Origin of the sequence: Rhizobium sp. 18065 (assembly GCF_902706095.1) — a bacterium.
Classification (GTDB): Bacteria; Pseudomonadota; Alphaproteobacteria; order Rhizobiales; family Rhizobiaceae; genus Allorhizobium.
Genome location: NZ_CACSJP010000005.1, coordinates 56,238 through 113,172, shown reverse-complemented (window position 1 = coordinate 113,172; position 56,935 = coordinate 56,238). Strand labels below are relative to the sequence as shown.

The 56,935-nt window shown below is 60.0% G+C and carries 54 protein-coding genes (2 of these 54 only partly in view); 26 read left to right on the top strand and 28 right to left on the bottom strand.

Annotation, left to right across the window (positions count from 1 at the left end; translation table 11 throughout):
• Positions 1-509 carry the 3' end of an alpha-glucosidase family protein gene (locus GVK95_RS13640; RefSeq protein ID WP_159950503.1) on the top strand. It extends 1,153 nt beyond the left edge of the window, so 509 of the gene's 1,662 nt are visible here — the last part of the coding sequence; its start codon lies off the left edge, out of view; its stop codon occupies positions 507-509.
• A gap of 42 nt (positions 510-551) precedes the next feature.
• Here the strand turns inward: GVK95_RS13640 and GVK95_RS13635 are convergent, their stop codons facing one another.
• Entirely contained in the window at positions 552-1,448 is an 897-nt protein-coding gene (locus tag GVK95_RS13635; RefSeq protein WP_159950501.1) for an AraC family transcriptional regulator, read from the bottom strand.
• Positions 1,449-1,660: 212 nt separating this feature from the next.
• On the opposite strand from GVK95_RS13635, the gene GVK95_RS13630 reads away from it, so the two are divergent.
• Together GVK95_RS13630 and GVK95_RS13625 are read left to right on the top strand one after the other, a co-directional pair.
• Positions 1,661-1,798 (top strand): hypothetical protein, encoded by a 138-nt coding sequence (locus tag GVK95_RS13630; protein ID WP_159950499.1) that lies wholly within the window; start codon positions 1,661-1,663, stop codon positions 1,796-1,798.
• A complete protein-coding gene (locus tag GVK95_RS13625; RefSeq protein WP_159950497.1) occupies positions 1,791-2,156 on the top strand; it encodes an Atu4866 domain-containing protein in 366 nt (121 codons plus the stop codon). The genes GVK95_RS13630 and GVK95_RS13625 overlap by 8 nt, the downstream gene beginning before the upstream one ends.
• Before the next feature lie 25 nt (positions 2,157-2,181).
• Here the strand turns inward: GVK95_RS13625 and GVK95_RS13620 are convergent, their stop codons facing one another.
• The 15 genes from GVK95_RS13620 to GVK95_RS13555 all read right to left on the bottom strand — a co-directional run bounded on the left by GVK95_RS13620 (position 2,182) and on the right by GVK95_RS13555 (position 16,373).
• Entirely contained in the window at positions 2,182-2,958 is a 777-nt protein-coding gene (locus GVK95_RS13620; RefSeq protein ID WP_159950495.1) for a potassium channel family protein, read from the bottom strand.
• Between the two features lie 117 nt (positions 2,959-3,075).
• Entirely contained in the window at positions 3,076-3,333 is a 258-nt protein-coding gene (locus GVK95_RS25280) for a hypothetical protein (protein WP_244618765.1), read from the bottom strand.
• Positions 3,330-3,530: a hypothetical protein gene (locus GVK95_RS13615; protein ID WP_159950493.1), complete on the bottom strand. Its 201-nt coding sequence runs from the start codon at positions 3,528-3,530 to the stop codon at positions 3,330-3,332. Before GVK95_RS13615 ends, GVK95_RS25280 begins: the two co-directional genes overlap by 4 nt.
• Before the next feature lie 211 nt (positions 3,531-3,741).
• Positions 3,742-5,436, bottom strand: coding sequence for an adenine deaminase (ade, locus tag GVK95_RS13610; RefSeq protein WP_159950491.1), 1,695 nt, complete (start codon positions 5,434-5,436; stop codon positions 3,742-3,744).
• 73 nt (positions 5,437-5,509) lie between these two features.
• Complete coding sequence (locus tag GVK95_RS13605; protein ID WP_159950489.1) at positions 5,510-6,379, bottom strand: aldose 1-epimerase family protein; 870 nt, start codon at positions 6,377-6,379, stop codon at positions 5,510-5,512.
• 244 nt (positions 6,380-6,623) lie between these two features.
• The gene (locus GVK95_RS13600) at positions 6,624-7,625 is read right to left on the bottom strand and encodes an inorganic phosphate transporter (RefSeq protein ID WP_159950487.1); all 1,002 of its coding nucleotides are present in this window, start codon (positions 7,623-7,625) and stop codon (positions 6,624-6,626) included.
• Complete coding sequence (locus GVK95_RS13595; protein WP_159950485.1) at positions 7,625-8,269, bottom strand: DUF47 domain-containing protein; 645 nt, start codon at positions 8,267-8,269, stop codon at positions 7,625-7,627. The genes GVK95_RS13600 and GVK95_RS13595 overlap by 1 nt, the downstream gene beginning before the upstream one ends.
• 171 nt (positions 8,270-8,440) lie before the next feature.
• On the bottom strand, positions 8,441-9,547 hold the full coding sequence (locus GVK95_RS13590) for a branched-chain amino acid ABC transporter substrate-binding protein (RefSeq protein ID WP_159950483.1): 1,107 nt from the start codon (positions 9,545-9,547) through the stop codon (positions 8,441-8,443).
• A 279-nt stretch (positions 9,548-9,826) separates the two neighbouring features.
• Complete coding sequence (locus tag GVK95_RS13585; RefSeq protein WP_159950481.1) at positions 9,827-10,195, bottom strand: hypothetical protein; 369 nt, start codon at positions 10,193-10,195, stop codon at positions 9,827-9,829.
• 280 nt (positions 10,196-10,475) lie between these two features.
• The gene (locus GVK95_RS13580; RefSeq protein WP_159950479.1) at positions 10,476-11,804 is read right to left on the bottom strand and encodes an aspartate aminotransferase family protein; all 1,329 of its coding nucleotides are present in this window, start codon (positions 11,802-11,804) and stop codon (positions 10,476-10,478) included.
• Positions 11,805-12,202: 398 nt separating this feature from the next.
• Positions 12,203-12,520, bottom strand: coding sequence for a metalloregulator ArsR/SmtB family transcription factor (locus tag GVK95_RS13575; protein ID WP_007603362.1), 318 nt, complete (start codon positions 12,518-12,520; stop codon positions 12,203-12,205).
• A gap of 111 nt (positions 12,521-12,631) precedes the next feature.
• A complete protein-coding gene (locus tag GVK95_RS13570) occupies positions 12,632-13,378 on the bottom strand; it encodes a pyridoxamine 5'-phosphate oxidase family protein (protein WP_159950477.1) in 747 nt (248 codons plus the stop codon).
• A gap of 58 nt (positions 13,379-13,436) precedes the next feature.
• The gene (choV, locus tag GVK95_RS13565; RefSeq protein ID WP_007603369.1) at positions 13,437-14,480 is read right to left on the bottom strand and encodes a choline ABC transporter ATP-binding protein; all 1,044 of its coding nucleotides are present in this window, start codon (positions 14,478-14,480) and stop codon (positions 13,437-13,439) included.
• Positions 14,477-15,340: a choline ABC transporter permease subunit gene (choW, locus tag GVK95_RS13560; protein ID WP_159950475.1), complete on the bottom strand. Its 864-nt coding sequence runs from the start codon at positions 15,338-15,340 to the stop codon at positions 14,477-14,479. The genes choV and choW overlap by 4 nt, the downstream gene beginning before the upstream one ends.
• Before the next feature lie 76 nt (positions 15,341-15,416).
• Positions 15,417-16,373 (bottom strand): choline ABC transporter substrate-binding protein, encoded by a 957-nt coding sequence (locus GVK95_RS13555; RefSeq protein ID WP_159950473.1) that lies wholly within the window; start codon positions 16,371-16,373, stop codon positions 15,417-15,419.
• Between the two features lie 267 nt (positions 16,374-16,640).
• On the opposite strand from GVK95_RS13555, the gene GVK95_RS13550 reads away from it, so the two are divergent.
• From GVK95_RS13550 to GVK95_RS13525, 6 genes are all read left to right on the top strand, one after another.
• Positions 16,641-17,027: a cytochrome c family protein gene (locus tag GVK95_RS13550; protein WP_159950471.1), complete on the top strand. Its 387-nt coding sequence runs from the start codon at positions 16,641-16,643 to the stop codon at positions 17,025-17,027.
• A 204-nt stretch (positions 17,028-17,231) separates the two neighbouring features.
• Positions 17,232-18,320, top strand: coding sequence for a hypothetical protein (locus GVK95_RS13545; RefSeq protein WP_159950469.1), 1,089 nt, complete (start codon positions 17,232-17,234; stop codon positions 18,318-18,320).
• Positions 18,321-18,387: 67 nt separating this feature from the next.
• Positions 18,388-19,539, top strand: coding sequence for a hypothetical protein (locus GVK95_RS13540; RefSeq protein WP_159950467.1), 1,152 nt, complete (start codon positions 18,388-18,390; stop codon positions 19,537-19,539).
• 3 nt (positions 19,540-19,542) lie between these two features.
• Positions 19,543-21,459, top strand: coding sequence for an AAA family ATPase (locus GVK95_RS13535; protein ID WP_159950465.1), 1,917 nt, complete (start codon positions 19,543-19,545; stop codon positions 21,457-21,459).
• A complete protein-coding gene (locus tag GVK95_RS13530; RefSeq protein ID WP_159950463.1) occupies positions 21,456-22,754 on the top strand; it encodes a DUF6638 family protein in 1,299 nt (432 codons plus the stop codon). The genes GVK95_RS13535 and GVK95_RS13530 overlap by 4 nt, the downstream gene beginning before the upstream one ends.
• A complete protein-coding gene (locus GVK95_RS13525; RefSeq protein ID WP_159950461.1) occupies positions 22,747-23,856 on the top strand; it encodes a DUF2333 family protein in 1,110 nt (369 codons plus the stop codon). The genes GVK95_RS13530 and GVK95_RS13525 overlap by 8 nt, the downstream gene beginning before the upstream one ends.
• 85 nt (positions 23,857-23,941) lie before the next feature.
• Here the strand turns inward: GVK95_RS13525 and GVK95_RS13520 are convergent, their stop codons facing one another.
• Both GVK95_RS13520 and GVK95_RS13515 read right to left on the bottom strand, forming a co-directional pair.
• Positions 23,942-24,592, bottom strand: a complete 651-nt coding sequence (locus tag GVK95_RS13520; protein WP_280178074.1) for a helix-turn-helix transcriptional regulator — start codon at positions 24,590-24,592, stop codon at positions 23,942-23,944.
• Positions 24,593-25,052: 460 nt separating this feature from the next.
• Complete coding sequence (locus GVK95_RS13515) at positions 25,053-25,571, bottom strand: TIGR00645 family protein (protein WP_159950459.1); 519 nt, start codon at positions 25,569-25,571, stop codon at positions 25,053-25,055.
• A gap of 243 nt (positions 25,572-25,814) precedes the next feature.
• Between GVK95_RS13515 and GVK95_RS13510 the strand changes: the two genes are divergently transcribed.
• Together GVK95_RS13510 and GVK95_RS13505 are read left to right on the top strand one after the other, a co-directional pair.
• On the top strand, positions 25,815-27,491 hold the full coding sequence (locus GVK95_RS13510) for a formate--tetrahydrofolate ligase (protein WP_159950457.1): 1,677 nt from the start codon (positions 25,815-25,817) through the stop codon (positions 27,489-27,491).
• 255 nt (positions 27,492-27,746) lie between these two features.
• Positions 27,747-30,014: a TonB-dependent hemoglobin/transferrin/lactoferrin family receptor gene (locus tag GVK95_RS13505; RefSeq protein ID WP_159950455.1), complete on the top strand. Its 2,268-nt coding sequence runs from the start codon at positions 27,747-27,749 to the stop codon at positions 30,012-30,014.
• A 57-nt stretch (positions 30,015-30,071) separates the two neighbouring features.
• Here GVK95_RS13505 and GVK95_RS13500 read toward each other — a convergent pair whose 3' ends face one another.
• Positions 30,072-31,007, bottom strand: a complete 936-nt coding sequence (locus GVK95_RS13500) for an extensin family protein (RefSeq protein ID WP_159950453.1) — start codon at positions 31,005-31,007, stop codon at positions 30,072-30,074.
• 291 nt (positions 31,008-31,298) lie between these two features.
• Here GVK95_RS13500 and GVK95_RS13495 point away from each other — a divergent pair, with 291 nt between their 5' ends.
• From GVK95_RS13495 to queF, 3 genes are all read left to right on the top strand, one after another.
• A complete protein-coding gene (locus GVK95_RS13495) occupies positions 31,299-33,488 on the top strand; it encodes an anthranilate synthase (protein ID WP_159950451.1) in 2,190 nt (729 codons plus the stop codon).
• A gap of 139 nt (positions 33,489-33,627) precedes the next feature.
• Positions 33,628-34,539, top strand: a complete 912-nt coding sequence (locus GVK95_RS13490) for a cation diffusion facilitator family transporter (protein WP_159950449.1) — start codon at positions 33,628-33,630, stop codon at positions 34,537-34,539.
• Between the two features lie 4 nt (positions 34,540-34,543).
• Complete coding sequence (gene queF / locus GVK95_RS13485) at positions 34,544-35,008, top strand: preQ(1) synthase (protein WP_159950447.1); 465 nt, start codon at positions 34,544-34,546, stop codon at positions 35,006-35,008.
• A gap of 147 nt (positions 35,009-35,155) precedes the next feature.
• Here the strand turns inward: queF and GVK95_RS13480 are convergent, their stop codons facing one another.
• Complete coding sequence (locus GVK95_RS13480; RefSeq protein WP_159950445.1) at positions 35,156-35,728, bottom strand: HupE/UreJ family protein; 573 nt, start codon at positions 35,726-35,728, stop codon at positions 35,156-35,158.
• 483 nt (positions 35,729-36,211) lie between these two features.
• On the opposite strand from GVK95_RS13480, the gene GVK95_RS13475 reads away from it, so the two are divergent.
• Positions 36,212-36,937 (top strand): pentapeptide repeat-containing protein, encoded by a 726-nt coding sequence (locus GVK95_RS13475; RefSeq protein WP_159950443.1) that lies wholly within the window; start codon positions 36,212-36,214, stop codon positions 36,935-36,937.
• A 58-nt stretch (positions 36,938-36,995) separates the two neighbouring features.
• Here GVK95_RS13475 and GVK95_RS13470 read toward each other — a convergent pair whose 3' ends face one another.
• From GVK95_RS13470 to GVK95_RS13460, 3 genes are all read right to left on the bottom strand, one after another.
• Positions 36,996-37,949 carry an MYG1 family protein gene (locus tag GVK95_RS13470; RefSeq protein ID WP_159950441.1) on the bottom strand — a complete coding sequence of 318 codons (954 nt, stop codon included), beginning with the start codon at positions 37,947-37,949 and terminating at the stop codon, positions 36,996-36,998.
• 218 nt (positions 37,950-38,167) lie between these two features.
• A complete protein-coding gene (gene greA, locus GVK95_RS13465) occupies positions 38,168-38,650 on the bottom strand; it encodes a transcription elongation factor GreA (protein WP_159950440.1) in 483 nt (160 codons plus the stop codon).
• 118 nt (positions 38,651-38,768) lie between these two features.
• The gene (locus GVK95_RS13460) at positions 38,769-39,266 is read right to left on the bottom strand and encodes a hypothetical protein (protein ID WP_159950439.1); all 498 of its coding nucleotides are present in this window, start codon (positions 39,264-39,266) and stop codon (positions 38,769-38,771) included.
• Between the two features lie 242 nt (positions 39,267-39,508).
• On the opposite strand from GVK95_RS13460, the gene GVK95_RS13455 reads away from it, so the two are divergent.
• Entirely contained in the window at positions 39,509-40,990 is a 1,482-nt protein-coding gene (locus GVK95_RS13455) for a protein adenylyltransferase SelO (RefSeq protein ID WP_159950438.1), read from the top strand.
• A gap of 49 nt (positions 40,991-41,039) precedes the next feature.
• Here the strand turns inward: GVK95_RS13455 and GVK95_RS13450 are convergent, their stop codons facing one another.
• The gene (locus GVK95_RS13450; RefSeq protein WP_159950437.1) at positions 41,040-42,902 is read right to left on the bottom strand and encodes a PAS domain-containing methyl-accepting chemotaxis protein; all 1,863 of its coding nucleotides are present in this window, start codon (positions 42,900-42,902) and stop codon (positions 41,040-41,042) included.
• A 343-nt stretch (positions 42,903-43,245) separates the two neighbouring features.
• Here GVK95_RS13450 and GVK95_RS13445 point away from each other — a divergent pair, with 343 nt between their 5' ends.
• The gene (locus GVK95_RS13445; RefSeq protein ID WP_159950436.1) at positions 43,246-45,807 is read left to right on the top strand and encodes an FAD-dependent oxidoreductase; all 2,562 of its coding nucleotides are present in this window, start codon (positions 43,246-43,248) and stop codon (positions 45,805-45,807) included.
• 174 nt (positions 45,808-45,981) lie between these two features.
• The gene (locus GVK95_RS13440) at positions 45,982-46,374 is read left to right on the top strand and encodes a hypothetical protein (RefSeq protein ID WP_159950435.1); all 393 of its coding nucleotides are present in this window, start codon (positions 45,982-45,984) and stop codon (positions 46,372-46,374) included.
• Between the two features lie 535 nt (positions 46,375-46,909).
• Here the strand turns inward: GVK95_RS13440 and GVK95_RS13435 are convergent.
• Positions 46,910-48,013 carry a saccharopine dehydrogenase family protein gene (locus GVK95_RS13435; protein WP_159950434.1) on the bottom strand — a complete coding sequence of 368 codons (1,104 nt, stop codon included), beginning with the start codon at positions 48,011-48,013 and terminating at the stop codon, positions 46,910-46,912.
• A gap of 155 nt (positions 48,014-48,168) precedes the next feature.
• Between GVK95_RS13435 and GVK95_RS13430 the strand changes: the two genes are divergently transcribed.
• Positions 48,169-48,600, top strand: a complete 432-nt coding sequence (locus tag GVK95_RS13430) for an Lrp/AsnC family transcriptional regulator (protein ID WP_007605332.1) — start codon at positions 48,169-48,171, stop codon at positions 48,598-48,600.
• A 371-nt stretch (positions 48,601-48,971) separates the two neighbouring features.
• Here GVK95_RS13430 and GVK95_RS13425 read toward each other — a convergent pair whose 3' ends face one another.
• Positions 48,972-50,315 carry an HD-GYP domain-containing protein gene (locus GVK95_RS13425; RefSeq protein ID WP_159950432.1) on the bottom strand — a complete coding sequence of 448 codons (1,344 nt, stop codon included), beginning with the start codon at positions 50,313-50,315 and terminating at the stop codon, positions 48,972-48,974.
• Positions 50,316-50,541: 226 nt separating this feature from the next.
• On the opposite strand from GVK95_RS13425, the gene GVK95_RS13420 reads away from it, so the two are divergent.
• The 6 genes from GVK95_RS13420 (at position 50,542) to leuA (ending at position 55,343) form a co-directional block, all read left to right on the top strand.
• A complete protein-coding gene (locus GVK95_RS13420; RefSeq protein WP_159950430.1) occupies positions 50,542-51,126 on the top strand; it encodes an ATP-dependent Clp protease proteolytic subunit in 585 nt (194 codons plus the stop codon).
• 210 nt (positions 51,127-51,336) lie between these two features.
• On the top strand, positions 51,337-52,518 hold the full coding sequence (locus tag GVK95_RS13415; protein ID WP_159950419.1) for a benzoate/H(+) symporter BenE family transporter: 1,182 nt from the start codon (positions 51,337-51,339) through the stop codon (positions 52,516-52,518).
• Positions 52,515-52,739 carry a hypothetical protein gene (locus GVK95_RS13410; RefSeq protein ID WP_159950417.1) on the top strand — a complete coding sequence of 75 codons (225 nt, stop codon included), beginning with the start codon at positions 52,515-52,517 and terminating at the stop codon, positions 52,737-52,739. Before GVK95_RS13415 ends, GVK95_RS13410 begins: the two co-directional genes overlap by 4 nt.
• A gap of 130 nt (positions 52,740-52,869) precedes the next feature.
• A complete protein-coding gene (locus tag GVK95_RS25275; RefSeq protein WP_348532455.1) occupies positions 52,870-53,064 on the top strand; it encodes a BrnT family toxin in 195 nt (64 codons plus the stop codon).
• Positions 53,042-53,290, top strand: coding sequence for a CopG family transcriptional regulator (locus GVK95_RS13400; RefSeq protein ID WP_159950415.1), 249 nt, complete (start codon positions 53,042-53,044; stop codon positions 53,288-53,290). The genes GVK95_RS25275 and GVK95_RS13400 overlap by 23 nt, the downstream gene beginning before the upstream one ends.
• A gap of 325 nt (positions 53,291-53,615) precedes the next feature.
• The gene (gene leuA / locus GVK95_RS13395; RefSeq protein ID WP_159950992.1) at positions 53,616-55,343 is read left to right on the top strand and encodes a 2-isopropylmalate synthase; all 1,728 of its coding nucleotides are present in this window, start codon (positions 53,616-53,618) and stop codon (positions 55,341-55,343) included.
• Positions 55,344-55,438: 95 nt separating this feature from the next.
• On the opposite strand, the gene GVK95_RS13390 is transcribed toward leuA, so the two are convergent.
• A complete protein-coding gene (locus GVK95_RS13390; RefSeq protein ID WP_159950413.1) occupies positions 55,439-56,350 on the bottom strand; it encodes a metallophosphoesterase in 912 nt (303 codons plus the stop codon).
• Positions 56,351-56,391: 41 nt separating this feature from the next.
• On the opposite strand from GVK95_RS13390, the gene GVK95_RS13385 reads away from it, so the two are divergent.
• Complete coding sequence (locus GVK95_RS13385; protein WP_159950411.1) at positions 56,392-56,883, top strand: NUDIX domain-containing protein; 492 nt, start codon at positions 56,392-56,394, stop codon at positions 56,881-56,883.
• Positions 56,884-56,900: 17 nt separating this feature from the next.
• Here GVK95_RS13385 and GVK95_RS13380 read toward each other — a convergent pair whose 3' ends face one another.
• On the bottom strand, positions 56,901-56,935 hold the end of the coding sequence (locus GVK95_RS13380; RefSeq protein ID WP_159950409.1) for a glutathione S-transferase family protein. It continues 949 nt past the right edge of the window; the window shows 35 of its 984 coding nt (coding positions 950-984); its start codon lies beyond the right edge, outside the window; it ends in the stop codon at positions 56,901-56,903.

Below are 56,935 nucleotides of genomic sequence, written 5' to 3'. Positions count from 1 at the left end.
AACTGGGGCTGCCGGAAGCCGAATTGCAATTCGAGGATCTGCGTGACCCCTATGGCATCCGGTTCTGGCCGGCGTTCAAGGGGCGCGACGGATGCCGCACGCCGATGGTCTGGGACAAGTCCAGGAAGCAGGCAGGCTTCACCTCCGGCAAGCCGTGGTTGCCGGTATCTGCCGAACACCAGTCCCTTTCGGTGAGTGCGCAGGAGAACGATCCAGACTCGGTTCTCTCGCACTACCGCGCAGCACTCGCCTTTCGTAAATCCCATGCCGCGCTTGCCGATGGCGACATGCATTTCCTGGCCACTAACGAGGATGTGCTGGCCTTCACCCGTTCCATGGGCGACGAGCGGCTGTTGTTCCTCTTCAATCTGCGTCGTGGACCGCAGGAGATCTCGCTGCCGGAACACCTGAGCGTCAAGCAGGTCTTGGCGCTTCCGGGCATGGAGGGCAAGGTCAAGGATGGATCGGTGATGCTCGGCGCATTGGATGGCTTCTGCGCCAAGATCTGAGTTTCTGCTCTGAGGCCCAGATCTGGGGCTCAGATCTGGGAATCAGGCTTCGGCCAACTGGTCCGGCTGGCTTTTCAACCGGTTGACATCGGCGAGCGGCGGCGCGCCGAACTGCCGGCGGTATTCCCGGCTGAACTGTGACGGACTGTCATAACCGACCCTGCGGCCGGCCGTTGCTGCATCCATCGCTTCGGTCAGGATCAGCCGACGTCCTTCCTGCAGCCGCAACTGCTTCTGATATTGCAGCGGGCTCATGTTGGTCATGGCGCGGAAATGCTCGTGCAGCGACGAACTGCTCATCCGGGCTTCCATCGCCAGGGCCTCGATCGAGAAGGGCCTGTGAAAGTTGTTGCGGATCCAGTTGATCGCGCGATTGACGTTCTGCAGCCGGTGGTTCGGGGTCAGCATCTGATGCAGCAGGCCCACATGTTCGCCGCGCAGCAACAGGTAGAGAAGTTCGCGTTCAACCAGAGGTGCGAGAAAAGGAATGTCCTGCGGTCGGTCGAGCAGACCTACTAGGCGAACCGCTGCATCGTGCAAGGCTGCCGGGGTCTCGGCGACGCCCAGCGGCTTGCAGGATGGTGTGGTCTGGGCGATCGGCGCATTCATTTCCAGGACCAGCGTGCCCAGCAATGAAAGGTCGAGGTCGAGCTTCATGCAGAGATACGGCTCGTCGATGCTCGCCTCGCAGACATTGCCAATCACCGGCAGATCGAGTGAGACGACCAGATGGTGACCCGCGCCATATTCCAGCATATTTTCGCAGACTTTAAGCTGCTTGCGCCCCTGCGCTATGATGCAGATGGCTGGCTTGTGCACGCCATGCCACGGCTCGCTCGGCTGGCTGGCGCGGATCAGCGTCAGGCGCGGCACAGCCGTTGCCTGTAATCCTTCCTCGCTGGCGTGTCGTGCAATCATGTCACGCAATGCAGTCGACATTGTCATCTTGTCCTTACTCTGAGGTTCCAGCTTCCGGTCGCTTCCAGTGTCTAACTAGGGATTGCCACGTTTCCTGCCAATTGGAGTATTATGCAATTCGGAGGATTGTGCAATCCTTTCGGGCGTCTGTTCTACCGCTTCCGGGATCCGGTTCCCCATATGGAACTCACCCGACGATGGCCGGCGGGGACGAGATCCCAGGAGGATGTTTCATGACTGCTCTTCAATACCTGCTGGAAAGCCCATTGCGTTGGATACTGTCGGGAAGCCGACAGGTGTTTGCCTCGATCAAGAACAGTTACGCCGAGTGGCGCGATGCGGATGAGCGGAGACATGGCCTCAATGGCTGATCTGCCGCATGCCACACCGGGGTTGGTGGTGCTGATCGCCGCACTCGCATTCCTTGCCTTTTTTGTCCTGGTGCCTGTCCGCGCGGACCGGCACCAGTTTATCGATCTTCAGGAGAACGACATGGCCAATCACCCTTACGTCGGATTGTGGGTTACCGGAGACGGTCACATTCGTCACGAACTTTTGCCGAGTGGGCGTTATATCGAGGGTCGCGGCAGCCGCGAGCGTGCCTATGTGGGGCGCTACGAGGTCCGCGGCAGCCAGATCAACTATTGGGACGACAGCGGCTTCATCGCCGATGGTGAATTCCGCAGTGACATCCTCTACCACGGAGGCATGGTGCTCTACCGGCACTGACAACCAGCGAAATACCGGGCGAGGGTCACATGCCCTCGTCCGGTATGTTCAAGACATGACCGCATGCCTTGCAGTGAACCGCATCGGCATCGTGACGCTGCAGGCCGCATTCGGGGCAGGGAAATGACACCTTGTAGGGACGGACGATCGCCTGGGCGAGGCGGACGAACAGCGATATTCCGATGATCATGGTGACGATCGAGGTCAGTTTGCCCGCAGTGCCGGGCAGGGTGATGTCGCCGAAGCCGGTTGTGGTGACGGTTGCCACGGTGAAATAAAGCGCATCGATGAAGCCGGAACCGGCATCTTCCGCATAGAAGAAGAAGGTATAGACGAAGCCGGTCACCAGGAAGAGAAAGACGAGAAGGTTGATGAAGGCGGTGACCACATCGACCTGTTCGCGCAGGCCGAGGCGGCGCAGCATCAAGGTGAAAACCGGCCGCTGCACGACGGCCCAGATGCGGGCGACGCGCAGGAAGGCGAAGTTGAACAGCCATTGTGGAAACAGCAGCGTTCCAAGCACGAAGATATCGATCCAGGTCATCGGCTTGGTGATGAACCGGCGCGTGCTGGGTGAAGCCGACCACTGGGCGATCAATTCGAGGGCAATCCAGATGGCGATGCCGTAGTCGAGGATCAGATAGGTCGGCCGATCACGCAGATAAGGACCGGCGAGAAAGAAGCCGATGATCGCCAGATCGATCACCATCAAGGCAGCTTGAAAGCGGATTGCTGCCGTATGATGACCGAAATACAGGTTGGCGAGGCGTTGGCGGAGATTGGTCAGGGGCTGAGAGCTCATGGTGTGGTCATCAAGGCCTTCGAGAGTGATAGCGATGGATGGATTGTATTTGTTTGTCTCTCGCAGCAAGAGCCTGGTTTGGCAGTCGATGTCGCTGAGGGCACGCTGTTGCGAATTTTATTGCTTTATAAGCTTGTCGTAGCCCGCATGCGAACCAATCCAGAACCATACGAAATCATCCCCATCCCGTATTGCCAGTGCACGCCACGATTTTCCGACCCTTGCGGACCAAACGCGTCCGAGCGGCTTGAAATGCAAAGACGGGTGTCTGGGATCAGTGCGCAACAACTCGAATTGAATGTCGGCGAGCTCCCGAATGTGGCGTGGCAGCCGGTGGTATTCTTCCCAGAAAGCGGCTGTCGCATGGTGTTTCACAGCGGCCGCGTCTTGCCAGCGCGAAAATCTACAAGAACCTCTTTCGCAAGCTTATCCAGTTTGCCCGTGGCGTCATCCTCTTCGATCTGACGATCCCAACGTGCAGCCTGGAAGCTGTCAAACCAGTCGGAAAAGGCGGCGAGATCTTTTGAGCTTAGCTCGGCGACTGATTTTTCAATTTGTTCAAGTTTGGTCATGGATGGTTTCGATCCTTTCGTTCCATCGCTGCGACGGACAGTATCGATTTCGGTCGCTGTAAACACCCAACAGTCCGATGATGTACATGACGTCGTCCGGGTGATTGCCATGAATGTCCGTCGCGTGGAATTGGTCGTTTTCCCAATGCTGATACCAGGCTTCTCAACGCCTTCTGGTCCAGCAAAAGATGATATGCGATGCCAGCGCAACCTACCCAATCAGGCAGAATTTGTCGACATCGACCATGCCCTTGTCGGAGATCTTCAGGTGCGGGATGACCGGTAGCGGCAGGAAGGCGACCTGGAGGAAGGGTTCCTGCAGGGTGGTGCCAAGCGCGTAGGCTGCCTTGCGCAGTTCGTGCAGCGTGTCACGGACGCTTTCGTATGGCTCGAGGCTCATCAGGCCGGCGACGGGCAGCGGGATTTCGCCTGTCACCTTGCCATCCTCGACGACGACGAAGCCGCCCTTGATGTCGCCGAGCCGGTTCGCGGCGATGGCCATGTCGTCTTCCGAGACGCCGACGACGCAGATATTGTGGCTGTCATGGCCAACGGTCGAGGCGATCGCGCCTTTCTTCAAGCCGAAACCTTGAACGAAGCCGTTGGCGTGATTGCCGTTCTTGCCGTGGCGCTCGATGACGGCGACCTTGATGATGTCGTTTTCGAGGTCGACGGTCGTCTGATTGCCGGACGAAGGCAGGCGGTAACGCCGGTATTCGGTGATAATCTTGCCGGGCAGCACGCCCATGACCGGGGTCTCGCCTTGTGTGACCGGCACGCCGAAATCAGCCGATTTGACGATGCGCGCCTTGACGCTGTCGAGGCCGACGGGCGCTACGGGCTGGCGGGTGGCAAAGAGTTTCGAGGTGACACGGCGACCACCGGCAAAGACGATCTCGGCCTTGCAGTTTTCCAGGCTGTCGACCACGACCAGATCGGCGCGCCATCCGGGTGCGACGAGGCCACGGTCGCGGAGCCCGAAGGCACGGGCTGCCGAAATCGAGGCGGCGCGGTAGATCGCGAGCGGCTCGACGCCATGGGCGATTGCCGTGCGGATCATGTAGTCGAGATGGCCTTCCTCGGCGATGTCGAGCGGGTTGCGGTCATCGGTGCAAAGGGCCAGGAACGGTGACAGGCGTTCGGTGATGATCGGCAGCAGCGCGTGCAGATCTTTCGACACAGACCCTTCGCGCACCAGGATATGCATGCCCTTGCGGATCTTCTCCATTGCCTCGTCGGCGGTGGTGCATTCGTGCTCGGTGCGAATGCCGGCAGAGAGGTAGCCGTTCAGGTCGAGCCCACGCAGCAGCGGTGCATGGCCGTCGATATGGCCGCCCTGGAAGGCTTCGAGCTTGGCCATGCAGATCGGATCCTTGTGGATCACGCCCGGAAAATTCATGAATTCGGCCAGACCGATGACCTTTGGATGATCGCGAAAGGGCAGCAGGCTTTCGATCGGCAAGTCGGCGCCTGCGGTTTCCAGATGTGTCGCAGGCACGCAGGAGGAGAGCTGGACGCGAATGTCCATGATCGTCTGCTCGGCGCTGTCGAGGAAGAACTGGATGCCTTCGGCGCCGAGCACATTGGCGATCTCGTGCGGGTCGCAGATCACGGTTGTGACGCCATAGGGCAGAACGCAGCGGTCGAACTCATGCGGCGTCACGAGTGACGATTCGATATGCAGGTGGGTGTCGATGAAGCCGGGGACGACGATCCTGCCGGTGATGTCGATTTCTTCAACGCCGACATAGGCGCCGCCGGTGCCGACAACGGTATCGCCGCAAATGGCGATATCCGATGCGACGAGTTCACCGGTAACGAGATCGAAGAAGCGTCCGCCCTTCAGCACGATGTCGGCCGGTTCGCGGCCGGTGCCCTGGTCGATGCGATGTTCGAGATTGCTCATGGGCGTTCACTCCGATTCCTGCGTTTGGCCGACTGTAGCGGCTCGCATATCACAGGGGAATGGCGCCGAGGCGTCAGTCGAAAATCTCGACGGTAAATGCGAAACGCATGCTGTCACCGGCGGCCAGCGCAACCGTGAACGGGCGCTCGACCAGTTCGGCCGTGCCGCCCGCATGGGCGGCCATGCCGTGCCATGGCTCGACGCAGAGGAAAGGCGCGCCGGGTTTCTGCCAGAGCGCGATATTGGGCAGGTTCTCGAAGGTGAAATGCAGGGCGGGGCCATCCTCCGCCGCAAAGGTAAGACCGGTACCGGCACCTTCCGGGAAGATCAGAGCGTCATTGTCAAACAGCGCATGGTCCAGTTGAAGCCTGCCCGCTTTGAACGGTGACGTGTCGAGCGTCTTGCCGATCAGCCCGCCTTCAAGCTGAATGACCAGCGGTTCCGCCCTATTGTCGAGAACGACCGCGTGCGATTTTCCTTCGGCGCCCGGCAAGGGCCAGAGGAATGCGGGATGGAAACCGATGGCGAAGGGCAGGGGCGTGTCCGATGGGTTGCACACTTCTGCCGCGACCGTCAGCCTGCGGCCGTCAAGCACATGCGTGAGGGTCAGGCGGAAATCGAACGGGTAGGCTTTTTTCGTTGCTTCATTCGATATCAGTTCATGGCGGCATGAACTGGCCGTACTCTCTACCAAGGCGAACTCCAGTCGCCTGGCAATGCCATGCTGGCCCATCGGATAGGTCTGGCCGCTGACGGCCAGGGTATCATTCGGGGCCTTGCCGACGATCGGGAAGAGCACGGGAGAGCGGCCCGTCCACCATGTCGCATCACCGTTCCACAGCCAGGAGCGGCCATCCTTGCTCGATAGCGACTGCATTTCGGCACCGAGACTGGACACCGCGACGGCCAGATAGTCGTTTTCAATGTGGATCAGGTCCGGCACGGGATTTCCTTCGGCTGGGAAACAGGTCTGCCGAGATTAGCGCATCGATCTGCAAAGCGGTAATGTTTTTCCCAAGACCTGCTGCGTGAAATCAATGGCTTAAAGCGTGGCGCTCCTAGATGAATGCATCAGAGGTCGACCAATGTGGATCAATCCAGAATGCAATCACGCCCCTTACGCAGTCGATCGGACATTCGACAGGTGAACCGGACGTTTTTTGGCGTTCGGTGCACCTGTCGAAACCTTAGAACGCTGTGACCACGAAGTAGAATGCCGCCGAGATGATGGCTGCGGCCGGCAGCGTCACGAACCAGGCGATCACGATGTTGCCGGCCAGCCCCCAGCGTACCGCCGCCGTGCGCTTGGCTGCACCAACGCCGATGATGGCGCCGGTGATCGTGTGGGTCGTCGAGACAGGAATGCCAAGCCATGTCGCGCCGAACAAGGTCAGCGCACCGCCGGTTTCGGCGCAGAAACCCTGCATCGGGTTCAGCTTGGTTATTTTCGAACCCATGGTGTGAACAATCTTCCAGCCGCCGAACAGGGTGCCGAGTGCCATGGCGGACTGGCAGGATATCACCACCCAGAACGGAACGTGGAATTCCGGCCCGAGATAGCCTTGGCTGAACAGCAGCACGGCGATGATGCCCATCGTCTTTTGCGCATCGTTGCCGCCGTGGCCGAGCGAATAGAGCGATGCGGAGATGAATTGCAGGACGCGGAAGGTCTTGTCGACGGCAAAGGGCGTCTGGCGGACAAAGATCCAGGCCACCGCCAGCATCAGAAACAGAGCCAGCAGGAAGCCGATCATCGGCGACAGGAAGATCGCACCGACCGTCTTCGACAGGCCGCTCCAGACGATGGAACTGAAGCCGGTCTTGGCGAGCCCGGCGCCGACAAGGCCACCGATAAGGGCATGCGACGACGACGACGGAATGCCGAAATGCCAGGTGATGATGTTCCAGATGATCGCGCCCATCAGTGCCGCAAAGATCACCGCCGGCGAGACGATCTGCGGATCGATAATGCCTTTCCCGAGGGTTTCGGCGACATGCAGGCCGAAGAACATGAAGGCGATGAAATTGAAGAATGCCGCCCAGGCGACGGCATATTGCGGCCGCAGAACGCGAGTCGATACGATCGTGGCGATCGAGTTCGCTGCGTCATGCAGGCCGTTGAGGAAGTCGAAGAACAGCGCAATGCCGATCAGGGCGATCAGCAGCGGAAGTGCGAGCGTGGCATCCATCAGACGTTCTCGATCAAGATGCCACTGATTTCGTTGGCAACGTCCTCGAAGCGGTCGACCACCTTTTCCAGTTCGCCGTAAATCTCTGCGCCGATCATGTACGCCATGGCATTGCCGGTGGCACCATGGCGGCGGTACAGTTCCTTGAGGCCCTGATTGTACAATTCATCTGAATGGCCTTCCACCTTCGTCACCTGTTCGGCAATGGCGGTCAGGCGCTGGACGTTGGCGCCGAGCTTGTCGAGCAGCGGAATGGCTTCGGCAATCAGATGTGAGGCCTGGACGATGACCTTGCCCATTTCCTGCATGATCGGGTCGAAGCTTGTCTGTTCATAGAGGCGTACGGTTCTGACCGTCTTGTGCATCATGTCGATGGCATCGTCCATGGACTGGATCAGGTCCTTGATGTCACCTCGGTCAAACGGCGTAATGAAGCTGCGACGCACGGCAAGCAGCACCTCCCGCGTGATGTCGTCGGCTTTGTCCTCGAGCGCGATGATGCGGTCGCCATTGCTTTCGATGTTCGTGCCTGACAGCAGTTCGCCCAGAGCTTCGGCGGCGTCGACCACGGTGCGGGCATGGGCTGCGAACATATCGAAGAAGCGGTCTTCGCGGGGGAGCATTTTACGGAACAGGTTCAGCATAGGCCTCTCGGGGTTGTCGCTGTGGACGTCATAAAACTGTCATAAAAGACGGTGCGGCTGAATGAAACCGTTGAAACTGGGCAAATGCTCCGCTCAGATGAGAGATCTGGGGATGAACACGAAAAAAGCGGCCGTTTCCGGCCGCTTTCTGTCTGAGGCTTGATCTGCGGACTATTCGGCCGAAACGCTCTTGCCGTCTACCCACTTGTAGACGGAGAAGCTCTGCGATGTCAGGTCGCCGGTTTCGCCATAGGTCAGCTTGCCGATGGCGGTGGGGATTTCCTCGCCGGACTTCAGTGCGGTTGCTACTGCCTCCGCATCGTCTGCACTGCCAGCCCTGGCGATGCCGGCGGCGATGACTTCGACTGCCGCATAGGCGTTCAACGTAAAGGCCTCGGCCGGGATGCCCTTGGTGGTCAGGGCGGAGGCTGCAGCCTTGCTATCTTCGTTTTTCAGGGCGTCGGCTGCATTGGTGTAGATCGTGCCTTCTGCCGCCGGGCCGCCGACATTGATGTATTCGTTGTTCGACAGACCGTCGCCGGCGATCAACTGCGCCTTCAGGCCGACATCCTGCATCTGGCGGACCAGCAGGCCGGCTTCCGGGTGATAGCCGCCAAAATAGATGACGTCGACATTTTCAGCCTTGAGGCGGGAGATCAGGGCACTGAAATCCTTGTCACCTGCCGTCAGTGCGTCGTTGAAGACTTCGGTGACGCCGCCGGCATTGAGGGAAACCTTGAAGGCGTCGGCGAGGCCCTTGCCGTACTGTCCCTTGTCATTGAGGATCGCGATCTTCTTGTCCTTGAAATTGGCCAGGACAAATTTCGCAGCCACTTCGGCCTGCTGGTCGTCGCGGCCGCAGGTGCGCAATACAGTGGTGAGGCCACGGGCTGTCAGGTCGGGTGCAGTCGCAGTCGGGGTGACCATCAGCGTGCCGTTCTCCGCAAAAACGCTGGAGGCGGGAACAGCAACACCGGACGTGACCGGACCAACGACAAAACGAATGTCTTCGCCAATCAACTGGTTTGCAGCCGAAACGCCCTGCTTTGGTTCGCCGGCATCGTCGGCAATCTTGAGGATGAGCTGTTCGCCATTGACGCCGCCCTTCTTGTTGATTTCCTCGATTGCGGTCTCGGTGCCGTTCTTGATCTGGGCGCCGATAGCGGCGAGCGGGCCGGTGAGCGGCGCCATCAGGCCGATTGTGATGTCGGCGCGAGCCGCGGGGGCTGCTGCCAGCAGGGCAGCGAAAGCTGCGCCGGCGAGAAGTTGAAACTTCATGTCTGTCTCCTTGGGTTCGGCGTGCCGATCTGCGTCGGTTTTCGCGCCATTCGGGTTACTTTGTTTCGTCCCAGTGAGAACCGGTCTAGCGAAAAACCGCTCGGGACAAAAGCCCGGAAGCAACCAACGCCCGCTTCCGGCCCACTTGTCGAGACGCTGCGGTCGCTGCGGTCGGGCCAATTTCTCTGGCTTTGACTTGGGGCTGGCAGCGTAACGCAAAAGGGGGAATGCGCTCGGCGTTCGCTGCATTGAGCGAGATCGCCTGAAAAAAGTAGCCGGTCACAAAATGGCGACACGCTCTCCGAACGGTGTGTCTTCGTCGAAGTTCTGGGTGCCGATGCGTTCGCTTTCGCCGGACAGTCTCGGTGGTTGCCCAGTCTCCTCGGTCTCATCGAATGATCCCAGGGGCTCGCTCCACTGACGCGCATGGGAATGCTGCTCATCAGGATCGATATCGCCGTCCTGTTGCTTGCGACGGGCAAGCTCTTCGACAGCTATCTTGTGCAGTTCCAGAAGGTCGTCGTTGATCTTCGATTGCCGAGCGGCGACCCAGGCGTTTTCGGAGTCAGACCGAATATTCAAAGTCTGGCTGATCTGGGTCGGCACGGATTGGTCGGCTCTGGATATGCGAGTGACTGGGTCTACCACGGACTTCTCCTGATGGGACCTGTCCGCTGCCGTGATGCCGATGACCTGATGTCAAAGGCGAAACGGCTTGCGGACTGCTGCGCTTCAACAACCGAGCCCTTTGCTGTCATCTGCAACAGGAGCGGTCGGGCGACTCTTACCCCTTGAAGATAGGGCGCCAGGCGTCGTCGTGCAAGGCGGGGGCTTTCAACCGCGTTTGGAGCCAGTGCACTCTCACTGTCGTTGGAACAAAAAAGCGGCCGATGGCGGCCGCTTTTTCAAACACTGCAAAAGCGGTGCTTCAGATGTTCTTCATCAGCACCTTGCGGAGCTTGTCGAACAGTTCGTCGATTTCAGCCTTGGTGATTATCAGCGGCGGCGAGAGCGCGATGATGTCGCCGGTGGTGCGGATCAGCAGGCCATCATTGTAGGCCTGCAGGAAGGCATTGAAGGCGCGCTTGGTCGGCTCGCCGTCGATCGGCTTGAGTTCGATCGCGCCGATCAGGCCGATGTTGCGGATGTCGATGACATTCGGGCAATCGCGCATCGAATGCAGTTGTTCTTCCCAGTAGGGGGCGAGCTCGTTGGCGCGGGTGAGCAGGCCTTCTTCCCTGTAGGTGTCGAGTGTGCCGAGCGCTGCCGCCGACGCAATCGGGTTACCGGAATAGGTATAGCCGTGGAAAAACTCGATCAGGTGTTCCGGCCCGTTCATGAAGGCGTCGTGGATCTCGCCGGTCACAAAGACGGCGCCCATCGGGATGACGCCATTGGTCAGGCCCTTGGCGGTGGTGATGATGTCCGGCTTGACGTCAAAATACTGGGCGGCAAAAGGTGCGCCGAGGCGGCCGAAACCGGTGATGACTTCATCGAAGATCAACAGGATGCCATGCTTGGTGCAGATCTCGCGCAGGCGCTGCAAATATCCCTTCGGTGGGATGAGTACGCCGGTGGAACCTGCCACCGGCTCGACGATCACGGCGGCGATGGTCGAGGCGTCATGCAGGGTGACAATGCGTTCCAACTCGTCGGCGAGCTCGCCGCCATGCTCCGGCATGCCCTTGGAGAAGGCATTCTTGGCAGGAAGGTGGGTGTGCGGCATGTGGTCGACGCCGGTCAGCAGCGTGCCGAACATCTTGCGGTTGGTGACGATGCCGCCGACCGAGATGCCACCGAAATTGACGCCGTGGTAACCGCGTTCGCGGCCGATCAGCCGGGTGCGCGATCCGTGGCCTTTGACCCGCTGGTAGGCGAGTGCCACCTTCAATGCCGTCTCGACGGATTCGGAGCCGGAATTGGTATAGAGAACATGATCCATGCCTTCAGGGGCGAGATCGACCAGCCGGTTGGCCAGTTCGAAGGCTTTCGGATGTCCAAGCTGGAATGCCGGGGCGTAGTCGAGTTCGCCAGCCTGTTCGCGGATCGCCTCGGTGATCTTCGGGCGGCAGTGCCCGGCGTTCACGCACCAGAGGCCGGCGGTGCCGTCAAGCACCTGACGACCGTCATGGGTGGTGTAATACATATCCTTGGCGCCGACGAACATGCGCGGCTCCTTCTTGAACTGGCGGTTTGCCGTGAACGGCATCCAGAAGGCGCGCATATCGTTGGGCGTGGCATTGAGGCGATTGGACATTCTGATCTCCATGGCGAAGTCTCGATGGGGCCATATCCCATCGGGCGAAGCGGGCGCCCTGATAATTTGATCGCGTGGTCAAATTATCAGGGCGCCAAGACGCGTCAAGGACCATCACAAAAGGTCATGGATGCTACCGGTTTCGGTTGCGCATTGGCGGTGGCGATCTCGTGCCGCGAAAGTCCCATGTCAATCTGAGTTTGGCGATCGCTGACGGCGGCACAAAAACAAACCCCGGCAAAGGCATCGGCCTCGGTCGGGGTTTGTTTGTCGTCCAGTGACGACGGCGTGCAATCGATTGCCGTTCGTCGTCGAGTTTTTCAGGCTGCCTTGATGCGTTCGCTGCCTCGGCAGCTCCTCCCAAGCGCTATGACATTGCGATCATGGCAGCGCTGTCATCAGGCGGCAGACTTGCTTGCAACCGGGCCGCAATAGATGCTTTCGAGTGTCGAGAGGATCTTGATGACCGATTCCGACGTGCTCGAATAGTAGATGGTCTGCGCGTCGCGACGGGTCTTGACGAGCTTCTGGGCGCGCAGCTTCGAGAGATGCTGCGACAATGCGGACTGGCTCAGGCCAACCTGCGATGCCAGAACACCGACTGGAACCTCGCCTTCAACAAGGCTGCAGAGGATCATCAGACGCTTCGGATTGGCCATGGCGGACAGCAAACCGGCGGCAACAGTCGATTGTTCGGACAATGCTTTCGTTTTCATCTTTTTTAACTTTCCTTTTCGAGCGCCTTGGGGGAAGGCAGTCGTTGAAAATCCGTCATTTGGCTTATCCGAGAACTTTATCAGTACCGATCAAATTGTATATGCCTAAATTTAAGGTACGGCGTATGCTGAATTAGGTAACTCTAAAAACAGTTGTTCTTGTGTTTCAATGGTTCCTGCGAATTCGTGACGAATGAGCAAGTCTTTGTAAACAATATCAATTCCTTGCGAATCAAAGCTGCAAAACGACCATTTTCCGGATGGTGCCTTGTGCAGGTCGGTAGCGATTTGCGAGGCTAGATTTGGGAAGCGCTCCCCTAAATCTAGTAGTGTCTTCTGCTCATTTTTGAACAAGTTTCCGCTGGGTTGGCCAATGATAAAATCATCTTCGCTCAGATGATAGGCACGCCCGAAGCCGCCGTTCAGGCTGGCAGTGCGCGGTACGAGACGAAAGAAACGAAAGTCCGGGAAATCAATGTAAAGTGCTGATTTCGGGTGGCGGGCGAGGAAACGGGTGCGCAGTCGCACATGGTTTTCGCTGTCGCGCTCCACGGCTTCGGCCAGGCACTGAATGCTCAGCCGCGCATAGGCCAGCGGATCACCCTTGCCGGGTTCCCCGGTCAGGAGGGACGTGCGGGGATCAGCCGACAGTGCCTTGGTATGGGCCGATAGACCGGAGACGAGAATGACGGCTGCGCCGTCGATGTCGCTGCCGAGCAGCACCCGACTGACGGACGGAAAACGGGTTTCGGGGTCGATCACGCCGATGGCGGCGAAACGCGCGCCGCGCAGCAAAATGCGCGCCTGGCGGCGCGCATCATTGTCGGTTTCACGAATCACCGATGGTTTGTCTGGCATAGTGTCCTCTTGCGCGCCGAATGCCCCGAAAGGTCGAAAGAACGCGGCGCGGAAGGGTTCAGGCTCTTCTGCGATGTTTGGTCAGTCCACTCACCACATCCTGGGCGCTGATCGTGCCGATCACGGTGCCATTGTCAACAACGCCGATCGTCCCAGGTTGACGCGCTAGCGCGTCGAGGATCTCGACCAGGGGTGTCTGCGGCTTGGCTGTTGCTGTGACCGCAGCGGCTCCGTCGGTGATCCCTGAATGCATCACGTCGGCGGCGGTCAGCATGTTGATCGGGTTCATGTTCTGCACGAAGTCGGCGACATACTGGTCGGCGGGGTTCTGGACGATCTGCTGCGGCGTGCCGCACTGGATGATCCGGCCGCTCTCCATGATGGCGATGCGATTGCCGATGCGGAAGGCCTCGTCCAGGTCGTGGCTGACGAAGAGAATGGTCTTCTTCAGGCGTGACTGGAACTCCAGCAATTCGTCCTGCAGTCGGGTTCGGATCAGCGGATCGAGCGCCGAGAAGGGTTCATCCATCAACAGGATCGGGGCGCCCGTGGCAAAGGCGCGGGCGAGACCGACACGCTGCTGCATGCCGCCCGACAATTCGTTGACCTTGCGGTCGGCCCATTTGGTCAGGTTGACCAGTTCCAGCTGCTCGGCGACCATCGCCTTGCGTTCGGCATCCGGAACGCCTGCAAGTTCAAGCCCGAAGCCGACATTGTCGGCCACCGTGCGCCAGGGCAGCAAGGCGAACTGCTGGAAGACCATCGAGACGGTGTGCATGCGCAGATCGCGCAGCGATTTTGCCGAAGCCTTGTAGGGATCGACCTGGCCGGTCTCGGTGCGCACGCTGACATTGCCGCGGACGACCGGCGCAAGGCCGTTGACGGCGCGCAGAAGCGTCGATTTACCGGAACCGGAAAGGCCCATCAGGACAAGGATCTCGCCCTCCTTGACCGCGAGCGACGCGCCGGCGACGCCGAGCACCAGACCGGTTTCCGCACCGATTTCATCGCGGGTCTTGCCCTGGTCTACCAGAGCGAGCGCCTTGTGTGGCTGGTCGCCGAAGACAATGTCGACATTGCCGAAGATTACTGCGTCGGTCATGCGCCATCCTCTGCGTTTTCAGTTCTGAACATCCGGTCGAGGATGATGGCGAGGATGACGATGCACAGGCCGGCCTCGAAACCTCTGGCGATGTTGACGGTATTGAGCGCCCGCACGACAGGGACACCCAAACCGCTGGCGCCGACGAGGGCGGCGATGACAACCATCGACAGGGACAGCATGATGGTCTGGGTCAGACCCGCCATGATCTGCGGCATGGCGAACGGCAGTTCGACCTTGCGCAATACCTGGGTTGGCGTTGCACCGAAGGCCTGAGCGGCCTCGACCAGCGAGGGTGGCGTGGAAATCACGCCGAGGCGGGTCAGGCGGATCGGGGCAGGGATGGCGAAGATCACCGTGGCGATCAGGCCCGGAACCATGCCGAGGCCGAAGAGGATCAGTGCCGGGATCAGGTAGACGAAGGTCGGGATGGTCTGCATCAGGTCGAGAACGGGTCGCATGAAGGCATAGATCCACGGGCGGCGGGCGGCCGTGATGCCGAGCGGGACGCCGATCAGCATGCTGACGCCGGCAGAGGCGAGGACCAGGGCCAGCGTTTCCGTGGTCTCTTTCCAGTAGCCCTGATTGTAGATCAGCAGCAGCCCAAGACAGGTGAATGCGGCAATGCCGATCGAACGCCTGAGAAACCAGGAAAACGCCGTGAACAGGAAGATGAGCACAAAGGCGTTCGGCCATTGCAGCACGAATAGAAGCGCGTCGATCGCGGCGGACAAAACGGTGGAAAGCCAGTCGAAAAACCAGTCGGCATTTGCCGTCAGCCAGTCGACGAAGTCTTTCGCCCAGTTGCCCAGCCGCAATTTACCGCTGGAATCAATAAGCCATTCGGGGAGCCAATTCACGTGCTGACACCTGCCTGATCACATAACACTATGGGCGGAAATGAAAGCGGGCCGGAGTGACCGGCCCGCAGTTTCATCAGAGGCCGAGGGCCGCCTTGACAGCCGGCAGCGCTTCGCCACCGTCCCGTGTGGTGACGCCAGCGAGCCAGGGCTCGATCGCAGCGCCATTGGCCTTGAGCCAGGTGGTTGCGGCGACCTGCGGATCCTCACCATCGTTGAGGATCTTGCCCATGATCTGGTTTTCCATATCGAGCGAGAATTTCAGATTCGAGACGAACTTGCCGACATTCGGGCACTCGGCAACAAAGCCGGCGCGGGTGTTGGTGTAGACAGTCGCGCCACCGAAGTTCGGGCCGAAGGTGCTATCGCCGCCTGTGAGGTAGGTGAGTTCGAACGAGGAGTTCATCGGATGCGGAGCCCAGCCGAGGAAGACGACCGGTTCGCCGGCCTTTTCGGCGCGAGCGACCTGCGCCAGCATGCCCTGCTCGGAGGATTCGACGACTTCGAGGCCGCCCATGCCCATTTCATTCTTTTCGATCAGGGTCATGACCAGACGGTTGCCGTCATTGCCGGGCTCGATGCCGTAGATCTTGCCGTCGAGTGCATCCTTGTGCTTGCCGATGTCGGCGAAGTCCTTGATGCCGAGTTCTGCGCCCTTGGCATTGGTGGCGAGCGTGTATTTCGCGCCTTCCAGGTTTGCGCCGAGCGATTCAACGGACTTGTCGTCGAGGTAAGGCTGCACGTCTTTTTCCTGGGCCGGCATCCAGTTGCCGAGGAAGACATCGATGTCCTTGTTCTTCAGTGACTGGTAGGTGACCGGAACGGACAGAACGGTGATTTCCGGCTCGTAGCCGATGGCTTTCAGAACGACGGCTGCCGTTGCCGTGGTTGCGGTGATGTCGGTCCAGCCGACGTCCGAAAAGCGAACCTTTGTACAGCTATCCGCATCAGCCGCATTGGCGGGTGTCAGGCCGAAAGCCATGACGGATACGGTCGCAGCAAGAGCGGTACGGTAGAAATTGAGTTTGGTCATGATCAGGCTCCCGTTTTTTATTAAGTTCCCAAGTCAACAGTTATTAAACCACAATTGCAAGCGGGCCCGTTGCGTTTGCGTCGCAGTGCCCTCCCTGTTTGCGACGCAAGAAGCTTTTCTTGGCGGTGGCAATTCAAGGGGCCTCTCGGATCGGTAAAATTCGGCAGCCTGATTGATTGCAATCGAGGTGCTTTCGGCATTTCAATGTAGCTTCACCTGGACCGCTCACGCGGCGGCCAAGTCGAATGCCAATGGGGATGATTACTGATGAATAGAGCTTTCAATCTGATGTTGGGTTTCGTGCTGGCGATGCCTGTTTCGGCTTTGGCCGACGGTGACCCAGTTGCCGGTGCAGCCGCGTTCAAGGCCTGTCAGGCCTGTCACACCGCGACGGAGGCAAAGAACAAGGTCGGCCCGAGCCTTCAAGGCATTGTCGGACATCCGGTCGCCACCGTCGCGGGCTATAAATACTCCAAGGCAATGACCGATTTCGGTGCGGGCAAGGTCTGGGACGATGCCTTGCTGGCCGAATATCTGAAAGCGCCCAAGGTCTTGATCAAGGGGACAAAAATGGCGTTTGCCGGGGTCAAGGCCGACGGGGATATTGCCAATATCATCGCCTATCTGAAAGATCCGGCAGCCGCCGGACAATAGCCGCCAATTCGCCACCTGGGATCCGTCCGATCGCATTCCCGCACTGTTTTCCACTCGCGCCCCTTGTTCGGTGCGGGTGGCCATCCATATCCAGTTGGAAACTTTTGTGGATGTGCAGTGCGATGCTTCCGCAACCTGTGAATTGCGTTATGGTCGGCACATATCGGGACGGCACAGGCCGTCGGGGTCGAAAAGGGAGACGACATGGCTACGTTGCAATCGTTTGACAGCGAGATCGAGAAAACCCGTACGATTGTCGCCGACATGCGCGGCAAGATCGACCAGTCCGGGGCACTGCTCGACAGCTTCGCCAAAAGCGATGCCAAGATCTCCGACCAGAATTTCGATATCGAGAACGCCCGTATCGAGGACGTGATCAAGCAGCAGAAGACCATGGAGGCGAATATCGCCGACCTGATAATCGGGCTTGAGGACGCGACCAATGTGTTCGGCAGCGAATTCGAGAGCATGAAGAGTTTCACCGGCTTCGAAAAGTTCGTCGGCATCTTTTCGCGCCAGCGTTCGCAGCGCATGCGTACCGAACGGGTGCGCAACATGTCACTGGCCGGCAATCTGCAGGATCTCCTGTCGAAGTCGGACAGCATTGTCGGCATCCTGAAGGAGCAGCGCGCGGTGCTCGATACGCGCTACAAGAGTTCGGAAGCCAGCCTGATCGAGGTGATCGAACGCCGCAAGGTGACGATCGACAATCTGGAGGCGACGCAGAAGCGCATCGAGACGCTCAATCCGATGTTGCTCGATATCGAAAACAAGATTGCGGCCTCGACCGAGCAGTCGCAGCGGACCGATCTGGAGGCGGAGCGCTCGAAGCTTGCCACCGAATACAACCAGGCGCAGGCACGCGAACAGGAGCTCCTGGCCGAAAGCCAGACACTGGAGCGCTACACGTCGATGTTCCAGACCTTCGTCGATTCACTCAACAACCAGATCGCGGCGCAGAACACGCTGATCAACAAACTGACTATCGATACCGAGCAACGCATCGTGCTCTACAAGGCGCTGGAGGATTCGCTGAAAACGGCAGCCCAGCAGGAGGTCGCCCACCGGATCAACACGCTCGGCAGCCAGGTGGATACCGCCGCGGAAGAGACCATGGCCGGGATCGGTGCGGCCGCCCAGCGTCATATCGGCGATCTCCTGGAGCTGCATGAGAAGAACATGCTGTCGACGCAGGACATCCAGCGCCGCAAGAAGCTGGCCGACGAGGCATTTGCCCGGCGGTTCCAGAGCGTGCTCGACAAGCACAATTCGGCCAACTACGTGAAGCCGTGATGCCTGCGGCTTTAGTCTCTTCTGCACAAGGGCAGGCCTTCTTCGTCGCCGTGATCGAGGCACCCCGATGAACGACACGGCAAGCAACACGGCGGTTGCGCAGTATTTCTCCACCATGGCGGCAGCGCTTGGCGGCCTGGATATCCATTTCGGCAATCCGGATGCCCGGCTGGCCGACAATGGCCCTTCCGCGTCGGTGCTGTTGCCTTACATTGACCGCCTGCGCAATTCGTTTGCCTGCTGGCAGAACCGCATCGGATTTAGCGAGCAATTCCGGGTGTCGCGGGCCGAGAGCGGATTTCCGGTTTTCCAGAACGTGCTGGAACTGGAAAACGACCGGGCTGGTGCTGCCAAGCGGCTCGCGACCATTCCGGCTGCGCGGTCGCTGCGCGAGGAGATGGTCGATTTCATCCTGCGGCAGAAGGAGTTTCCCACTGCATTGCAGACGCAGATTGCCGAGCGACTTTATCTGGAGCAGATCGGCAAGGGAGAGATCTTCTCGCCGCTCGTCCTGCCCGAGACGATCGGCGTCACCGTCAACCCGGCAAGCCGCAGGCCGAGCTATCTGGTCACCTGGGCCGCCTTTGACGGCACAAGTACGCTGCCCATGGTCTATGTGGCGACGATCGAGGATTCGTCCGAAAATGTCGTCAAGCTGCTGGTGACCGACGAGGGCGGGTTGAACAGCGATATGGACATTCCGCTGCCGGTCGGCGGGCTGCTCAATCCGGAACTGGCACGTCTGTTCGATGACTTCGTGACCCGCAACGCCGCCTATTCGCTGACGCCGGCGACCATTGCCACGAATATGGACCGGGATTTTCCGACATTGCATCCGAAATCCGTGCGGCGCATCGTTCTCGGTCCCTTCTACTCATCCGGCATTACCGAGAATGCCGGGCGGGTGAACGAGATCCTGTCCAAGGTGCGCAAGCCGGAAAACGCCTGGGTGATGACCTGGACGGTGCAGGAGGTGTTTTCGAAGCGCGAACAGCCAGCGCAGAAGGGGTTCTTTTCGTCAGCGCCCGCCGTTCAGGAGTTCCATATCGAAACGCATGACCTGGAAGCGGCGCGCATGGGCGTTTCCTCTTATGAGAAACACGCGCTTGTGCCGCATGACGCCTATCAGGCGCTCTATGCTTCGGGTGAGGCAAAGGCGATTTTCGGCAATTTCAAGGTGCATGTAATTTCCGGCAACCAGATTGTGAGCGAGGTCTGAGAGATGAGCGAATTGAGCGCCGGACTGACCACGCTGCATGAAGCCGATATCGCCAAACATCTGGCGGTGGCGCAGGGACTGATCACCCGCGTAATTGTCCTGGATGCCGGTGACGGTGCATCCTCAGCTCCGATCGCCGGCACCAACCGGCGCTTCGTCTCGACGGTGTCCACCGGTTCGGTGCGGCGGACCCGCGAGGTCGAGCTGGTCAAGACCATTCAGGCGGCAGGTGGCGATCCGCTTCTGACGCCGGCGCAGCATACGGTTCTCTACCGCGTTCGGCGCGGTGCGCAGATTGCGCTTGCGATTGCCGATGTCTTTGCCCGCCAGACCGAACTGGAAAGCCTGCAGGCGCGCAACCTGACGGCGCCGCTGCAGGGCGAGGATGCGGGACGCTTCAAGGCGCTGCTGTCATCATCGGCCTATGTCGCCACATTCGCCTTTGCCGCTTATCTGCTTTCGACGGTTTCCGGCGAGAGTGCGGAAGCAAACGGCATGCGCGAGCCGGATTTTCTCTTCGATACGGCGCAGGGTGGCTTGAAAAGCATGGTCGCCGGGCTTGATGGGGCGCTGGCTGGAGCCGGTGACGATGCGACGGTGATTGGCCGTTGCCGCGCCTTCGCGCAGGTGGCACTTGATGGGCTCCTGTCGCGCAAGGCCCGGTTCGAACATCTTGGCGTCTTCGAGACCAGTCATATACGCGTCGATCAGGATGACTTCACGCTGGACGGTTTTGATGCAGCGCCGGGACCGAAGCGCAAGCCGCTGTCGATGACCTTCAAGAAACCGGAAGAGATCATCGGCAACCACATCGCCAAATATCAGGCGCTGAAGCTTGCCAAGATGCTGATGGCCTATGATTTCGACCGGCAGATGAACCCGTTCGTCGAGCTTGGCGGTTTCCTCTTCACCTTCATCGGCGACGGCATGCCGGGAACAGGCAAAACGATCCTGATCCAGATGCTGGCCGGCCTGCTGAACGACTACTGCCAGGTGGCGGGTTATGCCTTTCACTACGAGAATTTCGGCGTCGACCAGATCTCGTCCTACCAGGGCAAGTCGGGGCAAAATGCCAAGAGCTTCGTCAACAAGGTGCTGAACCCGCGCGTTATCGGCTTTGGCACGGTCGACGATGTCGATCAGGTGACCGCCAAGCGCTCGGATGACCGGGCATCGTCCGGCCAGCATGAGGTGACGGCGGTGCTGATGGAGAGCTTTGCCGGTGCCTCGACCGTGGTGCGCGGCAATTCCACCTTCGGCATGTTCTCCAACTATCCGGAAAATGTCGACGACGCGCTGCGCCAGCGCGCCGGTGCCCGCTGGCTGGTCGATGGGCCTCAGTCGCGGGAAGACTATATCGACATCTTCTCGCTGCTGATCGGCAAGAACCATGACATCGCGCTCGGCGAGCACGCATTGTTTGCCGGCCAGGAAATCACCAAGGCGGTGTCGCGGTCCTACGGCGAGCATGACCGACCGAAGGAAGACGGGCTCGTCGCGGTCTGGGAGCGCTACGAGAAGGCGCATGGCCGGATCACGACGCTTGCCGATGTCGGCGCCTATCTGCACGAGATCAAGCTGGCCGAGCCGCGCTTCACCGGCCGGGCGATCAAGAACATTACCGATGCGGTGAAAATGCGGGCGATGGATGTCGAATTGCCGGACGACTGGTTCGTCGCTCCGGATGCTTTCATGCACAAGCCGTATGACGAGAAGAAAGCGATGATCGCCGCGTTGCGTGGTCCTGTGACGATGGAAATGATCTGCCAAGAGATCAACCGCTACGCCGACAGCGAATTCCGCTATGCCGACAAGTCGGACGAGGCAGCGGTCAACGAGATCATCCGGCGCGAAAGGCAACGCGAGCGCGCGATCGGGGAGATCGAGCGGATGAAGCAGGACGGGAGTTGGGATGCATGAACCGCCTGCTCGAAGCTGAACTGATCTATGGTCGTCTGCTGCCGATTGCCGAGCCGCATCTGATCGCGCGCTATAACAAGGCGCTTTCCGGCTTCGGGTTGCCGGAAACCAAACTGAGCGAATTCGACATCGACATCACTGGGTTTTCGCCGCAGGTCGCGGCCGAACTCAATGATCCCGATTATCTTGATCCGGGCAAGGTCAACCGCCGCTTTATCATCATGACGCCGGAGCAGGACAGTCTGCCGGTGGTGCATACCAGTTTTTCCAATACCGCCGGCCTGATGCATGAGTTCTATGCCGCCAATGCCAAGGCGATCAATGCGGTGACGATCCGTGATGCAATCTACGGCGAGATCGAAGACAGCGTCGCGGAGGTGCGCACGCTCGAAGACCTGCTTTCAATCAACGAAGTGCGTTTTCGGGTCATGTCGGCGGAAGACCTGCTCGGCAAGGCCGGCGAGTTGCGCCAGTTGTGCGACCGGTTGACCACGAGCAATGATGCCTGGCGTGATGACGCGTTGCTCAATCGCATGGTGGATCTGGCCAAGCAGACCGGAGACATAAGGCAGAACGTGCTGGTGCCGGACAAGGTGATCTTTCGCCATGATGCCTTCTGGGCCAATCATTTCGGCGGCGTCTTCGTGTTTGTCGATGACAAGATCACCACGGTGATCTGCGATCCGTCGGCGCCCGGGTTTCGACGTTCCCGGCCATGGCAGGTCAGCTATATCCCGATCACCGACAAGGCGCAGATCTTCGATTTTCTGGCGAAGAGCGGACGGATCGAGTTGCCCCGCGCAAGCTGGGTGGAGGCATCCGGGCTCCTGGCGCACCGGGCCGAGATGGCGGTGCTTTCTGTCGCGGCCGGACAGTCTCCTGTGCCGGATCTTTCCCGCATCGATCCTGTGTGGCTGCAGACCTTCCTGCATCGCAATGCCCGCGCTGTTGCAGAGGACGGGGTCTATCCCCTGTTACAGGAGGCTCAAAGAGCCCTTGCCAGGAGCGGCAGTCTGCGCGTCGCGGATATTGCACCCGAGCACCGGCTGTGGCTGGTGCGGGCCGATCCAGCCCATCCAGACCAATGGCTGACCAATCGGCTGATTTCCCGGCTGACGCCCGCCGATTTCGTCTCGCGCTTTGTCTTCGACAAGCAGGGTTTCTATCAAGCCTATGACGGTTTTTCCGATGGCTTCCGCGAATACGTTGTATCACGGCTCACGGACACTTATCTGCGGGACAAGGCCGCCTTTCGAAAACGCCTTTTTGGCATAGGAGACGACAACAATGCTTGATCCGATCATCGCGTTCTTTCAGCGCGTCTTCGCCGCAATCGGTCGCGGGATCGGCATTGCGATCGCCGGATTGTTGTGGCCATTTCTGGCCGCGCATGGCTGGTATCAGCGCCGGAGCTGGCTTGTTCGCGGGCCGGTGCTGGCAATCGTCCTGCTGTTCATCGTCTTCTACGGGCTTTTGATCTGGCGCACTCAGGTCTGGTATGGCTTCGACCCCGGCTTCGTGCAGGCCTACAAGCTCGAAGAGCGTACCGTTGCGGCAGGCGTGGCGCTGCCCGACCAGCCGAACCGTTGCCAGAATTCGTCGCTGGTAACGATCGCTGCCGATCTGACCGACATGAACGTCAACCAGAATGTCTGGATTTCCTCGACGCTGCTCTACAAGACGGGACTGTTCGGGGTGGACTGGGACAATACGCCGTTCTTCGACAACAAGGCGTCGTTCCAGCGAGGCGTCAATCAGGTGGTCCGTCGCACCGCGATCCAGCTTGCCGACAATCTCGGTCGCGTGCGCGGAACGTCGGGTATCAACAGCGATCTGCAGAATGCACGCGGCAATATCCAGTTCGACGAAAGCACCTGGTATTTCGGCACCGATCCGTTCGGCTTCAAGACGCCGACGCCGAGCTACTATCGCGCGGCGGTGCAAAGCTTCCGCCGGTTCAATGCGTCGCTGGAGAACTGCGAGGCCGTGTTCGATGCCCGCGCCGACAATCTGCTGCAGCTGCTCGACGGCATGGCGAGCGATCTCGGCAATACGTCCGACATCCTGCGCCGCCGCTCCGAGGAGTTCAATGCTGGCTGGTTCGACACACGCGCCGATGACCGCTTCTGGTTCTCCTTCGGCCAGCTCTATGCGCAGAATGCGCTTTTGCAGGCAGCGCGTGCCGATTTCGGCAATGTCATTCGCGAACGGAATCTGGGTACTGTGTGGGCCGAGATGGAGCGTCAGCTGCAGGCGTCGCTGAGGATCCAGCCGGCGATCATTTCCAATGGTCGCGAGGACGGCTGGATCATGCCGACCCATCTGGCCACAATGGGCTTCTACATCCTGCGGGTCCGCTCGAACATGGTCGAGATTCGCGCCATTCTCGATCGCTGATCGGATATTCGGCAGTCAATAGAATAGGAAGAAGGCCCGGTCACGATGCCGGGCCTTTTGCATTTCCGTCAATCTTCAAGGTTGGTTAGCTGATGATCTTCATCCGGATCGCCTTGGCGACCAGCTGGGTGCGGTTGACGCAATCGAGCTTGCGGATCGCATTGGTCATATAGGCGTTGACCGTATGATCCGAGAGCGACAGGATCTGGCCGATCTCCAGTGAGGTCTTGCCCTGGGCGGTCCAGCGGACAACTTCAAGTTCGCGTGCGGACAGGACATTGGTGGTGCTGGCGGTGCGACGCAGGCGGTCGAAGACGTCAAAGGCCTGAATGCTGATCATCGACAGCTCGTTCAGTTCCGGCTGTGCGAGTGGTCCCCGGCGGCCGTCATAGCGAACCATCTGGCGGCTGCCATCGATCGACGAAGTCTGGAACATGACACCCATCAGCAGGCCATAGCGATACATCAGCTCGCACATTTCCGGCGGACAGTCGAAATCCGGCGACTTTCCGTCCGATCCGATCGTCCAGGTCTTGTGCATGATGGTTCGCGAGACATGCGACGTCAGGGGGCAGAACTTGAGGAAGCCTTTGCGATCGAATTCGCGCACAAATTCGGACGGTATGGTGCTTTCATGGACCAGATTTCCGAGCAGCTTGTCCTGGAAGGTTGGCACATTGGTGACCGTCACATGGTCTAGCTCATATTCTTTTGCCACCCGGTGCCAACGCAACATGAGTTCGGCGCGGCTCTGACAGCTCCCGATTTCGTCGCCCAAGAGCATCTGTCGTTCTGGCAGCATTTTTGATATTTTCGAAAGTTGATATCTGTTCGTAAGTTATCCCACAAATATATCAGTCGTGCCGAAAAGCTAGCACTTTTTGGAGGGGTATTGGTATTAATATGACTAATTCCTCACTGCTGCCACTTGAATTGGCGAGACTCTGTTTCCTTAGGTTTTACACGGTTAAAGCCGCTCTGTGGTCGCATGTGCTCCGGCACAGCATTGGTATGATTTGGCCGTCCGCCTCGTTGTGGCAGAATCGGTTGCGCGCAGATCTGCGCGTTGCCCGCGGGACCATCGGTCCTGCGTCGGAACCCGGGCATGTGGCGGTGCCCGCATTCCTGCGTGACTGTGGTCGCAAAAGGCTGCGCGGGAGGTTTTCGTGTTGCTCGGATGCGTTGTTGAACGGCGATCAATCCTTGTCGGGATAGTCGCCCTTCTTCTTGTTCATCAGGACTTCGAGATAACCCAGCATGACGGCCGAGACGACGAAGGTGAGATGGATCAGGGTGAACCACATTAACTGGCCGTCGGTGTATTTTGTCGCATTCAGGAAGATTTGCAGCAGATGGATCGATGAGATGGCGACAATCGAGGAAGCGACCTTGATCTTCAGGCTGCCGGCATCGAGCTTGCCGAGGAAGGAGACCTCGTCACCGGCGTTGTCGAACCGGCTGACGAAGTTCTCGTAGCCGGAAATCATCACCATCACGATCAGGCTTGCGACCAGGGCCGCATCAATCAGGCTGAGCATCGCGAGGATCATTTCAAACTCCTCGTAGGCAAACACGTTGCTGGCGATCTTGAGGAATTTGTAGCCGAAAGACAGCGCATAGATTGCGAGTGCCGCAACCAGGCCGAGATAGAACACGACCAGGATCCAGCGGCTCGAGAGAATGATTTTTTCGATGACCAGTTCCAGCGATTTCATGGCGACCTCGGCAAGCTTTGGATTTCTCCTGACTTAGCCGATGCAAGGCTTGCCGGACAAGGGTGATTGTTTAAACAGGGCATTCGGACAACCGGGCCTTGTCGATGATACGAAGTGCCGCGCGCGGACGGTGCCGATACTGGTCGTGGTGTGGCTGCGCCAAAATAGTCAGGGTTGCGGGCTTGCAACGATTGCATGGTGGGCCGATCTTCGGCCGCAAAACAGATGTGAGGAGACGGAAACTTGACGATCTTGTCCGATATCGAAATTGCCCGTGCGGCGAAAAAGCTTCCGATCCAGGCCATCGGTTCCAAGATCGGCATTTCGCCGGATGACCTCATCCCCTACGGCCACGACAAGGCAAAGATCTCGGCCGCTTTCATCGATGGACTTGCGGCGCGGCCGGACGGCAAGCTGATCCTTGTCACGGCGATCAATCCGACGCCAGCCGGCGAGGGCAAGACGACGACGACGGTCGGGCTCGGCGACGGGCTGAACCGGATCGGCAAGAGCGCGATCACCTGCATTCGCGAGGCCTCGCTGGGGCCATGTTTCGGGGTCAAGGGCGGGGCAGCCGGTGGCGGATATGCTCAGGTCGTGCCGATGGAAGAGATCAATCTGCATTTCACCGGCGATTTCCACGCCATCACCTCGGCGCACAATCTGCTGTCGGCACTGATCGACAACCACATTTATTGGGGCAATGAACTTGGCATCGACACCCGGCGCATCACCTGGCGGCGGGTGATGGACATGAACGACCGGGCTCTGCGCCAGATCGTGTCTTCGCTGGGAGGCGCTTCCAACGGCTATCCGCGCGAGACCGGATTCGACATTACCGTGGCGTCCGAAGTCATGGCCATTCTGTGTCTTGCGACCGATCTCGACGATCTCGAACAGCGGCTGGGCAATATCATCATCGGATATCGCCGCGACAAAAGCCCGGTTTTTGCCCGCGACCTGAAGGCCGACGGCGCGATGACGGTTCTGCTCAAGGAGGCCATGCAGCCGAATCTGGTGCAGACGCTGGAGAACAACCCGGCCTTCGTGCATGGCGGTCCCTTCGCCAATATCGCGCATGGCTGCAATTCGGTGATTGCCACGAAGACGGCGCTGAAGCTCGCCGACTATGTGGTCACCGAGGCCGGTTTCGGGGCGGATCTCGGGGCGGAGAAGTTCTTCGACATCAAATGCCGCAAGGCAGGCTTGCAGCCGGCCGCAGCGGTGATTGTCGCGACCGTTCGCGCGCTGAAGATGAATGGCGGTGTCGGCAAGGAGGAGCTTGGTCGCGAGGATGTGCAGGCTGTGACCCGCGGCTGCGCCAATCTTGGGCGCCACGTGGCGAATGTGCGCAAGTTCGGCGTGCCTGTCGTCGTTGCCATCAACCATTTCGTTTCGGATACCGATGCCGAGATCGAGGCGGTGAAGGATTATGTCTCGCATCTCGGCGCCGATGCGATCGTCTGCCGCCACTGGGCGGACGGTTCGGCCGGCATCGAGGAGCTGGCGCGCCGGGTGGCGGAAATGGCCGATAGCGGTGGTTCGCATTTCAAACCGCTTTATCCGGATGCGCTATCGCTGATGGAGAAGATCGAGACCGTTGCCTCGAAAATCTACCATGCCGGCGAAGTGACCAGCGACAAGGCGGTGCGCGACCAACTGCGGAACTGGGAAGAGCAGGGTTATGGGCACCTGCCGGTGTGCATGGCGAAGACGCAGTATTCGTTCTCGACCGACCCGACCCTGCGTGGGGCGCCGGAGGGCCATGTCGTGCATGTCCGCGAGGTTCGCCTGTCGGCCGGCGCCGGCTTTGTCGTGGCGATCACCGGGGAAATCATGACCATGCCCGGCCTGCCGCGGGTGCCGTCGTCGGAGAAGATTTTCCTCAACGACCAAGGCTATATCGAGGGGCTGTTCTGAGGCTCCATGTCCTCCGCCCATGCTCTCAGCCACCTGTCCTAAATGACTGTGATATTTTTGCCGAGACCGATGTGGTCATAATACATGATTAAAAGAATCATGTATTATTTCTTGACATAAACAATCATGTTTTATACGGCGTAAATGAGGCGACCGGTTCTGGTCGCCGCCATTTTGACGCAATCCCATTTGGCCAGTCCGCGCAGCATGACCTGCGCGGGAACGATCCGTCGTGGCCGCTGAAAGGAACATCGCATGGGTTTCCGGTCTCTCCGACCTGCATTGCTCGCCTGCACCGCACTCGCGGTGATTACATTTGCCATTCCGGCTCAGTCGCAGGAGGCCGCAGCGACGGCCGACAATGGTGATACCCAGCTGAGCACGATCGTGGTCAAGGGCAAGCGCGGAGCAAACAAGACACTCGTTTCCGACAGCCCGCAGGTCAGCCAGAGGACGGCAGAGGATCTGCGGCGGAACCAGATCAACAGTTTCAGGGATCTTGGCCGGTCGCTTGAGCCGGGCGTTGATTTCGTCAAATCCGAGGGTGGCGTGACGATCCGCGGCCTGGGCGGTCCACGCGTCCTGACGACGATCGATGGCATCCCGCTGCCCTATCTCGACAATTTTGCGCGACGCGGTGGTCCCGCCACCACGACGAACGTTGCCGGCGGCAGCGACAGCTTTGATTTTTCGTCTATCTCGACACTTGATGTTCTGCGCGGTTCGGACTCGAGTCGTCTGGGTTCCGGCGCGCTGGCCGGCGGTATCGCTCTGCGTACCCTTGAGCCGGAAGACCTGATCGGTGAGGGCAAGGACTGGGGCGGCATGGCGAAAGCCACGTTCGACAGCGAAGATATGAGCTTCGGTGGCTCGGCTGCGGTTGCCAAGCGCATAGAGAACACCTCCGTTCTCTTCCAAGGCACCTACAGGCGGGGGCAGGAGCGGCAGAACCAGGGAACGGTCGATGCGATCGGTGCAGCACGCACCGAGGCAAATCCTGGAGACTTCAACCAGAACAACCTGCTTTTCAAATTGCGGCAGGAACTGGAGGGAGGCCACACGGTCGGTCTGACGGCGGAGCGCTATCGCTACAATTCCGATACAGAACTGAAGACACTGACGGGCGCCACCACAGGTTCCAGCAGGATCTGGGCCGTCGGCGAATATGACGGGTTCGATGACACGGCGCGCGACCGCGTTTCGCTGGACTACAGTTTCCTCAACCCCGCTGAAGATGCCGTGGTGCAATCCGCTCGATTGTCCGTCTACTGGCAGGAAACAACCAAGAACGCCGGCGCGACCGGACGTCGTGTGGGGGCCATTGCCGGGCCATGGCTGCGTGACAACGAATTGCAGGAAAGTGCCATCGGTTTCACCGGCAATGTGGTGAGCGAGTTCAATACCGGCAATCTGACGCACGAATTAACGATCGGCGCCGATGGTGCCTTGCTCGATACGAGCCAGTTCGTGACCGGCATCGACGCCTGCACACTCGGCACAGTGACAGCCGGTTGCTCGAACCTCAAGTCGAACCAGTCCGACATGCCAGACGTCGACGGCAAGAAGTTCGGTTTCTACATCGACGACAAGATCTCGATGGAAAACAGCGCCTTCTCGCTGACGCCGGGCATTCGCTTTGATTGGTATGACTACGAACCCAAGCTGACGGACGCCTATGCCATCAACAACGGCTATCTGAAGGCTGGTCTTCCCGAGAGCAGCGATGGCAGCCGCCTCAGCCCGAAGCTGCTGGCCAGCTACGATCTGACCGATGAGGTGCAGGTCTATGCCCAGTGGTCGATGGCCTATCGCGCGCCGACGGTAAACGAACTCTATCTCGACTTCGTCAACACCGGATATGCCGTGGTCGGCAATCCGGAGCTTGAGGCGGAAACGTCGAACTCGTTCGAAATCGGCAGCAAAGTCGAATTCACCGATTTCGTCGCACGTTTTGCCGCCTATCACAGCCGCTACAAGAACTTCATCGAACAGACGACCACATTCGGTGACCCGACCTATGGCATGCTGACGCAGTACAACAACCTGAAGCATGTGGATATTTCCGGCTTCGAATTCAGTCTGCGCAAAGACTTCGACAACGGTCTCTTCGTGCATGCCGGCGGTGCCTATGCCTACGGCAAGGACAAGGACGCCGACAGCTATCTTCGCTCGGTGGCCCCGTTCAAAGGCGTGGTCGGCTTCGGTTTCGAACAGCAGACATGGGGTACGGATCTCAGCCTCATTGCCGCGGCCGGCATGCGTGATGATGGTCTGGCAACGACCTTTGATGCGCCGGGCTACGGTGTGGTCGATCTGACCGCGTGGTGGGAGCCCGAGCAAACAAAGGGCCTGCGCATCCAGGCTGGCATCTACAATTTGCTCGACAAGACCTATTACAATGCGGTCAGCATGAAAGACTTCAACCCGACCACGGTGCCGGGCACCGGCAACACCAACCAGCCGATCGAGTATTACTCCGAACCCGGCCGGACCTTCAAAATCTCGTTGACGCAGAAGTTCTAAGTCTTGCTTCGGCGGGGGTAAGGGAAGGGCGGCGTCTTCGGACGCCGCCTTTTTCCGTTACCGGCAATATCTGAACCCGCTCTTCCGCTTGATCACGTCAAGATGGAGGTGGTCCTGATGGGCTGCGTCGCTTCCGGGCGAGAGCACCGTGGTAAAATAGAGGCAGGCAAACGCGTTCAGGCTGCGCTGGAAGGCGGCGGCGAATGTGCCGTCATCCTGTTTGGCAATCACCATGGGCACTGTGCCGCGCTCGAAAGTGAGGGCGGCGATATCGACTGCATTGCCGCGGGCATGCTCGGAGATCTTTCCTGTCTCGGCACTGTTGCGGTTGCGGCAGATATAACCCGATGCGTGGCTGACGGATTTCAGCGCGCCCATATCGGACAGGCTGAGGTTTGCTGCGGGGACGATCATGTCACGGGTCATGCGCGCCATTTGCAGCGCTGTCTCGCAACGGAATGTGCCCTCAGGCTTCAGGGCAACGGATGGTGAAAGGCTGGTGACGGTAATCGGCCGGTCCATGCCGCAGCCATTGCCATCGTCGACCCGCTTGTCCTCCTTGAATGTCGCGCCCATAGCCGTCAACGCTGCTGTGCAGGCCTTGTAGGTCGATTCATCCTCAGTCTCGATCGGAATTGTCGCTTCCGCGGCCGGTTCCTGTGGAGGTGCGGGTGCGGGTGCTGGCGTTGGCACCGGCGCTGCTTCTGGCTTGCTGTCCGGCGATGGTGTGTTGGAAGACTGGCCATCGGTTTCTGACTGGCCATCGGGTTTTGACCGCTCTGGCGCTGGCGGGGTATCTGCTCCCGGCGTTACCTCTGGCTTTTCCGTAGGCGTCGGCACAGGTGTTGCTGCGGGCGTGTCGACAGGGCGCTCAGTTGGGGCCTCCATCGGCGCTTCGGATTGTGGTTTCGCTTCGGGGACAGGGCCTTGTGCCGGCAGGGCTGCGCCAAGAAGCCAGAAGATGGCCAGACATGCACCAGATATGTTCCGCATTCCGCTTGTCGTCTCCGATTTCTGCGGGTCAACGGTTGGGAACGGCATAAGTTCAGATCGAGGGTGCGCGTGTGCGTCGAATCGCGCTTGCGCGGGGGCAAAGAGCAGGTTATCAAAAACGCCATGAAGATCGTTTTGAACAACATTGCTTGGTGGTGGGTACGCTAACGCGGCCTTGACCAATCATGTCTTGAGACGATTGAACCCAAAGCCGCCCGGATCAGACCTGAGGCGGCTTTTTTGTATTCAGGCGCCTTCCAACCGGGCCATGAAAGACGGAGAGAGACTGGAATGTCGACGATCATGCGGGAAGACGGGAGCGAGGCCTATGTAACGCGCGGTGGTGTCACCGTGACGCGGCGGCGGCGGCCGACACCCTATGCCGACGCCGTCAGCACCTATGTCGACAAGCTCGACGAGCGGCGCGGCGCGGTGTTTTCGTCGAACTACGAATATCCGGGCCGTTACACCCGCTGGGACACCGCCATCGTCGATCCGCCGCTTGGCATCTCCTGCTTTGGCCGCAAGGTTTGGATCGAGGCCTATAACGGCCGCGGCGAGGCACTGCTGACGCTGATCGCCGACAAGCTGGCAACCGTTGTCGATCTCGATCTTGGCGCCCGCAGCGAGCGGCGCCTCGATCTGGAGGTCAAGGTTCCGGACCGTGTCTTCACCGAGGAAGAGCGCTCGAAAATCCCGACCGTGTTTACCGTGCTGCGCGCCGTTGCCGATCTTTTCCATTCCGAGGAAGATGCGGCGATCGGCCTGTTCGGCGCCTTCGGCTACGATCTCGCCTTCCAGTTCGACTCGATCAAGCTGTCATTGCAGCGCCCGGAAGACCAGCGCGACATGGTGCTTTTCCTGCCGGACGAAATCCTGGTCGTCGACCACTATTCGGCCAAGGCGTGGATCGATCGCTATGATTTCACCAAGGGCGATGTGACGACGGAGGGCAGATCGGAAGAGATTGCACCGGAGCCGTTCGAGCACACCGACACGATCCCGCCGCGCGGCGACCATCGTCCGGGCGAATATGCCGAGCTTGTCACCAAGGCCAAGGAAAGCTTCCGCCGCGGCGACCTGTTCGAGGTCGTGCCAGGGCAGAAATTCATGGAACGCTGCGACAGCAAGCCGTCGCAGATCTCCAAGCGGCTGAAGGAAATCAATCCGTCGCCCTATTCCTTCTTCATCAATCTCGGCAACCAGGAATATCTGGTCGGCGCCTCGCCGGAAATGTTCGTCCGGGTCAATGGCCGGCGCATCGAGACCTGCCCGATCTCGGGCACGATCAAGCGTGGTGACGATCCGATCGCAGACTCGGAACAGATCCTCAAGCTGCTCAACTCCAAGAAGGACGAGAGCGAGTTGACCATGTGCTCGGATGTTGACCGCAACGACAAGTCCCGCGTTTGCGAACCGGGCTCGGTCAAGGTCATCGGCCGTCGGCAGATCGAGATGTATTCGCGCCTCATCCATACCGTCGACCATATCGAGGGCCGGTTGCGCGACGATATGGACGCCTTCGACGGTTTTCTCAGCCATGCCTGGGCGGTTACCGTGACCGGTGCGCCGAAGCTCTGGGCCATGCGCTTCATCGAAGCGCATGAAAAGAGCCCGCGTGCCTGGTATGGTGGGGCGATCGGCATGGTCGGCTTCAACGGCGACATGAATACGGGGCTGACACTGCGCACCGTGCGCATCAAGGACGGCATTGCCGAAGTGCGCGCCGGTGCGACGCTCCTGAATGACAGTATCCCGGAAGAAGAAGAGGCCGAAACCGAACTGAAGGCATCCGCCATGATTGCAGCCATTCGCGACGCAAAGACAGGCAATGACGCGAAGAACAAGCGCGGCGTGGCCGCTGTCGGGCAGGGGATCAATATCCTGCTGGTCGACCATGAAGACTCGTTTGTGCATACGCTTGCCAACTATTTCCGCCAGACGGGGGCAACGGTGAACACCGTGCGTTCGCCGGTTGCGGACGAGGTTTTCGACAGGCTCAATCCGGATCTCGTCGTGCTGTCGCCGGGGCCGGGAAGCCCGAAGGACTTCGACTGCAAGGCGACGATCAAGAAGGCGCGGGCTCGGCAATTACCGATCTTCGGCGTCTGCCTCGGCCTGCAGGCGCTGGCCGAAGCCTATGGCGGCGAGTTGCGCCAGCTTGCGGTTCCGATGCACGGAAAGCCGTCGCGCATCCGCATTCTTGAGCCCGGTCTGGTGTTTTCGGGTCTCGCCAAGGAAGTGACTGTTGGTCGCTATCACTCGATCTTTGCCGATCCGGCGACGCTTCCCCGCGAATTCATGATCACGGCGGAAAGCGAAGACGGCACGATCATGGGCATCGAGCACACCAAGGAACCGGTGGCCGCCGTGCAGTTCCATCCGGAATCGATCATGACGCTTGGCCAGGACGCCGGCATGCGGATGATCGAGAACGTCGTGGCGCATCTGGCGAAGCGGGCCAAGGTGAAAGCCGCCTGATACCGGTTTCGGCGGGTTGACCCGCCGTTAAACTCTGTGCTTTAGACTGCGCGAACTCAAAACCGCCTGCGCTCCGTCGCGGGCGGTTTTGCATTTTGGGATTGCGCCTTGCAATTCGCTCGCATCTGCACGGACAAACATGATGGTCGGAACACAAGACAACCTGGTTCAGCGGCTCGCCTTCTGGGGCATTCCGCTGGCGTTCGGCGTCATGGGGCTGAAGCTCCTGGCCTGGTGGCTCACCGGCTCGGTGGCGCTGCTGTCGGACGGGCTGGAATCGACTGTCAACGTGATCGCGGCCTTTATTGCCTATTTCGTCATCCGATACGCGCAAAAGCCGGCCGATGACGACCATCCCTATGGTCACCACAAGGCCGAATACCTGTCGGCGGTCGTCGAGGGTGTGCTGATCGTCGTGGCAGCATTGTTGATCATCAACGAGGCCGCGGCAGCACTTGCCGACCCGCAGGTGCTGAATGCGCCGGCGCTCGGCCTGGCGATCAATTTTGTTGCCGGTCTGATCAATCTCATCTGGGCGCGCACGCTGATCCGGGTTGGCAAGTCGCATCGCTCGCCGGCGCTTGCGGCCGACGGCCACCACATCATGTCGGATGTGGTGACCTCGATCGGCGTTCTGGTCGGTCTCGTTCTGGTCGTGATCACCGGCTATGCGATCCTCGATCCGCTTCTCGCCATCCTGGTAGCCTGCAACATCATCTTCCAGGGCTGGAAGGTGATCAGCACCTCCGTCGATGGCCTGATGGACAAGGCGGTTGAGGTCAGCGACGTGGAGGCGATCAAGAAAGCGATTGCCGAGAATGCAGAGGGGTCGCTGGGGGTGCATTATCTGCGCACCCGGCGCGGTGGTGCGGTGACATTCGTCGCCTTCGATCTTGTGGTGCCGGCCGATATGACGGTGGTCGAGGCGCACCAGATCTGCGACCGGCTGGAAGCTGCGGTCAAGGCGGTGCTTCCGGGTGGCCGTGTGACCATCCATGTGGAACCGGAAAGCGAAGAGGCCCACGGCGTGGGCGTAGCGGTAAAAGGATAAGACTATGAGCATGACCGATGTATCGGGACTGTCGCAGCTCGGCCATGCGGTCGAAGCGCCGACCAGCCCGGAGACTGCCGTGATGGAGCGGGTGCCAAACGGCAATGCCGGAACGGACTACGTGGTGCGCTTCACCGCGCCCGAATTCACCTCACTCTGCCCGATGACCGGACAGCCGGATTTCGCCCATATCGTCATCGACTACATTCCCGGTGACTGGCTGGTCGAATCGAAATCGCTGAAGCTGTTCCTGTTTGCCTTCCGCAATCACGGTGCCTTTCATGAGGATTGTTCGATCTATATCGGCAAGCGCATTGTCGAGCTTCTGGATCCGAAGTGGCTGAGGATCGGTGCCTACTGGTATCCGCGCGGCGGCATTCCGATCGACGTCTTCTGGCAGACCGGCGAAGCGCCGGCAGGCGTCTGGTTGCCGGAGCAGGGCGTTGCAACTTATCGCGGCCGAGGCTGAAGCTGGTTTTCACGCTTCAAGCCTGAAGTGAGGTGCTGGCGAAAGGCTACTCCCGGCAAGGGTTTGCCGGTATTTGCGAAGAGCTTGAATCAAACGAGAAACGGCGGCCAATGGCCGCCGTTCGCATGTCTGGATATTGGTGTGCAATCAGCCGAAGGCGATTGCGGCACCACCGATGACGGTTGCTACGCCAAGCAGGCGAGCGACAACCGGGCCGAAGCGGTTGAGGGCGATCCCGAGGCCGAGGCCTGCGACATGCAGGCCGGCGGTGGCGATCAGGAAGCCAAGGCCGAACTGGAGGGCGCCGGCGGTGCCGAGTTCTCCACCATGGGCATGGCCGTGAAACAGGGCGAATGCTGCGACGACAGCGGCAGAGGCTGCAACCGGCAGGCGGACGGCGGCCGCGACCAGCAAGCCGAGGCCGATGACCGAGGCGAGGATTGCCGGTTCGACGAAGGGCAGGTCAATGCCGGCAACAGCAAGTGCAAAGCCGATGGCCATCGTGCCGACGAAAGCGGTTGGCACAGCCCAGAGCGCGCGGCCGCCGATCTGCGAGGCCCAGATGCCGACGGCAACCATCGCCAGAATATGGTCGGCGCCGAACAGCGGGTGCGACAGGCCTGCCATCATCGAACCGTGTTCTTCCGGGTTCAGGTGAGCAAAGGCCGGGGCAGCGGCGGCGGCAAAAATGGCTGCTGTGTAGGAAAGGCGTTTCAACATTTTATGTCCCTCTATTTGGTCGACTCAAGGCGGCCGTGTTCGGTCCCGCCACCTCGTCTCTGTATGTCATCCTTGACAGTAACGTAAGCTGTTTGGCGCTGTCCATGGCAATGTCGGGTGCGAAACTACGTCGAATGCCGCAGATGGGCGGTGCATGCTGCGGCAGTCGGTGGCGCAGATGGGATGTGGATCGTTCGAACGGTGACAGTCAAGCGTTTCCAGGTTCGCCCGGATTTCGCCCGTGATCGGCCCTTGGCAGGTCGCAAGCGATCCTGTGGCGATAAATCATCTGTGCAGCCGCTTCATCGGAGGAATGCGGCTTGATCGGATTTAGACCTTTCGCTATCGGCGGGTTGTGCTTAGGCTCGGGTCTTATGGCATCAAACGAACTGGGGGCAGGCAGGCGGACCCGGCCCTACTTCAATTGGGGCGCATGCCCTATATAGGAAGCAGTGCAAGCGTATCGGCGGATGGGATGAGGCTATGCGGCCAATGATTGTGACGTGCGGAAAATCAGTTTTTCAAACTTTCCTGCTGGCAGCGGCCTGTGTCGGGCTTTTTGTGCAGTCCGCTCAGGCTGCCGACGATTGCCGCGCTTCTCCGGCGCCGGGGATCAATTGGGAGGATTGCGACAAGAAGCTGATCATGCTGGACAGCAGCGATCTCAGCGGTGCAATTCTCGCCCGGACGGATTTCACCTCGACGGATCTCAGAAGCAGCAATCTGACCAAGGCAAACCTGGAGAAGGCGGTCCTGGTGCGCGCCAGCTTTGCCGGGTCGATTGCCACGGGCGCGCGCTTTGCGAGGATTGAAGCCTACCGGACCGATTTCAGCCAGCTCGATGCTCTGGGCGCCGTTTTCAGCGGCGCCGAATTGCAGCGGTCCATCTTCACCCAGGCGAAGCTTGGCGATGCGGATTTCACCAAGGCTGATCTGGGACGCTCGCAATTCGACCGAGCCGATGTCGGCGGCAGCCGTTTCTCGTTGGCCAATCTTGCGCGCGCCGACTTTCGCGGGGCGACATTTGCCAAGCCGGTCGATTTCGACCGTGCTTTCTTCTTCCTCACCCGCATCGAAGGCGTCGATCTGACGGCTGCGACAGGGCTCACCCAGTGGCAGGTGGACATGGCTTGCGGCGATGCGCAAACAAGGCTGCCGGCCGGTCTGAATGCACCCGCCAGCTGGCCCTGCCAGTTTCAGCAGGAATAACCGCGACAAGATCGGGTATCCGACAGTTGTCTGGTCCCGCTGGCGGCTGGCTCTGCGGTTAGACCTGGGTGACTGCTGCCTGCGCCTGCTCGATCGAGAGAGCCTCGGTCACAGCCAGATCGGCCATGGCGAGTGCCGCCTCGCGCGATTTAGCCGCGGCGACGAAGCGTCCATTGTGACAGAAACTAGCGCCAGCGATGCCGCAGGCAGCTTCCAGATCGCCGTTGGTCAGGCCCGCCCAGGCGGCCGGCAGATCGGCTCGGACCTCAAAGCCCTCGTCCGCACGGCGGATGGTGGTCAGGCACCAGTCCTTGTCGCGCGGGTGCACCACGAACAGAAGGTGATCGGCACCCGCCTTCAGAATGGCCGGGCGGAAGGGCATGCCCATCGGTAGTTCCAGCACGCGACCCGCGCCGGTATCGACGATCGCCTGATGCACAAGGCCCTCGGCACGCAATTTTGCGGCACTGCCGGCGATCCGCGCCTCGACAAAGCTGCGGGCAACGGCCAGCGCCGCATGGAAGCAGCGATCAATGGCTTCAGGGTCGGTTTCATCAAATACCGGCTTTAGTGTTTCCAGAAGCGTCGGCAGCGTCAGTCCTGCCAGCGGCCCCGCGATCGACGGGCTGAGGGCGCCGTTATCAACCAGGTCGATCGGCAGAACGAAGCTCGCATCGAAGGACGCATGTACCTTGTCAATATGCGCCTCGGGCACGCCTGAAGCTGCGAGATAGTCGCGGCCATAGTGTTTCCAGATCAAACCGAATGAGCTGTAGGGCTGGCCATCATCGCGCAGCGGTGCACCGCGCTGGTGATGGTCAAAGATCTGCGCTTGCGCGTCATAGGCGCCACCAACGTCGTAGATGATGCGGTCCGAACCGGGGCTGATCCATTCGGGTGCCCGGCTGCGGACGATCCGAGCCTGGGGGAATAGCTTGGTGAGGATGACGCTGGACAGAAGCTCGTCGGCATGGAAGCCACCGGAATGGGTGACGAGGAAGTCTGGGATCATGCCGGGATACGCCTTGTGGGTTGCTGGGGCCTGCTTGTAGTTGGCACCAGATACCTGTTGCGGGATGTCATCTCAACCCGCCAAGTGCGCATTTGGCCGCAATCGGCGTATTTGGAAGCTCCGGCGCGGCCTTTTGATCTCGCGTGATGTCTTGAGCCGCCTGGCGCCACACATAGACGCATTTCTCCAATGCCAGAGGCAAGCGTTGCCTGACTTCGTCAGGAAATCGCGGTGATCTCCAGTTCCTGACCAGCCGCCTCGACGATGTCGCCGACAGTCTTGCCGATCAGCATCTTCGCCACCGGGGATACGAAGGAAATCGATCCGGTCTTCGGATCGGCCTCGTCCTCGCCGACGATCCGATAGGTCTGCACACGCCCGTCGTCTCGGCTGAAGGTCACAGTGCTGCCGAAGGCGACAGTATCCGTCGATCCCGGCTGCGGGATAAGCTGCGCAGTGTGAAGCCTGGCCGCAAAGTAGCGGGTATCGCGCAAAGGTGTTGCCGCCTGCCGGCGCCGTTCATTGACGTCCTCGATCCCGGCCGTTGCCTCATAGGCGTCGCGCGCCTGGCGCAGGTGCTGTTCAAGCGCCTTCAGTCCGGCCTCCGTGACAAGGTTCGGATGCGGTGAAATCGGCCGGTCGGGCAGCAGGGTTTCTGCAGCCGTTTCGGAACTTTCTTCCTTGGTGAAGGCAACGCTCAATCTTCAACTCCGTCACAGTGCGGCACGCTTTGAATGCCCGAAGGGCCGCCATGTTTGTCAATAGTTTGCACAAAAGCGCAATGCACGCGCCATCGATGGCAAACCTTACGTCACCGCCTTATTTTTTCGGATGCGCATCCAGCACTTCGGCGCATCTCGACAAGCTCAGCCCCTCGCCATCGGTGTCGTTCGACGCGCGGATCGTCATGATATGGTTCGATTTGTCGGCGGTAATCTGCAATTCGCAAAACAGTTGCTGATATTGCGGCGGCGAAATCATTTCAGGTCCCCAGCCCGGATCGCGGGCAATGACGCGGGTTTCGGTCACGGTCTGTCCTGAGCCGGTCTGGCGCGTCTCCGTGCGCACGACGGTGCGGGCCGGTTCGGGCATGGTGTAGGTCGGAGGAATATAGCGTGTCTTGTCACCGCCGCGCCATGTGAAGATGATCGTGCCGTTCGACAGGGGATATTCGCTGACCGGTGGACCATACTGCATGAAAAAGGAATCGATCGGCTGGCCGACCCAGCGTGACTGGATCACCTGCTGGGCTTCTTCTGTCGTGGTGCAGCCGGCGAGCGCCATGAATGCGGCGAGGATGGCGTGGCGAAACTTCATGATCGTGGTCCCTGTCAGGCGCATTCCGAAAGTCATTCAGTGAAGGCGATTGGCCGGATGGACTGCGCAGTCACGCAATCCCGCCGTTGATCAGTTAGCGCAGTGTCTCATTGCCAGACAAGATGGCGGACCGCTCCGTGCCCATATTTGGCCCGTTCCATCCCCCGTTAAAGTGCTGCGGTTTACGCTTGTCTGTCCGGGTACGATCCCCATATTGCATTGTGAATTAAGAGCCTGGCACCATGCCGGGCAAGGAGTTGCCATTGATCGCGTTTGACAACAGCTACAGTCGGTTGCCCGAGCACTTCTTTCGCCCGGCCAAGCCCGCCGCAGCCGCACAGCCACAGTTGATCCGCTACAATCAGGCACTGGCCGATCAGCTTGGCATTGCGCTTGATATCGGCGATACCGCGCGGCTGGCGCAGATTTTTTCCGGGCAGGTGCTGCCGGTCGGCGCCGAGCCGATCGCCATGGCCTATTCTGGCCATCAGTTCGGTCATTTCAATCCGCAGCTCGGCGATGGCCGAGCGCTACTGCTCGGCGAGGTGATCGATCAAGAGGGACGTCGACGCGACATCCAGCTGAAAGGCGCCGGTCCGACAGCCTTTTCCCGCAACGGAGATGGGCTTGCAGCGCTTGGTCCGGTGCTGCGTGAGTATATCGTCTCCGAGGCGATGGCAGCCCTTGGCATTCCGACGACACGGGCGCTTGCGGCCGTGCTGACCGGTGAACCGGTGATCCGCGAGACGGTGCTGCCGGGGGCCGTGTTCACCCGGGTCGCCGCCAGCCATATCCGCGTCGGCACGTTCCAGTATTTCGCCGCGCGCGGTGATACCGATGGAGTGAAGACACTCGCCGATCATGTGATCGAGCGGCATTATCCCGAAGTCACCGGCGCGGAAAATCCCTATGCGGCGCTGCTGTCGGCCATTTCGGTGCGTCAGGCCGAACTGATCGCCCGCTGGCTGTCGGTCGGCTTCATCCATGGGGTGATGAACACCGACAACGTCGCGATCTCCGGCGAGACGATCGATTTCGGTCCTTGCGCCTTTCTCGACGAGTATGATCCGAAGAAGGTGTTTTCCTCGATCGACCAGCGCGGCCGCTATGCCTATGCCAACCAGCCGGGTATCGGCCAATGGAACATCGCGCGGCTGGCGGAATGCCTGCTGCCGTTGCTGGATGAAGACGAGGAAAAAGCCGTCGAGGTGGCCAATGGCGTCTTGTCCCAGTTCGGCGACGTCTTCCAGGCGGCCTGGCTTGCGGCCTTCCGCGCCAAGCTCGGTCTTGTGGGTGAAAAAGATGAAGACAGGATGCTGGTCAGCGACTTCCTTGATCTGATGCAAAGAGGCGAGGCGGATTTCACGCTGACGTTTCGCGCCCTTTGCAAACTTGCCGGGGGGGCGGATGACGCGGTGCTGGAGGCGCAGTTTGCCGATCCGGCGGGGCTTGCCGATTGGCTCGTCCGCTGGCGTGAGCGTCTGCAAGGCGGTCGCTCCGCGGCGGAGATCCAGGCTCAGATGGAGACCGTCAATCCCGCTCTGATCCCGCGCAATCACAGGATCGAGGAGGCCATCCAGGCGGCAATCTACAACGATTTTTCGTTCTTCCACCGGCTGTCTGACGCTTTGCGGAAACCCTTCGCGGAAGACCCGGATGTGGCCGATTTATGCCAGCCACCTAGGCCGGAACAGCGCGTGACACGCACCTTCTGCGGAACATAGAGAAACGGCGGGGCATCCAGATCTTGACCCGCCGCCTATTTTCAGCTGATCAGAATTCTTCCCAGCTGTCCTGCTTCAATGCGGTGTTGCCGATCGAGGCCGGCATGCGGGCCGGGGCGGTGGCGGGCGTAGGGCGTGCCGCTGGTCGAGGGGCAGAGGCCTGCAGCTTTGTCGCGTTGGCGACCGGGCGCATGGGGGCTGAGGCGTTTGCGCGGTCCTGCACGCCTCGCGCTTGCGCTTCAGAGCCGGGTTCGCGGCGTTGCTTGCGTCGGTCGAGCTTGAAGCTCTGGACCAGCGTCACCAGATGGCTGGCGCCGCTCGACAGATTCTCGCTGACGGCGCTGATGCCGGTGACCATTGCCGCATTCTGCTGGGTCATCTGATCGAGCGAGGAGACCGTCGAGTTGATCTCCTGCAAGCTGGTCGCCTGTTCCGTTGCGGCAGTGGCGATCGCCTCGACATTGCCGTTGATCGATTCGACGAAGTGCTCGATCCGGGTCAGTGCCTCGCCGGTTTCGCCGACCAATCTGACACCTTCCTGCACTTCGGTGGTCGATTTGGCGATCAGGCCGGAGATTTCCTTGGCGGCCTTGGCCGAACGCTGCGCCAGTTCGCGGACTTCCTGTGCAACCACGGCAAAACCCTTGCCGCTTTCGCCGGCACGCGCTGCCTCGACGCCTGCGTTCAGCGCGAGAAGGTTGGTCTGGAAGGCAATTTCATCGATGACGCTGATGATATTGGTGATTTCTTTCGAGGCTCCCTCGATGCGGCCCATGGCGTTGACCGTTGCCTTGACCACTTCCACGGATTCGGTCGCAGCCTGGCGCGCATTGCTGACCAGCTTGCGGGTGTCGACTGCGCGGGCGCTCGATTCCTTCACTGTTCCGGTGATCTGCTCAAGTGCTGCCGATGTCTGCTCAAGGGCCGTCGCCTGCTGTTCTGAACGCTGGGCCAGACCGGCCGCGTTGTCGTGCATCTCGAGGCTCTTCGACGATACAACGGTCGTTTCCGCCAGTACGTCCTCCAGCGTTTCCTGGAATTTGCCAATCGCGGTATTGAAATGCGCGCGCAGGTGTTCGAATTCCGGCGTAAACGGCTCATCGATGGTCATGCGGATATTGCAATCTGCCAGACGCTCAAGGCCTGCGCCGACCTGCTTCAGCGCGGTGACGCGACCGCTGATGTCGGTGGCAAACTTGACGACCTTGAACACCTTGCCCTCGTCATCGAGGATCGGGTTGTAGGTGGCCTGGATATAGATCGGCTGGCCGTCCTTGCGAAGCCGGGTGAATTCGTCGCTGACAAACTGGCCGGCTGCCAGGCGCGGCCAGAAAGCCGCATAGTCGTTTGATGCCGCGTAACCCGGCTCGCAGAACATGCGGTGATGCTGGCCGGCAATATCGGCCAGGGTATAGCCGAGTGCGGAGAGGAAATTCTCGTTTGCTGTGAGGATCTGGCCATCCGGGGTGAATTCGATCACCGCCTGTGCCCGCGACAGGGCCTCAAGCTTGCCGTTGCTGTCGAGCGACCGCATCTTGCTTTCGGTGATGTCGGAGGCGATCTTGATGACCTTGTAGGCCTTGCCGCGGCGCATGACCGGGTTATACGAGGCCTCGATCCAGATCGGTTTGCCGTTCTTGCCGAAGCGCTTGTACTGGCCGCGATCGAACTTGCCCGATGCCAGTCGTTGCCAGAATGCGGCATAGTCAGGCGAGGCGGCGTCTGCCGGATTGACGAAGATCCGATGATGCTTGCCGACGATGTCCTCAAGGCGGTAGCCGAGCGCTTTGCAGAAGTTCTCGTTGGCGGTCAGGATCGTCCCGTCCGTGCTGAACTCGATGATTGCCTGGGAGCGGCTGAAGGCATCGAGAACGGATTTTGTATCTTGGAAATCGATGGTTGGAAAAGGCATGGGAGGCTCCAAATGAACTCCCCTGAATTGTAGTAGTTTAAATTTAAATCTTACTTAAAACGTGCATACAATGTGTATTAGAGTATCTCGATGTGTTGTTGTTTTGGCGACAGGGCGGATAGTGGGTATTGGAGCGTCCCTGTCACCCGACTTGCCGAATGTTCCCTGCACCTGTCGCGCGGGCGACATCGGCTGTTGTCATTTTGCCGCTGGCTGGCAGATTGTCAGCGGATAAGTGGTCGTGCAACACTTGGAGAATGTCGCAGACAGGCTGCAATTGTGCGACTGCTCACCCTAAAATCGACCTCAACATCAATCATTCTCGCAGGCAGGGTTGCAGGCTATGGCAGAGTTTCCGTCCAAGGCAAAAGTCGTCATCATCGGTCTCGGAGGGATCGTCGGCGCCTCCATCGCCCATCATCTCATCGAGCGGGGTTGGGACGACATCGTCGGTATCGACAAGTCGGGCATCCCGACCGATATCGGCTCGACAGCGCATGCCTCGGACTTCTGTTACACCACGAGCCACGACTATCTGTCGGTGTGGACGACCCAGTATTCGATCGATTTCTTCGAGAAGATGGGTCACTACGCCCGCATCGGCGGCCTGGAAGTGGCGCGCACCGGCGATGATACCTGGATGGAAGAGATCAAGCGCAAGCTGTCGTCTGCCAAGGCGTTCGGCACCCGCGCCCATTATGTCTCGCCGGCCGAAATCAAGGCAAAGTTTCCGCTGATCGAGGAAGACCAGGTGATGGGCGGCCTTTTCGATCCGGACGCCGGCCTTGTCATTCCGCGTTCGCAGACGGTTGCCGGCAAGCTTGTCGATACGGCTGAGAAATCGGGCAAGCTCACCGCATTTGCCAATACCCCGGCCCAGTCGCTGATCGTCGAGGGCGGTCGCATCAAGGGTGTCGTCACCCATCGCGGCACGATCATGGCCGATCACGTCATCGTCTGCGCCGGTCTCTGGGGCCGTCTGATTGCCGAAATGGTCGGTGAAGACCTGCCGGTCATGCCGGTCGACCATCCACTGACCTTCTTCGGGCCGTATAACGAATTCGAAGGCACCGGCAAGGATATCGGCTATCCGCTGCTGCGCGACCAGGGCAATTCCGCCTATATGCGCGACACCGGCGACCCGAAGACATCGGAAGGCGGCCAGATCGAGTGGGGTTATTACGAGACCACCAATCCGCGCATGTGCCATCCGCGCGAACTGCTGGAGAAGCATGAGGCGCGCCTGTCGCCGTCGCAGCGCGATCTCGACATGGAGCAGATCATCGAGCCGCTCGAGCGCGCCATGGAACTGACGCCGATCCTCGGCGAACTCGGCTATAACGAAGGTCATTCGTTCAACGGTCTGCTGCAGGTGTCTGCCGCCGGCGGTCCGTCCTGTGGCGAAAGCCAGAAGGTGCGCGGTTTGTGGTACTGCGTTGCCATCTGGGTCAAGGACGGCCCGGGCTACGGCAAGCTGATCGCCGACTGGATGACCGACGGGCGCACCGAGATCGACCACAACTCGATCGACTATGCCCGCTTCTATCCGCATCAACTGACCGAAGACTTCATTGCCAACCGCTGCTTCGAGGCGGCGCAGAAGATCTATTTCCCGGCCGTGCACACCCGCGAGCCCTATGCGTCGAGCCGTGGCGCCAAGCGTTCGCCCTTCCATGAGCGCGAAAAGGAACTCGGCGGCTATTTCATGGAACTCGGCGGCTGGGAGCGTGCGCATGGCTACAAAGCCAACGAGCATCTGCTGGAAAAATACGGCGACCGCGTGCCGGTGCGTGAAAACGAGTGGGACAACCGCCATTTCTGGCGCGTCTCGAATGCCGAACATCTGGCGATGAGCGAGGATTGCGGCATCGTCAATCTCAGCCATTTCCACATGGTCGACATCGAAGGCCCCGACCATGTCGAACTGCTCGAATGGCTCTGCGCTGCCAAGATCGGTGGCGACGGCAATATCGGCAAGGGTATCTACACCCACTTCCTCGACGACGAGGGCATGGTGCGGGCCGACTTCACCGTCATCCGCATGGCCGACCGTTGCCGGTTGATCAACGGGGCGGATGCCGGCCCGCGCGACTTCCACTACATGAAGCGCGTCGCTGAGGATCGTGGCCTCGACGTGACGATCACCGACGTCTCGGAAAAGTTCATCACCATCGGCATCTGGGGCCCGAATGCCCGCGACACGCTGAAGAAGGTGGTTTCCGAGCCGGCCGGCCTCGATCCGGAAAACTTCGCCTTCGCCCAGATCAAGCAGATCGAGATCGGCGGCAAACCGGTCACCGCATTCCGCATTTCCTATGTCGGCGAGCAGGGCTGGGAACTGCACATGAAGTACGAAGACGGCCTTGCCGTCTGGGATGCCCTGCGTGCGACAGGCGTCATGGCGTTTGGCGTCGAGACCTATGCCAATTCGCGGCGCATGGAAAAGAGCCTGCGCCTGCAGAATGCCGACCTGCTTACCCAGTACAACCTGATCGAAGCCGATCTGGCGCGTCCGAAGGTCAAGGAAGCCGATTTCCGCGGCAAGGCCAAGCATCTCGAATACAAGGCGCGGGACAAGCAGCCGGCGATGCTCTGCACGCTGGTGATGACGGAAAACACCGATGCCAAGGGCGTCAAGCGCTATCCGGTCGGCTCGCTGCCGGTCATGGACCCGGCAACCGGCGACGTGCTCATCGACAGCCTCGGCCGACGCTCCTACACGACCTCGATCGCGTTTGGCCCGACGATTGGCAAGAATATCGCGCTCGCCTATCTGCCGCAGGACTATTGCGAAGTGGGGCGGAAGCTGAATGTCGAGTATTTCGGCGAGACCTATCCGGTGGAAGTGGCCGGGGTTGGCTACAAGCCGCTGTATGATGCGGAGAATTTGAAGCCGCGGAGCTGAGGCTGAGCGTATTGTTCAGAGGGTAGTGGACCCGTCGGTTGAGAGGCCGGCGGGTTTTTTGTCATCTATTTCACATTACCCGCAATTTTCAGTTCGAAGCATCTCCCATCAGCTTGCGGCGCGATTTGGCCGGTTGCATAACGAGTTGTTGAATAAAATTTATGGGGGTATTTCGTGCGTCAAATTGTTTATTCCGGTCTTTTCTTGATGAGTTGCCTCAGTCTCATTTCATGCAACACGACATCAAAAATATACTTTGCATCTGCAGTCAACTATCCGGAAAGCAAAGCCTTTGTTACGTGCTCAGTGGATCGAGCCCGAGCACGAGCTTTTGACAACAAGCTATGGTTCAAAAATGATGACCTTGATGTTGTGATCCACGCAGGCATGCGCGATTGCGAACCGATCATGCAAGCGCTGACAAGACGCGCCAGCGCTGATGGTATGCCAGCATACAAAATCTCAGGCTTTTATGTTGAGCTCAACAAAAAAGTCTGGGACGTTGCTTGGGACGAGATTGGTCGAGTGCGGAGAGAACGGCTTAAAGACATGGGGCTGATCCGCTAGCGGCAACTGCTCTGGAAGAGGGCGATGCCGCCGAAATCGGAAATCCGGAGTTCGCCACGGTGCTCAAGCTGATGAAAGCCATGGGCCTCAAGCTTTCGGCTTTGCCGATTGACGAAGAGTAGGGCGGTCCCACCTCCCCCCATGCGGGGGAGGACGGAAAATCGAAGGCTTAGGCGCGCGCAAGCCGGCTAAACTTCAGATTTTCCTGGAGAGGGGCACGGTTCGGTTGGCACCATCCTGACCAAGCCCCTCTCTTGCGAAATCTGAGGGTTGGCCCTGATCGGGCCAATTCCTCTCACAGCCTTCGCGCGGCGTCGCGCTCAGGCCTCCGTTCGCTGAAATCTTTTCACTGGATCGATTTCTGGCCTTCGGCCAAGGCTCCGAAGTCTCCCCCGCAAGGGGGGAGATCGGCGTGCGCGTACACACGCAATACCCCCCATGACATTCGACCGAGGTGGACGGGGCGGTCCTCCATTTTTGTCTTATACCGCCCCGTCCGGGGGACCTTGCGGTCCGCTCCTCCCCCCGGAGGTGTTTAGCCGACCTTGGCGACGCGCATGACTTCGGGGTCGTAGACGCGGCCGAAGCGGTTGGCGAGGAAGGCGGGAAGGGCGATTTCTTCCTGGCGGACGAAACCCTTGGCAGGCAGCGTGCCGTCGGCGAGCAGGTCGAGCACGGTGCAGATGCCGGCCGCCGTGGTGATCTGGATGGCGCTCATTTTTTTAGCAGCGACGACGCCGGCATAGACCTTGTTGGCATAGGTTTCCTGCAGATAGCGGCCGTCCTTCCAGCCGCAGACGGTGACGAAGATGACGACGACGTCTTGCATGGTGGCGGGCAGGGCGTTTTCGAACAGATCCTTCAGCACGTCACGCCGGTTCTTCAGGTTGAAGTCGTTGAGCAGCGCCTTGATGATCGCCTGGTGGCCGGGATAGCGGATGGTGCGATAGTTCATCGTGCGCACGCGACCTTCGAGCGTCTTCGCCAGTGTGCCGAGGCCGCCGGAGGTGTTGAAGGCCTCATAGGTGACGCCGTCGAGCGAGAATTCCTCGCGCTCTTCCATGGCCGGGACCACGGTGAGCTTGCCTTCGACGACCGCCTCGCAGGGCTCGATATATTCGTTGATCAGGCCGTCGGTCGACCAGGTCAGGTTGTAGTTCAGCGCGTTGGACGGATATTGCGGCAGGGCGCCGACCCGCATGCGCACGCTGTCGAGCGTGTCGAAATGTTTGGTCAGGTCCTGGGCGACGATCGAGATGAAGCCCGGGGCAAGGCCGCATTGGGGAATGAAGGCGGATTTGGCATTCACCGCCAGCTGCTCGACCTTGCGGGTGGTGGCGACATCTTCGGTCAGGTCGAGATAGTGGGTGGCGGTGCGCGCGGCACTCTCGGCGATTGCGCCGGTCAGGTGGAAAGGGGCTGCCGATAGGACGGCGAATTTTTCGGCGAGCAGGGCATCGAGGGCTGCGCTGTCGGTGATGTCGACAACCTTGGTTGTCACCGCGGCGTGGGCGTCGAGCTTGGCGAGCTGGTCGGCGCTGCGGTCGGCCACGGTCACCTGATAGTCGCCGGTTTCAGCCAGCATGCGGGCAATCGCGCCACCGATCTTGCCGGCTCCGATGATGACGACGTTTTTCATGACTGTGCCCCTATAAATGTAAAGGGGCCGGTGCGACGACCGGCCGATTGCAATTTGGTGAAAGCCAGTGTGAGCGGGTCACCTGTCGATTCCAAGTGACGAAATGTTGAAAACCACGTATCATTTGCTACGAAACGACGACATGGATTAGCATAATGCAGGTTACCGACAAGGATCGCGCGCTTTTGTCACTGCTCGCCGAGAACGCCCGCATGCCGGTGGCGGAACTGGCGCGGCGATTGGGCCTGTCGCGCACCACAGTCCAGGCACGGCTCGAACGGCTGGAGGAGCAGGGCGTGATCGCCGGCTATGCGCTGAGGCTGTCGGAGGCCTATGAGAGCGGGCTGATCCGGGCGCATGTGATGATCACGATGGCACCCAAGGCGCTGGCCCAGGTGACGGCGGACCTGAATGCCATAAGGGACGTCACCGCGCTCTATTCGGTCAATGGCCCCTACGACCTGATCGCCATTGTTGCTGCTCCGTCGATCGCCGAGCTCGACCGGCTGATCGACCGGATCGGCGAGGTGTCGGGGGTCGAGCGCACACTGTCGTCGATCATCCTGTCGACGCGGATTGCGCGGTAGTTTTATCTGCAGCTGATATGGGCGCGCGGGTATCGTTGACGCAAGCTCGCCCCTCTCTGCCCTGCCGGGCATCTCCCCCACAGGTGGGGAGATCCGCAAGACGGGGCCGCTCGCCCAGCCGAAAAACCAGCCAAAAACAGGCAAGAGAACCCAGGCAGGAAAGCCGCGTTGAAGACAATGCCATGCCGTCTCGGCAATGCCGCCAGCCGCGTCTCTACCGAAATCGGAACAGCGCGCTGATCGCCATCAGGTCAGGCGAGCGCGACCTGCGGTTCGATCTCCCCACCTGTGCGGGAGATGCCCGGCAGGGCAGAGGGGGGCGAACGGGCGCGCTGGCCAGCGACCAGCGCCAAGAGAGAAGAGCCGTTATCTCAAGCCGCCTTGAGTTCCGCTCGCGTCAGTGCCCGTTCCAGCGCTTCGATACAGGCCGGGTCATGGCTTGTGCCGGCACCCTCCCAGAGGATGGCCAGGGCCTTGGCGACCGGCATGGCGGCGCGGTAGGGGCGGTCGGCGGTGAGTGCGTCGAAGACGTCGGCGGTCGAGACGATGCGGGTCTCGAAGCTGATCTGTTCGCCTTGCAGGCCACGCGGATAGCCGGAGCCGTCGAGCTTTTCGTGATGGGCGCCGCCGATCAGCGCCAGATCGGAGAAGACCTCGATGCGCGACAGGATCGTCTCGGAGAATTCGGCATGGCGTTTCATCTGCTCCCATTCCTCGCCTTCCAGGCGGCCGGGCTTGTCGAGCACGCTGTTGGAGACGCCGAGCTTGCCGATATCATGCAGCAGGGCGGCGCGTTTCAGCCGTCGGCGCTCCGGCGCTGCCATGCCCATCTCTTCGGCGATCATGTCGGTAAACAGGGCGACGCGGTCGCTGTGACCGGAGGTGTAGGGGCTTTTTGCGTCGATCACATGGGCGAATCCGGCAGCGATGTCGTCGAGGTAGTCCTCGTCTGCCATGATCGCCTGCCGTCCGGGCTCGCGGGCGAGAACGAAGCGTTCGAGGTTGTCTGCGCCGAGTTCGGCCCAGAAGACCGGTGTTGCTACGGTTTTGAACATATCGACGAGTTGGGGATCGAACCAACTGCCGGCGCGCTTGCTGACTTCGGCGAGCGCGGCGTCTGGGCCTTCATTGACGAAGAAAACATCGGCGACCTGGGCGAGCAGCGCTATGCGGGCAAAAAGATGGATATCTTCTCCCTTAAGGCCGGCGGGTTGGCCGCCGCCATTGAAATGTTCATCAAGATCGAGAATGCCTTGCGCCACCTCTTCGGAAAATCGCATCTGGCGGGCAATCTCGGCGCCGCGCTGGCAGCGGGTGCGGATCAGGCTCTGGGAGATTTCCGCGCCGTTCTTGACAATGTTGAGCAGGCCGCGGAACCGTTCGGCAAGGCCCGCCTGCATGCCGGTGTGGGAGAGCACGAAGCGCAGGATCTGCGGGAACGAGCCATCGACCAGCTTGAAATCATGTTTGAACTTCAGGTCATCGGCGAGATAGAGTTCGCAGATCCTGGCGGCGTTGGACGAGCAGCCAAGATCCTTGAGCATCAGCGTGTAATAGAGGTCACGCAGCCGGTCTTCCGCCAGACCGAGTTTCTGCCCGATCGCGGTGCCGATATAGCAGCAACGGATGCAATGGCCGGGCGGCTGGCCTTCGGTGAGGTCCAGTGCATGGCTTAGCGCCTCGATGATCTCTGCCAGTCTTATCTGCGTGGCCATATCCATTCCTTCTTACCTGCTTATACAGAGTGGACTGTTAATGGCCGGTGTCTTGTGATGGCCGGTGTCTTGAAAGCTGCAGCGCTGGACGTTTTTGAGAAGGAGGAGTTTCTCCCTTGGGCTAACCTCCTGTTCACCGCTTCCATGCTTGTCTTTTTCCCGCATTGTCTTACGACATGAGACGCACTATGTGCGGGTGAGCTAAACGCAAGTGGAGAATTGCCGGATGAACGAAGACGACGACGACAAGAGCAAGGAACTGCCGATCGGCAAGGAAACGGAAGCGAACCTTTTCAAGTCGCGGTCGATCTTCATCTATGGCGGCATCACCATGGAGCTGGCGCAGAAGGTCTGCACCCAGCTGGTCGCGCTTGCGGCTGCCTCCGACGATGACATCCGCGTTTTCGTCTGCTCGCCCGGCGGCCATGTCGAAGCGGGTGACGCGATCCACGACATGATCAAGTTCATCAAGCCGAAGGTGTGGATCATCGCCACCGGCTGGGCTGCGTCTGCAGGCTCGCTGATCTTCGTGGCTGTGCCGAAGGAACGTCGCCTTGCACTGCCGAACACACGTTTCCTGATGCACCAGCCGTCCGGCGGCACGCGCGGTATGGCGTCCGATATCGAGATCCAGGCACGCGAAATCATCAAGATGAACCAGCGCCTGATCAAGATCTATTCCAAGGCCACCGGCCAGACGGAAGAGAAGATCGCCAAGGACATCGACCGCGACTACTGGCTGACGGCCGAAGATGCCGTGCAATATGGCCTGGTCGGAAAGATCATTGACAGCCACGCCGACATCGGTTGAGCGCTTTTCAGACCTGATTTGCAAGTGCCCCTGCCGGAGACCGGCGGGGGCATTTTTTGTGCCGTAATACGGGCGTGGTACTGATCGTTGATCTCCCATTCGACTGGTTGGCGCAAACGTACCGGTTTTTGCCATTCCTGCCTTGCCAAGCGTCGCGCTTTTTGGTGTTCGATCACTGTCTGTTTCTTCGTCGAACCCGGATCCCGCGCCATGCTGAAAGATTTTTCCGCCCAGAGCGCCTTCATGGGCGTGCTGATCGCCTTTGTCGGCTTTGCCAGTTCCTTTGCCGTGGTCCTGCAGGGACTGAAAGGCGTCGGGGCGACGGACTATGAGGCGGCGTCCGGCCTGATGGCCCTGTCCATCTCGATGGGGCTTTGCGGCATCCTTCTCAGTGTCTGGACCAGATTGCCGGTCTCCGTTGCGTGGTCGACGCCGGGGGCGGCGCTGATGGCGACGGCGGGCATTCCACTGGGTGGTTTCCCGGCAGCCGTCGGGGCGTTTTTCGTTTGCGCCGCACTGATCGTACTGGCCGGCCTGTTCCGTCCCTTCGGCCGAGCGGTTGCCGCGATCCCGGCGCCTCTGGCCAATGCGATGCTGGCCGGAGTCATCATCAATCTTTGCTTTGCACCGTTCAAGGCCGTCGCCTTCGATGCGTGGCTTGGTCTGCCGATCCTGGTCGTCTGGGCTGTCGTCGCGGCGTTCAAGCGCCTCTATGCCGTGCCGGCGGCATTGCTCACCTTCGTTGCGGTGATCGTTTTCGGTGTCGAATTGCCCGAAGGGGCGATGGCGAGCTGGACGCAATCCCTGGCGCCGCCGATTGAGTTCGTCATGCCGGTTTTCACCCTGTCGGCACTGGTGTCGATCGCGTTGCCGCTGTTTATCGTGACCATGGCCTCGCAGAACATCCCGGGGATCGCCATCCTCAAGGTCAATCACTATGCGCCGAAGCCCGGCCCGATGTTCGCCGTGACCGGTCTTTTCTCCTTCCTGTCGGCCCCTTTCGGCGGCCATGCGGTCAACCTTGCGGCGATCACGGCGGCGATGGCCGCAGGCGACGACGCACATCCTGATCCGGCGCGGCGCTACTGGGCGGCGATCATCGGCGGTATCGGCTATATTCTGCTGGGATTGGCGGCCGGTGCCGTCACCTCGTTCGTGGCACTGGCACCACCGGTCCTCATTCAGTCGGTGGCGGGTCTCGCCCTGATCGGCGCTTTTTCAGGCTCTTCCGTCGCTGCCTTCAAGGACGTGGAAACGCGAGAGGCGGCGGCGGTGACATTCCTGATTACCGCGTCCGGCATCTCCATCCTCGGGATATCTGGGGCATTCTGGGGGCTGATCGCAGGCGTCGCGATGCTGGGATTGGTGAAGCTGGCCAAAGCCCGAGCATGAGGCGGGTTCGCATACGGGCGATTGTCTTTGCTCTTCTTGCGGCTCTTTTCGGCTTTATTTTCTACACACGCTACTGGATCTGGCGGGACTGTATCGCGGCATCGCAGTCGAGTTGTTTGACGCCGGATGGAAGCAACCTGACCGCTGGCGGCATGGTCTGGGGTGTCATCGCGTTCGGCTTCCTGGCGGCGGCGTTCATCGCGCAATTGGGACGTCGCTAAGCGGCGTGTGTCGGGTCTGGCGCAATCGCAAGGGTTGCGCTAGATTCTGCGCATGGAGTTCGAGTTCGATCCGGCCAAGAGCGATGCGAACAAGGCAAAACACGGAATCGATTTCGTGGATGCGTAGGAGTTGTGGCGCGCAGGAAATGGTTTGACCATCGACGCGCGATCGCACGATGAAGTCAGCTATGGTATCGTGGGGCTGATCGAAGGCAAGTTCTGGGTGGGGTACTTTACTGTCCGGCAAAACAAGATCCGCATAATTTCAGTTCGCAGGGCCAGAAAGGCGGAGAGCCAATATCATGAAAACCATCACGGCAGCTGAACTCGACAAGAAATTCGACGATGGCGAGGATGTCAGCGAGTATTTCGATTGGGCCAACGCTCGTCGTATCAATTGGGAACACGAATTGGTCGAGCTCGAATTGCCCAAGGCAGAACTGGCTGAACTTGATGCGGAAGCCGCTCGCTTGAACACATCGCGGCATCGGCTGGTTTCTCTCTGGATTCGTGAACGTCTGCAACAGGCCTCGAAGCCCGCCGCTGAATAACACCCTTGCGCGATTCATTTCTCCACGTTATTCCTCGTCCCATGAAGATCAACGGCACCACCATTGCTGCGACTGATATGAAGGCCGCCCACGCTGCGGCCGGCTTTGTCGCGTCGGTGCCAAACTCGCTTCTTCTTCTCGGCCTTATCCGCGGTTGCCGGGTCCATTGAGGAGCGCCCGGCGGCCGGGTTAGCCGTTTGGCGATTGCTCCTCGAAAATCCCAATTTGTACCGAGATTTGCCCGCACCAGGGCCGCTCACCCGTCGCCAAGCGCCTGCAGTTGCGCTATGAGCCGGGAGGAGTGCGAAGAGCAGAGATGAAGACGATGATCATGAAATCCCAGACCGTGAAAAATGGCATGCCGGATGCCGGCCAGAAGTACCGCGCCTATCCGCAGATCCAGATTCCTGACCGCACATGGCCCTCAAAAGTGATCGACAAGGCGCCGATCTGGTGCTCGGTCGACCTGCGCGACGGCAATCAGTCGCTGGTCAACCCGATGGGCCATGACCGCAAGGCGCGGATGTTCCAGTTGCTGCTCGATATGGGCTTCAAGGAAATCGAGATAGGTTTCCCGTCTGCATCCCAGACCGACTTCGATTTTGCCCGCTGGTGCGTCGAGGAAGGCAACGTGGCCGACGATGTGTCGCTGCAGGTGCTGGTCCAGTGCCGGCCGGAACTCATCACTCGCACGTTCGAAGCGCTGGAAGGCGCCAATCGGCCGATCATCCACTTCTACAATTCGACCTCCGAATTGCAACGCCGCGTGGTGTTCGGCAAGGATGTGCAGGGGATCAAGCAGATTGCCGTCGATGCGGCCAAGATGATTACCGACATGGCGTCGAAAGCTGCCAGCAAGGACAATGGTGGTTTCCGTTTCGAATATTCGCCGGAGAGCTTCACCGGCACCGAACTGGAAGTGGCGCTGGAGATCTGCAATGCCGTGGTCGAGATCATCAAGCCGACGCCGGACAACAAGCTGATCCTCAACCTGCCGTCGACCGTCGAGATGGCGACGCCCAACATCTATGCCGACCAGATCGAATGGATGTGCCGCAATATCGACAATCGCGAGAACTGCATCATCTCGCTGCATCCGCATAACGACCGCGGCACGGGCATTGCTGCGACCGAACTGGGTCTGATGGCCGGTGCCGACCGCGTCGAAGGCACGTTGTTCGGCAATGGCGAGCGCACCGGCAATGTCGATGTCGTGACGCTGGCGCTGAACATGTTCACCCAGGGTGTCGATCCGAAACTCGACTGCTCGGACATCGAGCGGATCAAGGCGGTCTACGAATATTCCAACGAGATGACCATTCCCGAGCGCCACCCTTACGTCGGCGAACTGGTCTATACCGCGTTTTCCGGCTCGCACCAGGATGCGATCAACAAGGGCATGAAGGCGATCAAGGTCGCCAATCACCCGGTCTGGGAAGTGCCTTATCTGCCGATCGATCCACAGGATGTCGGGCGTTCCTACGAGGCGATCATCCGCATCAACTCGCAGTCGGGCAAGGGCGGCATCGCCTATATCCTGCAGGAAGACTACGGCATCAACCTGCCACGCAACCTGCAGGTCGAGTTCCGCGAGGATATCCAGCGGATCACCGATGAAGAAGGCGTCGAACTGCCGTCGAAGCGCATCCATGCACGCTTCATTGAACGTTATGTCGATCAGCCCGACGCTCGAATCAAGTTCGTCGATCACCATACCTACCCGGCCGGTTCCGACCAGAAGGGTATCCGCGTGGTTGCTGCCGAGATTACCGATGGCGGAGAGACCAAACGCATCGAGGGCAAGGGGACCGGGCCGATTGATGGTTTCGTCAATGCCCTGTCGACCTATCTGGGCATTGATCTCTCGGTTGAGGACTATTCCGAGCATTCGCTGCAGCACGGGTCCAACGCGGCGGCCATTGCCTATGTCGAGACGGCGCATGCCGGCGGCAAGCTGTTCGGCGTCGGCATTAACACCAACATTGTCACCGCTTCGCTGGAGGCGATCGTATCGGCCGCCAATCGGGTCCTGTCCGAGCAGAACAAGGTCTGAGATATCAGTCACGGGGCTGTGGTTGCGGCCCCGTGATCGCGTTCTGTCGTCATCTCGGGACAAGCCAGATGACGATATCGCAGCACAAGTGGCGATCAGCCACCGATCAGCTTCTGCTGGTGATCGAGGATGAGCGGTGCACCATCACTCTCGATGCGAAAGCGCTCCCATTCGACCTGCCAGTTTCCCGCCGTTCCATCGATGGAAAAGAGATTGTAGCCTGCGGCCGGCTTCTTGGCGCCCGGACCCTGGCTGGCCGATGCGATGCCGACGACCGGGACCTTGCGGCCGTGATTGTCGAGCCAATACAGCGTGTTGAGATGCGTGTGGCCGTGCAGCACAAGTTCGGCACCGCCGGTGCGGATGGCGGCGGCAAAGCGGCGGATGCCGATCAGGCGCTTGTGCTGCGAGGTCGCGCCACGGATCGGCGGATGATGGATCATCACCACGCGAAACAGGCCCTCTTCACCGGCAGCTTTCAGCAGTTGCGCTGTTTCCCGTGCCTGGCGGCCGCTGAAATAACCCTGGGCGGAAAAAGGTGGCGTGGCAATCGAGGTCGAGCAACCGATCAGCGCGACCGGGCCGCGGCGGCGGATATAGGGAAAGATCTTGTGGTCGTTCTGCCAGATCAGCGGATCGTCGTCGCCGCGAATATAGTCGTACCAGGCCTGGACCGAGCGATCATGGGCGCCGGGTACATAGGCATCGTGATTGCCGGGAACGACGGACGTATCGAGGGGCGCGCCGGCTTGCTGCAGCCATTCGGCGACGAGGCGGATCTCGAGGCGGGACGCCAGGTTGACCAGATCGCCGGTGATCGCCAGATGATCGGGCTGGTGTTGGCGCAGGCTTTCGAGAACCATCTCCAAGGCATTGGGGAAAAGGTGCTTGCGCCGGTTGCGGTGCCAGTTCACATAGCCCGTAATCCGCTTGGACGCGAGTTCCCGGATCGTCAGGTTCGGCAAGGGGCCAAGATGGACGTCGGAAATATGCGCGAGCTTGAACATGGCGTCTCTCATAAAGGCGCGGGCATTGGGGGGCAAGGAAAATGACGCCAGCGGATGATAGTTCGGAAATCCCCGGCCGAGGCAAGAAGTTCCTTGTCAGGTTGCTGCATGTCTATTTTGCCCTCAGTAGGGGCATGACGCTTGGCGTGCGTGCTGCCTGTTACGACGAGGCTGGGCGCGTGTTCCTGGTGCGTCATTCCTATGTGCCGGGCTGGCATCTGCCGGGTGGTGGCGTTGAGCGTGGCGAAACCGTGATGGAGGCGCTGGCGAAGGAATTACGGGAAGAGGGCAATCTGGAAATCATCGGGCCAACCAGCCTGTTCCACGTCTATTTCAACCGCAGTATCAGCCGGCGCGACCATGTCGTGCTTTACAGGGTGAGCGTTCGCCAGACCGCACCGCGCCTCGCCGACCGGGAGATCGTCGAAGCGGGCTTTTTTGACCTGGGGGAACTACCGCCGGGCACGACCGCCGCAACCTTGCGGCGGCTGGGTGAGCTTGGCGGCGAGGTGCAGCCGTCGCATCACTGGTAAGTCTTACATTGCAAGCCTCAGGCGGCCAGCTTTCCCCGGCCGTGCGGTTTGT

Excerpts from the sequence above, each read along its gene's own strand:
- GVK95_RS13635 (WP_159950501.1), bottom strand. The coding sequence starts at position 1,448 with ATGTCGACTGCATTGCGTGACATGATTGCACGACACGCCAGCGAGGAA.
- GVK95_RS13630 (WP_159950499.1), top strand. The coding sequence starts at position 1,661 with ATGACTGCTCTTCAATACCTGCTGGAAAGCCCATTGCGTTGGATACTG.
- GVK95_RS13625 (WP_159950497.1), top strand. The coding sequence starts at position 1,791 with ATGGCTGATCTGCCGCATGCCACACCGGGGTTGGTGGTGCTGATCGCC.
- GVK95_RS13620 (WP_159950495.1), bottom strand. The coding sequence starts at position 2,958 with ATGAGCTCTCAGCCCCTGACCAATCTCCGCCAACGCCTCGCCAACCTG.
- GVK95_RS13615 (WP_159950493.1), bottom strand. The coding sequence starts at position 3,530 with ATGACCAAACTTGAACAAATTGAAAAATCAGTCGCCGAGCTAAGCTCA.
- ade (WP_159950491.1), bottom strand. The coding sequence starts at position 5,436 with ATGAGCAATCTCGAACATCGCATCGACCAGGGCACCGGCCGCGAACCG.
- GVK95_RS13600 (WP_159950487.1), bottom strand. The coding sequence starts at position 7,625 with ATGGATGCCACGCTCGCACTTCCGCTGCTGATCGCCCTGATCGGCATT.
- GVK95_RS13595 (WP_159950485.1), bottom strand. The coding sequence starts at position 8,269 with ATGCTGAACCTGTTCCGTAAAATGCTCCCCCGCGAAGACCGCTTCTTC.
- GVK95_RS13590 (WP_159950483.1), bottom strand. The coding sequence starts at position 9,547 with ATGAAGTTTCAACTTCTCGCCGGCGCAGCTTTCGCTGCCCTGCTGGCA.
- GVK95_RS13580 (WP_159950479.1), bottom strand. The coding sequence starts at position 11,804 with ATGTCCAATCGCCTCAATGCCACGCCCAACGATATGCGCGCCTTCTGG.
- GVK95_RS13575 (WP_007603362.1), bottom strand. The coding sequence starts at position 12,520 with ATGAAAACGAAAGCATTGTCCGAACAATCGACTGTTGCCGCCGGTTTG.
- GVK95_RS13570 (WP_159950477.1), bottom strand. The coding sequence starts at position 13,378 with ATGCCAGACAAACCATCGGTGATTCGTGAAACCGACAATGATGCGCGC.
- choV (WP_007603369.1), bottom strand. The coding sequence starts at position 14,480 with ATGACCGACGCAGTAATCTTCGGCAATGTCGACATTGTCTTCGGCGAC.
- GVK95_RS13555 (WP_159950473.1), bottom strand. The coding sequence starts at position 16,373 with ATGACCAAACTCAATTTCTACCGTACCGCTCTTGCTGCGACCGTATCC.
- GVK95_RS13550 (WP_159950471.1), top strand. The coding sequence starts at position 16,641 with ATGAATAGAGCTTTCAATCTGATGTTGGGTTTCGTGCTGGCGATGCCT.
- GVK95_RS13545 (WP_159950469.1), top strand. The coding sequence starts at position 17,232 with ATGGCTACGTTGCAATCGTTTGACAGCGAGATCGAGAAAACCCGTACG.
- GVK95_RS13540 (WP_159950467.1), top strand. The coding sequence starts at position 18,388 with ATGAACGACACGGCAAGCAACACGGCGGTTGCGCAGTATTTCTCCACC.
- GVK95_RS13535 (WP_159950465.1), top strand. The coding sequence starts at position 19,543 with ATGAGCGAATTGAGCGCCGGACTGACCACGCTGCATGAAGCCGATATC.
- GVK95_RS13530 (WP_159950463.1), top strand. The coding sequence starts at position 21,456 with ATGAACCGCCTGCTCGAAGCTGAACTGATCTATGGTCGTCTGCTGCCG.
- GVK95_RS13525 (WP_159950461.1), top strand. The coding sequence starts at position 22,747 with ATGCTTGATCCGATCATCGCGTTCTTTCAGCGCGTCTTCGCCGCAATC.
- GVK95_RS13520 (WP_280178074.1), bottom strand. The coding sequence starts at position 24,592 with ATGTTGCGTTGGCACCGGGTGGCAAAAGAATATGAGCTAGACCATGTG.
- GVK95_RS13515 (WP_159950459.1), bottom strand. The coding sequence starts at position 25,571 with ATGAAATCGCTGGAACTGGTCATCGAAAAAATCATTCTCTCGAGCCGC.
- GVK95_RS13505 (WP_159950455.1), top strand. The coding sequence starts at position 27,747 with ATGGGTTTCCGGTCTCTCCGACCTGCATTGCTCGCCTGCACCGCACTC.
- GVK95_RS13500 (WP_159950453.1), bottom strand. The coding sequence starts at position 31,007 with ATGCGGAACATATCTGGTGCATGTCTGGCCATCTTCTGGCTTCTTGGC.
- GVK95_RS13495 (WP_159950451.1), top strand. The coding sequence starts at position 31,299 with ATGTCGACGATCATGCGGGAAGACGGGAGCGAGGCCTATGTAACGCGC.
- GVK95_RS13490 (WP_159950449.1), top strand. The coding sequence starts at position 33,628 with ATGATGGTCGGAACACAAGACAACCTGGTTCAGCGGCTCGCCTTCTGG.
- queF (WP_159950447.1), top strand. The coding sequence starts at position 34,544 with ATGAGCATGACCGATGTATCGGGACTGTCGCAGCTCGGCCATGCGGTC.
- GVK95_RS13480 (WP_159950445.1), bottom strand. The coding sequence starts at position 35,728 with ATGTTGAAACGCCTTTCCTACACAGCAGCCATTTTTGCCGCCGCCGCT.
- GVK95_RS13475 (WP_159950443.1), top strand. The coding sequence starts at position 36,212 with ATGCGGCCAATGATTGTGACGTGCGGAAAATCAGTTTTTCAAACTTTC.
- GVK95_RS13470 (WP_159950441.1), bottom strand. The coding sequence starts at position 37,949 with ATGATCCCAGACTTCCTCGTCACCCATTCCGGTGGCTTCCATGCCGAC.
- GVK95_RS13460 (WP_159950439.1), bottom strand. The coding sequence starts at position 39,266 with ATGAAGTTTCGCCACGCCATCCTCGCCGCATTCATGGCGCTCGCCGGC.
- GVK95_RS13455 (WP_159950438.1), top strand. The coding sequence starts at position 39,509 with ATGCCGGGCAAGGAGTTGCCATTGATCGCGTTTGACAACAGCTACAGT.
- GVK95_RS13450 (WP_159950437.1), bottom strand. The coding sequence starts at position 42,902 with ATGCCTTTTCCAACCATCGATTTCCAAGATACAAAATCCGTTCTCGAT.
- GVK95_RS13445 (WP_159950436.1), top strand. The coding sequence starts at position 43,246 with ATGGCAGAGTTTCCGTCCAAGGCAAAAGTCGTCATCATCGGTCTCGGA.
- GVK95_RS13435 (WP_159950434.1), bottom strand. The coding sequence starts at position 48,013 with ATGAAAAACGTCGTCATCATCGGAGCCGGCAAGATCGGTGGCGCGATT.
- GVK95_RS13430 (WP_007605332.1), top strand. The coding sequence starts at position 48,169 with ATGCAGGTTACCGACAAGGATCGCGCGCTTTTGTCACTGCTCGCCGAG.
- GVK95_RS13425 (WP_159950432.1), bottom strand. The coding sequence starts at position 50,315 with ATGGCCACGCAGATAAGACTGGCAGAGATCATCGAGGCGCTAAGCCAT.
- GVK95_RS13420 (WP_159950430.1), top strand. The coding sequence starts at position 50,542 with ATGAACGAAGACGACGACGACAAGAGCAAGGAACTGCCGATCGGCAAG.
- GVK95_RS13415 (WP_159950419.1), top strand. The coding sequence starts at position 51,337 with ATGCTGAAAGATTTTTCCGCCCAGAGCGCCTTCATGGGCGTGCTGATC.
- GVK95_RS13410 (WP_159950417.1), top strand. The coding sequence starts at position 52,515 with ATGAGGCGGGTTCGCATACGGGCGATTGTCTTTGCTCTTCTTGCGGCT.
- GVK95_RS13400 (WP_159950415.1), top strand. The coding sequence starts at position 53,042 with ATGAAAACCATCACGGCAGCTGAACTCGACAAGAAATTCGACGATGGC.
- leuA (WP_159950992.1), top strand. The coding sequence starts at position 53,616 with ATGATCATGAAATCCCAGACCGTGAAAAATGGCATGCCGGATGCCGGC.
- GVK95_RS13390 (WP_159950413.1), bottom strand. The coding sequence starts at position 56,350 with ATGTTCAAGCTCGCGCATATTTCCGACGTCCATCTTGGCCCCTTGCCG.
- GVK95_RS13385 (WP_159950411.1), top strand. The coding sequence starts at position 56,392 with ATGACGCCAGCGGATGATAGTTCGGAAATCCCCGGCCGAGGCAAGAAG.